This window comes from Brevundimonas pishanensis, assembly GCF_022750635.1.
Lineage (GTDB): Bacteria > Pseudomonadota > Alphaproteobacteria > Caulobacterales > Caulobacteraceae > Brevundimonas > Brevundimonas pishanensis.
Map to the genome: position 1 here is coordinate 392440 of NZ_JAJKBG010000003.1, position 57119 is coordinate 449558.

Annotated in this window: 49 protein-coding genes (2 of these 49 only partly in view); 20 read left to right on the forward strand and 29 right to left on the reverse strand. The window is 61.6% G+C overall.

From position 1 onward, the window contains the following. Positions 1-1998, forward strand: the 3' portion of a protein-coding gene (locus tag LOX95_RS08250) for an autotransporter outer membrane beta-barrel domain-containing protein (RefSeq protein ID WP_242913991.1). The gene continues 273 nt to the left of window position 1, outside the view; 1998 of the gene's 2271 nt are visible here — the last part of the coding sequence; its start codon lies off the left edge, out of view; its stop codon occupies positions 1996-1998. A 54-nt stretch (positions 1999-2052) separates the two neighbouring features. Here LOX95_RS08250 and LOX95_RS08255 read toward each other — a convergent pair whose 3' ends face one another. Then, positions 2053-2415 (reverse strand): chorismate mutase, encoded by a 363-nt coding sequence (locus LOX95_RS08255; RefSeq protein ID WP_242913992.1) that lies wholly within the window; start codon positions 2413-2415, stop codon positions 2053-2055. Further along, complete coding sequence (locus LOX95_RS08260) at positions 2387-3190, reverse strand: ferredoxin--NADP reductase (protein WP_242913993.1); 804 nt, start codon at positions 3188-3190, stop codon at positions 2387-2389. The genes LOX95_RS08255 and LOX95_RS08260 overlap by 29 nt, the downstream gene beginning before the upstream one ends. A 104-nt stretch (positions 3191-3294) precedes the next feature. Here LOX95_RS08260 and LOX95_RS08265 point away from each other — a divergent pair, with 104 nt between their 5' ends. The 3 genes from LOX95_RS08265 to LOX95_RS08275 all read left to right on the forward strand — a co-directional run bounded on the left by LOX95_RS08265 (position 3295) and on the right by LOX95_RS08275 (position 6363). Next, positions 3295-5574, forward strand: coding sequence for a S9 family peptidase (locus tag LOX95_RS08265; RefSeq protein WP_242913994.1), 2280 nt, complete (start codon positions 3295-3297; stop codon positions 5572-5574). An 80-nt stretch (positions 5575-5654) separates the two neighbouring features. Beyond that, the gene (locus LOX95_RS08270; RefSeq protein ID WP_242913995.1) at positions 5655-5849 is read left to right on the forward strand and encodes a hypothetical protein; all 195 of its coding nucleotides are present in this window, start codon (positions 5655-5657) and stop codon (positions 5847-5849) included. 49 nt (positions 5850-5898) lie between these two features. Next, positions 5899-6363, forward strand: coding sequence for a hypothetical protein (locus LOX95_RS08275; RefSeq protein WP_242913996.1), 465 nt, complete (start codon positions 5899-5901; stop codon positions 6361-6363). Between the two features lie 25 nt (positions 6364-6388). On the opposite strand, the gene LOX95_RS08280 is transcribed toward LOX95_RS08275, so the two are convergent. Then, positions 6389-7588 carry a CaiB/BaiF CoA transferase family protein gene (locus LOX95_RS08280; RefSeq protein ID WP_242913997.1) on the reverse strand — a complete coding sequence of 400 codons (1200 nt, stop codon included), beginning with the start codon at positions 7586-7588 and terminating at the stop codon, positions 6389-6391. Between the two features lie 494 nt (positions 7589-8082). Here LOX95_RS08280 and LOX95_RS08285 point away from each other — a divergent pair, with 494 nt between their 5' ends. Then, complete coding sequence (locus LOX95_RS08285) at positions 8083-8994, forward strand: GntR family transcriptional regulator (protein WP_242913998.1); 912 nt, start codon at positions 8083-8085, stop codon at positions 8992-8994. Between the two features lie 60 nt (positions 8995-9054). On the opposite strand, the gene LOX95_RS08290 is transcribed toward LOX95_RS08285, so the two are convergent. Further along, positions 9055-10551, reverse strand: a complete 1497-nt coding sequence (locus LOX95_RS08290; protein WP_242913999.1) for an aldehyde dehydrogenase — start codon at positions 10549-10551, stop codon at positions 9055-9057. Between the two features lie 230 nt (positions 10552-10781). Between LOX95_RS08290 and LOX95_RS08295 the strand changes: the two genes are divergently transcribed. Beyond that, positions 10782-11993, forward strand: coding sequence for an FAD-dependent oxidoreductase (locus tag LOX95_RS08295; protein ID WP_242914000.1), 1212 nt, complete (start codon positions 10782-10784; stop codon positions 11991-11993). Positions 11994-12054: 61 nt separating this feature from the next. Here LOX95_RS08295 and LOX95_RS08300 read toward each other — a convergent pair whose 3' ends face one another. Together LOX95_RS08300 and LOX95_RS08305 are read right to left on the reverse strand one after the other, a co-directional pair. Then, positions 12055-12354: a hypothetical protein gene (locus tag LOX95_RS08300; RefSeq protein WP_242914001.1), complete on the reverse strand. Its 300-nt coding sequence runs from the start codon at positions 12352-12354 to the stop codon at positions 12055-12057. A gap of 33 nt (positions 12355-12387) precedes the next feature. Next, the gene (locus LOX95_RS08305; RefSeq protein WP_242914002.1) at positions 12388-13203 is read right to left on the reverse strand and encodes a maleate cis-trans isomerase family protein; all 816 of its coding nucleotides are present in this window, start codon (positions 13201-13203) and stop codon (positions 12388-12390) included. A 119-nt stretch (positions 13204-13322) separates the two neighbouring features. On the opposite strand from LOX95_RS08305, the gene LOX95_RS08310 reads away from it, so the two are divergent. Next, positions 13323-14447: a class I SAM-dependent methyltransferase gene (locus LOX95_RS08310; protein WP_242914003.1), complete on the forward strand. Its 1125-nt coding sequence runs from the start codon at positions 13323-13325 to the stop codon at positions 14445-14447. Between the two features lie 133 nt (positions 14448-14580). Here LOX95_RS08310 and LOX95_RS08315 read toward each other — a convergent pair whose 3' ends face one another. The 8 genes from LOX95_RS08315 to LOX95_RS08350 all read right to left on the reverse strand — a co-directional run bounded on the left by LOX95_RS08315 (position 14581) and on the right by LOX95_RS08350 (position 24249). Further along, on the reverse strand, positions 14581-16755 hold the full coding sequence (locus tag LOX95_RS08315) for a TonB-dependent receptor (RefSeq protein ID WP_242914004.1): 2175 nt from the start codon (positions 16753-16755) through the stop codon (positions 14581-14583). 212 nt (positions 16756-16967) lie between these two features. Further along, positions 16968-17777, reverse strand: coding sequence for an alpha/beta fold hydrolase (locus tag LOX95_RS08320; protein ID WP_242914005.1), 810 nt, complete (start codon positions 17775-17777; stop codon positions 16968-16970). Further along, the gene (locus tag LOX95_RS08325) at positions 17774-19222 is read right to left on the reverse strand and encodes an FAD-dependent oxidoreductase (RefSeq protein WP_242914006.1); all 1449 of its coding nucleotides are present in this window, start codon (positions 19220-19222) and stop codon (positions 17774-17776) included. The genes LOX95_RS08320 and LOX95_RS08325 overlap by 4 nt, the downstream gene beginning before the upstream one ends. Before the next feature lie 46 nt (positions 19223-19268). Further along, positions 19269-20840: an ABC transporter substrate-binding protein gene (locus LOX95_RS08330; RefSeq protein ID WP_242914007.1), complete on the reverse strand. Its 1572-nt coding sequence runs from the start codon at positions 20838-20840 to the stop codon at positions 19269-19271. After that, positions 20803-21696: an ABC transporter ATP-binding protein gene (locus LOX95_RS08335; protein ID WP_242914008.1), complete on the reverse strand. Its 894-nt coding sequence runs from the start codon at positions 21694-21696 to the stop codon at positions 20803-20805. The genes LOX95_RS08330 and LOX95_RS08335 overlap by 38 nt, the downstream gene beginning before the upstream one ends. Continuing rightward, positions 21693-22508 carry an ABC transporter ATP-binding protein gene (locus LOX95_RS08340; protein WP_242914009.1) on the reverse strand — a complete coding sequence of 272 codons (816 nt, stop codon included), beginning with the start codon at positions 22506-22508 and terminating at the stop codon, positions 21693-21695. The genes LOX95_RS08335 and LOX95_RS08340 overlap by 4 nt, the downstream gene beginning before the upstream one ends. Next, positions 22505-23317 carry an ABC transporter permease gene (locus tag LOX95_RS08345; protein WP_242914010.1) on the reverse strand — a complete coding sequence of 271 codons (813 nt, stop codon included), beginning with the start codon at positions 23315-23317 and terminating at the stop codon, positions 22505-22507. The genes LOX95_RS08340 and LOX95_RS08345 overlap by 4 nt, the downstream gene beginning before the upstream one ends. Beyond that, positions 23314-24249, reverse strand: a complete 936-nt coding sequence (locus LOX95_RS08350; RefSeq protein WP_242914011.1) for an ABC transporter permease — start codon at positions 24247-24249, stop codon at positions 23314-23316. The genes LOX95_RS08345 and LOX95_RS08350 overlap by 4 nt, the downstream gene beginning before the upstream one ends. 291 nt (positions 24250-24540) lie before the next feature. On the opposite strand from LOX95_RS08350, the gene LOX95_RS08355 reads away from it, so the two are divergent. The 7 genes from LOX95_RS08355 to LOX95_RS08385 all read left to right on the forward strand — a co-directional run bounded on the left by LOX95_RS08355 (position 24541) and on the right by LOX95_RS08385 (position 33180). Then, positions 24541-27357 (forward strand): M14 family metallopeptidase, encoded by a 2817-nt coding sequence (locus tag LOX95_RS08355; RefSeq protein WP_242914012.1) that lies wholly within the window; start codon positions 24541-24543, stop codon positions 27355-27357. 146 nt (positions 27358-27503) lie between these two features. Beyond that, complete coding sequence (locus LOX95_RS08360; RefSeq protein ID WP_242914013.1) at positions 27504-28724, forward strand: acetyl-CoA acetyltransferase; 1221 nt, start codon at positions 27504-27506, stop codon at positions 28722-28724. An 82-nt stretch (positions 28725-28806) separates the two neighbouring features. Further along, on the forward strand, positions 28807-29247 hold the full coding sequence (locus LOX95_RS08365) for a nuclear transport factor 2 family protein (protein ID WP_242914014.1): 441 nt from the start codon (positions 28807-28809) through the stop codon (positions 29245-29247). Next, on the forward strand, positions 29244-31049 hold the full coding sequence (locus LOX95_RS08370) for an AMP-binding protein (RefSeq protein ID WP_242914015.1): 1806 nt from the start codon (positions 29244-29246) through the stop codon (positions 31047-31049). Before LOX95_RS08365 ends, LOX95_RS08370 begins: the two co-directional genes overlap by 4 nt. After that, on the forward strand, positions 31046-31576 hold the full coding sequence (locus LOX95_RS08375; protein WP_242914016.1) for a nuclear transport factor 2 family protein: 531 nt from the start codon (positions 31046-31048) through the stop codon (positions 31574-31576). The genes LOX95_RS08370 and LOX95_RS08375 overlap by 4 nt, the downstream gene beginning before the upstream one ends. A gap of 3 nt (positions 31577-31579) precedes the next feature. Next, complete coding sequence (locus LOX95_RS08380; protein ID WP_242914017.1) at positions 31580-32338, forward strand: SDR family oxidoreductase; 759 nt, start codon at positions 31580-31582, stop codon at positions 32336-32338. A gap of 44 nt (positions 32339-32382) precedes the next feature. Further along, positions 32383-33180, forward strand: a complete 798-nt coding sequence (locus tag LOX95_RS08385; RefSeq protein ID WP_242914018.1) for a DUF1295 domain-containing protein — start codon at positions 32383-32385, stop codon at positions 33178-33180. A gap of 218 nt (positions 33181-33398) precedes the next feature. Here LOX95_RS08385 and LOX95_RS08390 read toward each other — a convergent pair whose 3' ends face one another. Then, positions 33399-34439 (reverse strand): NAD(P)H-dependent amine dehydrogenase family protein, encoded by a 1041-nt coding sequence (locus LOX95_RS08390; protein WP_242914019.1) that lies wholly within the window; start codon positions 34437-34439, stop codon positions 33399-33401. 86 nt (positions 34440-34525) lie between these two features. On the opposite strand from LOX95_RS08390, the gene LOX95_RS08395 reads away from it, so the two are divergent. After that, positions 34526-36226 carry a class I adenylate-forming enzyme family protein gene (locus LOX95_RS08395; protein WP_242914020.1) on the forward strand — a complete coding sequence of 567 codons (1701 nt, stop codon included), beginning with the start codon at positions 34526-34528 and terminating at the stop codon, positions 36224-36226. Between the two features lie 69 nt (positions 36227-36295). On the opposite strand, the gene LOX95_RS08400 is transcribed toward LOX95_RS08395, so the two are convergent. The 3 genes from LOX95_RS08400 to LOX95_RS08410 all read right to left on the reverse strand — a co-directional run bounded on the left by LOX95_RS08400 (position 36296) and on the right by LOX95_RS08410 (position 41142). Then, positions 36296-37771 (reverse strand): carotenoid oxygenase family protein, encoded by a 1476-nt coding sequence (locus LOX95_RS08400; protein WP_242914021.1) that lies wholly within the window; start codon positions 37769-37771, stop codon positions 36296-36298. Between the two features lie 74 nt (positions 37772-37845). Then, on the reverse strand, positions 37846-38802 hold the full coding sequence (locus LOX95_RS08405; protein WP_242914022.1) for a winged helix-turn-helix transcriptional regulator: 957 nt from the start codon (positions 38800-38802) through the stop codon (positions 37846-37848). A 117-nt stretch (positions 38803-38919) separates the two neighbouring features. Then, positions 38920-41142, reverse strand: a complete 2223-nt coding sequence (locus tag LOX95_RS08410) for a TonB-dependent receptor (protein ID WP_242914023.1) — start codon at positions 41140-41142, stop codon at positions 38920-38922. 181 nt (positions 41143-41323) lie between these two features. Between LOX95_RS08410 and LOX95_RS08415 the strand changes: the two genes are divergently transcribed. Both LOX95_RS08415 and LOX95_RS08420 read left to right on the forward strand, forming a co-directional pair. Next, positions 41324-41725: an SgcJ/EcaC family oxidoreductase gene (locus tag LOX95_RS08415; protein ID WP_242914024.1), complete on the forward strand. Its 402-nt coding sequence runs from the start codon at positions 41324-41326 to the stop codon at positions 41723-41725. Positions 41726-41958: 233 nt separating this feature from the next. Then, positions 41959-43257 carry a spinster family MFS transporter gene (locus LOX95_RS08420; protein WP_242914025.1) on the forward strand — a complete coding sequence of 433 codons (1299 nt, stop codon included), beginning with the start codon at positions 41959-41961 and terminating at the stop codon, positions 43255-43257. A 62-nt stretch (positions 43258-43319) separates the two neighbouring features. Here the strand turns inward: LOX95_RS08420 and LOX95_RS08425 are convergent, their stop codons facing one another. After that, the gene (locus LOX95_RS08425; RefSeq protein WP_242914026.1) at positions 43320-43958 is read right to left on the reverse strand and encodes a hemerythrin domain-containing protein; all 639 of its coding nucleotides are present in this window, start codon (positions 43956-43958) and stop codon (positions 43320-43322) included. Positions 43959-43970: 12 nt separating this feature from the next. Continuing rightward, positions 43971-46121 carry a catalase gene (locus tag LOX95_RS08430; RefSeq protein ID WP_242914027.1) on the reverse strand — a complete coding sequence of 717 codons (2151 nt, stop codon included), beginning with the start codon at positions 46119-46121 and terminating at the stop codon, positions 43971-43973. Positions 46122-46378: 257 nt separating this feature from the next. On the opposite strand from LOX95_RS08430, the gene LOX95_RS08435 reads away from it, so the two are divergent. Together LOX95_RS08435 and LOX95_RS08440 are read left to right on the forward strand one after the other, a co-directional pair. Next, on the forward strand, positions 46379-48028 hold the full coding sequence (locus LOX95_RS08435; protein ID WP_242914028.1) for a c-type cytochrome: 1650 nt from the start codon (positions 46379-46381) through the stop codon (positions 48026-48028). Between the two features lie 74 nt (positions 48029-48102). Continuing rightward, a complete protein-coding gene (locus LOX95_RS08440; protein WP_242914029.1) occupies positions 48103-48333 on the forward strand; it encodes a hypothetical protein in 231 nt (76 codons plus the stop codon). On the opposite strand, the gene LOX95_RS08445 is transcribed toward LOX95_RS08440, so the two are convergent. The 7 genes from LOX95_RS08445 to LOX95_RS08475 all read right to left on the reverse strand — a co-directional run bounded on the left by LOX95_RS08445 (position 48330) and on the right by LOX95_RS08475 (position 54610). Beyond that, positions 48330-49301 carry a nitroreductase family protein gene (locus tag LOX95_RS08445; RefSeq protein ID WP_242914030.1) on the reverse strand — a complete coding sequence of 324 codons (972 nt, stop codon included), beginning with the start codon at positions 49299-49301 and terminating at the stop codon, positions 48330-48332. The two genes, LOX95_RS08440 and LOX95_RS08445, sit on opposite strands and share 4 nt — an antisense overlap. Continuing rightward, on the reverse strand, positions 49298-50410 hold the full coding sequence (locus tag LOX95_RS08450; RefSeq protein WP_242914031.1) for a GNAT family N-acetyltransferase: 1113 nt from the start codon (positions 50408-50410) through the stop codon (positions 49298-49300). Before LOX95_RS08450 ends, LOX95_RS08445 begins: the two co-directional genes overlap by 4 nt. Then, complete coding sequence (locus LOX95_RS08455; RefSeq protein ID WP_242914032.1) at positions 50407-51612, reverse strand: hypothetical protein; 1206 nt, start codon at positions 51610-51612, stop codon at positions 50407-50409. The genes LOX95_RS08450 and LOX95_RS08455 overlap by 4 nt, the downstream gene beginning before the upstream one ends. After that, a complete protein-coding gene (locus LOX95_RS08460) occupies positions 51609-52481 on the reverse strand; it encodes a HesA/MoeB/ThiF family protein (protein ID WP_242914033.1) in 873 nt (290 codons plus the stop codon). Before LOX95_RS08460 ends, LOX95_RS08455 begins: the two co-directional genes overlap by 4 nt. Further along, positions 52478-53410, reverse strand: coding sequence for a hypothetical protein (locus tag LOX95_RS08465; protein ID WP_242914034.1), 933 nt, complete (start codon positions 53408-53410; stop codon positions 52478-52480). The genes LOX95_RS08460 and LOX95_RS08465 overlap by 4 nt, the downstream gene beginning before the upstream one ends. An 87-nt stretch (positions 53411-53497) precedes the next feature. Next, positions 53498-53803: a plasmid stabilization protein gene (locus LOX95_RS08470; RefSeq protein WP_242914035.1), complete on the reverse strand. Its 306-nt coding sequence runs from the start codon at positions 53801-53803 to the stop codon at positions 53498-53500. Positions 53804-53893: 90 nt separating this feature from the next. Beyond that, a complete protein-coding gene (locus LOX95_RS08475) occupies positions 53894-54610 on the reverse strand; it encodes an SDR family oxidoreductase (RefSeq protein ID WP_242914036.1) in 717 nt (238 codons plus the stop codon). A gap of 105 nt (positions 54611-54715) precedes the next feature. Between LOX95_RS08475 and LOX95_RS08480 the strand changes: the two genes are divergently transcribed. Further along, entirely contained in the window at positions 54716-55618 is a 903-nt protein-coding gene (locus LOX95_RS08480) for a LysR family transcriptional regulator (RefSeq protein ID WP_242914037.1), read from the forward strand. On the opposite strand, the gene LOX95_RS08485 is transcribed toward LOX95_RS08480, so the two are convergent. After that, entirely contained in the window at positions 55615-56361 is a 747-nt protein-coding gene (locus tag LOX95_RS08485; RefSeq protein ID WP_242914038.1) for a proteasome-type protease, read from the reverse strand. The genes LOX95_RS08480 and LOX95_RS08485 overlap by 4 nt on opposite strands. A gap of 68 nt (positions 56362-56429) precedes the next feature. Next, positions 56430-57119: the 3' portion of a transglutaminase family protein gene (locus tag LOX95_RS08490; RefSeq protein WP_242914039.1), read on the reverse strand. The gene runs 138 nt beyond the window's last position; 690 of the gene's 828 nt are visible here — the last part of the coding sequence; its start codon lies beyond the right edge, outside the window — the gene reads right to left on this strand; its stop codon occupies positions 56430-56432.

Below are 57119 nucleotides of genomic sequence, written 5' to 3' on the forward strand. Positions count from 1 at the left end.
TATCTCGGTCTCGGCAACGACGCACTGGGTGGTAGCGTGTTGGTCACCAATGGTGGTCAGTTGCATGTCGCGCAGGATTTGGTCGCCGGCTACGGCATCGGAGGCTACGGCACTGTAACGGTGGACGGCGCGGGATCGTTGATCGACGTTGGCGGCGACGTCGCGCTGCACTCATTCGATTACACAGAGTCGAAACTCGTCATCAGCAACGGTGGCCGAGTGGATGTCGCTGGCACGATCTACCTGAACTCGGTAGCCGGAGGCAGGTCCAGCATCTGGATCGGCAGCGGCCTGTGGAGCGAACAAGCCCCTGCTGGCGTGCTCAATGCCCCGCGGATCGATATGGGTTTGCAATCGGGCCTAATTTTCAATCACACGGGCACGTTCGAGTATGACGGCAGCATCACTGGCACCGGCTACGTCAACGTCGTGCACGGCCACGCCATCCTGTCAGGCGATAGCTCCGATTTTGGTGGATACACCTATTACAACAGCGAGACGCTGGAGGTTAACGGCCATCTAGGCGGCAACGTGAACCTCGGGAACGGCAATCTAAGGGGGACCGGCACTGTGGAAAGGGTGGTGCTTAGCGCGGTCCTTTCAGGCGTGGTCAGGCCTCAGGCAACGACACCCACAATCGGCACACTGGATATCGGTGTGTGGTCGTACCTCAACGTCGAGGTCGATCCCGAACTTAACCGCTCCGGCACCTTCAATGTGTCGGGTCGCGCTACCATCGGGGAAGGTGCAGAGTTGCACCATATCCTCGGCCGTAGTTCGAACTACCGCCGTTCGTCCCGCTTTGTGGTGATCAATGCGGCGGGCGGCGTCGAGGGCCGCTTCGAAGTCGTTGGGACCGAGTACGCCTTCCTCGATATTTCGCTGGATTACACCGACACCCAGGTCATCATGAATCTGGATCGTAACGACATCCGATTTACCGACATTGCACAGACGCCGAACCAGTTGGCTGTGGCCAGCGCCATCGAAGACATTACAGCCAGCGAGAACCTGTCGGATCTGGTGGTGGATCTGAGCGAGGACGAGGCCCGATTGGCCTTTACCCAGATGGCTGGTGACCTGCACGTGTCGGCTCGCTCGGCCATGCTGATGGATGCGGCCAACCTTCGTCATACTCTGGTCGGCTCGGTAGCGAACAACGCCGCGTCGGGCCAAGGATATTATGGTTGGGGCCGTGTGCTGTCATCGGCTTCCGAGCTTGATGCGCGCGGCGAGAACGCGGCGCTGAAGTCTGACACGACCGGTTTCATGGCCGGCGTCGACAAGGGCTTTGGCGATGCCATCCGTGCGGGTGTCGTGGTCGGATTCGAGAAGGGCGAGATGAAGTCGGCCAGACTTGGCCAGATCGATCGCGATAGCCAGCATCTGGGCCTCTATGGTCGCGGTGACTGGGGCAATCTGAACATTCAGGCCGGTGCTATTGCGTCTTGGCACGCTCTGTCGTCGCGCCGCGACCTCGCTTTCGGGACGACTGCCGAAAGCCTGAAGGGCGACTACGATGCCACTTCGGAACAGGTCTTTGTCGAAGCGGCTTGGGCGGTGCCGATGGCTTGGGCCACGGTTTCCCCTTACGCCATGCTGGCCCATGACGCGCTTGACGTGGACGGCGTGGACGAACGCGGCGGTGTTGCTGCTCTGAGCGTCGCAAGCAAGGCTCAGAGCCTGACCACGGCCGGTTTGGGCATGGGCTTGGATAAGTCGTGGGTACGGGCCAACGGCCGCTCTGCCACGGTTTCGGCACGCGTGGGCTGGGAGAGCTATTCCGGCGATCTGGAAGCGGTCCAGACCGTTGCCTTCGCCGACAGCGCTGAGTTCGCGATCAATGGCCTGCCAATGGGCGACGAGGCTATGGTGGGTCGCTTGGGTCTGGCGGTTCCTATCGGAAAAGCCGGTACCGTTTCGCTGGATTGGAACGGGGCCAAGGGTTCGGACCAAAGCCGCAACGCATTCACGGTCGGCTATCGTCTCAGCTTCTAAACAAGAAAGGCGGCCCGCAGGGGCCGCCTTTTTCGTATGGGGTTGGGTAGGGGCTCAAGCCCGCGTCTTGTCCCAAGTGCCGTATTCGTGGGCAATAGAGCGGTCGATCAGAAGGCGCCAGACAGGCTCGGCAATCTCGGCCGAAAGACCGGCCTGGTCGGCAGCAGCCAGCACCTTTGACACCACATCCTCGATGCGGGTCTGGTCATAGACCGCCTGGCGGTTCGGCTTGATGCGGGCCGCCGCGTCCATGTAGCGCTGGCGCTCGGCCAGCAGCGTAACCAGAGCGCGGTCCACGGCATCTACGCCCTTGCGAACGTCCACCATGGTTTCGCACGCTTCCGGCGCGGGCCGCTCGTCGACGGCGACCGACAGCGGGGATTTCACATCAGCCGACAAAGGCACGCTCCAGAACATAGTCGCCCGGCTCTGCGTTGGAGCCTTCCTTCATGCCATAGGATTCCAGCAGCTCTGCCGTTTCCTTGATCATGGCCATCGAGCCGCACAGCATGACGCGGTCGGTGTTTGGCGAGAAACCGATGGGCAGTTGCAGGTCGGCAAACAGGTCACCCGACTTGATGCGATCGGTGATCCGTCCCGGCGTCTCGAACTTTTCGCGTGTGACAGTCGGATAATAGGTCAGCTGGGCCTTGGCCTCGTCGCCGATAAGCGGGTCATCGTGGATGCCCTTGGTGAAGAAGTCGCGATAGGCGAGGTCCTGAACGTTGCGCACGGTGTGGCAGACGATCACTTCCTTAAAGCGCGAATAGGTTTCCGGCTCACGCGCGACCGACAGCCACGGGGCCAGACCCGTGCCTGTACCGATCAGCCACAGGCGCTCGCCGCCGGTCAGGGCGTCTAGAACCAGTGTGCCGGTCGGCTTTTTGCCCATCAGCACGGTGTCGCCCGCGACGATCTTTTGCAGACGCGAGGTCAGCGGACCATCCGGCACCTTGATCGAGAAGAACTCCAGTTCTTCGGCCCAGAATGGGCTGGCGATGGAATAGGCGCGCAGGACAGGCTTGCCGCCGTCTTCACCCGGCAGGCCGATCATTACAAATTCACCCGAACGGAATCGGAAATCTTCGGGGCGTTTTACACCAAAGCTGAACAGCTGGTCGGTCCAGTGGCGAACCCACAGCACTTCCAGTTCGTGGAAGGGTTTGGGTTTGGCAGGGGAGGCGTCGGTCATAGTCCCTAACTAGGGCGTTCGGAAGAATTGCGAAAGGCTGGGCGTACCATCCAGTTGCGTGATTTTCGGATGACGGGGCGCAATTACGCCACTACTTTGCCGCCATGCGCACACTTCTTCTCGCTTCGACGATTCTGATGGCCGCAGCGGCCACTCCGGTCGTGGCTCAAAACGCCGCAGCGCCTGCTGCCGTCACGGCCCCCGCATCCAACATCCTGACGGTAGAGCGCGTGTTCGCCAATCCGTCATTGGCCGGTCCGGTCGCCCGCGGCGTCAGTCTGTCGCCGGATGGCGAACTGGTCGCCTTCCTCCGCTCGCGCGAGGATGACGTGGACGTGCTGGACCTGTGGGCCGCGCCTGTTTCGGGCGGTGATGCCTTCAAGCTGATCGACGCCCGTGCACTGGTACCGGATGCCGGTGAACTGTCGGAGGCCGAAAAGGCCCGCCGCGAGCGTATGCGCATCAGCCAGCGCGGCGTGGTCGAGTATAGCTGGGACGAGCAAGGTCGCTACATCCTCGCCCCGTTGGAAGGCGACATCTTCCTCGCTAACCGTGCCGATGGCTCGGTCCGCCGCCTGACCGAAACGGCAGCAGACGAAATCGACGCCAAGGTTTCGCCCAAGGGGGCCTATGTCAGCTTCGTGCGTGACCAGAATCTGGTTGTGCTGAACCTCGAAACGGGTGCCGAGCAGGCCATCACGACCGAAGGCAAGGACCTGATCACCTGGGCGACTGCAGAGTTCATCGCGCAGGAAGAACTTGATCGGGACACCGGTTATTGGTGGAGCCCCAACGAAAAATACATCGCCCTGCAACGCACCGACGAGAGCGGCGTGGACATCATCCCGCGTCTCGACATCGCCGGTGGTGGTGCTTCGGTGGTCGAGCAGCGCTACCCGCGCGCGGGGCGTCCGAATGCCGTGGTCGAACTGTTCATCCACGACGTTGCCTCGGGCAATCGCGTTCAGGTTGATCTGGGTGCCAACAAAGACATCTATCTGGGCCGCGTGAATTGGGCCGCCGACGGCTCGGTCGCCTATGTCCAGCGCCTGTCGCGTGACCAGAAAACGTTGGATCTGCTGAGCGTCGATCCGGCCACCGGCCAAAGCCGCGTGATCGCGACCCAGACCTCGAACGCTTGGGTGCCGCTCACCCATAACTTCAAGGCTCTGAAAGACGGCAACTTCATCTGGTCCAGCGAAGAGACCGGTTGGCAGCACCTGTACCTGTACAACAAGGACGGTCGTCGCCTGCGCGCCATCACGCGCGGCGAGTATCCAGTAAAGTCGCTGAACGGCGTCAATCAGGACGCGGGCGAGGTTTTCTTCACCGCCTCCATGCGTGACGGCAAGGAACTGCCGATCGAGCAGCAGCTGTTCAAGGCCTCGCTGAAGCGCACTGTCACGCCGACCGAGATCACGCCGCGCGGCGGCTGGTGGTCGGCCTCGGTGAACGGCACGGGTACGGCCTATGTCGGCAACTATTCGGACCTGAACACCCCGTCGCAATCGGCGCTCTACACCATCGACGGCAACCGCGTTCGCTGGATTGAAGAGAACAAGCTCCAGCCGGGCCACCCGTTCTGGCCGTTTGCCGAGCGCCAGCAAAAGCCGACCTTTGGCACGCTGGAGAGCCACGGCGAGACGCTGGTGTGGCAGATGACGACCCCGCCGAACTTTGATCCGACCAAGAAGTATCCGGTCGTGATGCAGGTCTATGGCGGCCCCTCTGCCGGTGGCGTCAAACGCTCGTGGCAACCGGCCACCAACCAGCTTCTGACCGAGGCGGGCTATATCGTCTTCCGCCTGGACAACCGTGGCGAGGGTGACCGTTCGGCGGCCTTCAAACAGGCGCTTTACCTCAAGATGGGCCAGCCCGAGATCGAGGATCAGGTTCTCGGTGCCGAATACCTGCGCAGCCTGCCGTATGTTGATGCCGATCGCATCGCCATCATGGGCTGGTCGTATGGCGGCTTCATGAGCCTGATGGCGCTGACCGAGCCGAAGATGGGTCTGGCAGCGGCACTCGCCGGTGCGCCGCCGACGGAATGGAGCCTGTACGACACGGCCTATACCGAGCGCTACATGTCCACGCCGCAGGCCAATGTCGAAGGGTATGCCGCCTCGGACGTGCTGAGCCGTCTGGACAATATGACCGGTCGTCTGCTGCTGATGCACGGCATGGCTGACGATAACGTGATCTTCGAGAACACGACGCGCGTCCTGAACGAACTACAGGTCAAGAGCCTGCCGTTCGAGACGATGCTCTATCCGGGGCAGCGCCACGGCATTCGCGGCAATGATCGCCAATTGCACCAATGGCGCACCTATCTGGACTTCCTCGACCGCACCATCGGCACACGCGCGCCGACGAACGGTCAGTAACGTCTGAAGCAAGGGCAGGGACCGCACACGGTCTCTGCCCCTTTTGTTGAAAGGCAGCCGAGCGGCTGTCAGGGGAACTCATGAAATCAGCACCACTGGCACTGGGTGCCGCCTTCTTGGTCATCGCCACGCCAGCTCTGGCCGCCAGCGGAGATGACGGCACCAATCCTGCTGTCTGGATCGCAATCGGTGCGGCGTTTATGGGTGCGTTCACGGCCATCATCGGCGGTTTGGCGGCCGCTAAAGCCAAGAAAAAGAAGCTGGACGACAAGTAACTCAAGGCAGGGATCGCCGGCGGAAGACTGGCGGTATCTAGGGCGTATGATGGGCGACAAGCATAAGGCGGGCGAAGCGCTGGCCCGGTCGGGGAAGTCACACGACGCCTTCATCGGTGATGCGGACAACTGGGCAACTTTCGTCCTGGTGCCGGTCCTGTCTGTCTCGTTTGCCCTTGCCGCCACGCCGCTGTTGCGGTGGTGGGACAAGTCCGATCTGGGTTGGCGAAAAGGCTTCCGCGCCATTTTCGCGTGGCTGTGCGCGTGGACGGTGACGATGATGCCGATCTCGTGGTTCGCCTATGGTCACGACCTGCTGTCATTGATGACGGGTGCCGTGATCCAGATACTGGGGGTCGTCGCCTTTTTCCGGATGGGCCGCGGTCGTTGGTATCAGTCGCAAGCGGCCGGCGTGATCAAAGGAATCGTGCTCATGTGCGCCCTCCAGATTACGGGCACCTTTGGCTATGTTGTGGTTATCGGGATCGATCTGCTGGGCGCGCTCCTGACCTGACCGTATTCGGGGCGGCGAGAGCCAGCTAAGTCTCCCGTTTACCCAGCACCTCCGCATTGTCGGCCCCTAGCGCCGGCGGCGGGCGATCATAATGCACCGGTGTTTTCGACATTCGGATGGGTGAGGCGACGGTCTTCACGGGCGCCGACAGGTCTTCGCGGGTTTGCTCGACGACGAGACCGCGATGCAGGGCCTGCGGTTCGTCAAAAACCTGATCGATGCGGTTAATGGGGCCGCAGGGGACGCCATGGTCCTCCAGAAGCTTCATCAATGCCGACATTGAATGAACCTGCGTGAGAGCGTTCAGAATAGGGCTCAGCAGTTCGCGGTTGGCGACGCGGTCGGCATTCCTGGCAAAGCGCTCGTTCGTGCCGAGCGGGGCTTGGCCTAACGCCTCGCACAGTTTGCGGAACTGGCCGTCATTGCCAACCGCGATGATGATCATGCCGTCGGAGCAGGGGTAGGGCTGATAGGGCGACAGATTCGGATGAGCGTTACCCATCCGCGTCGGCACCTTGCCCGAAACGAAATAGTTGGTCGCCTGATTGGCCAGAACCGCGGCTTGGACATCGAACAGGGCGATGTCGATATGCTGGCCATCGCCCGTCGCGCGCGCGTGCCACAGGGCCGCAAGGATGGCGTTGGAGGCATAGAGGCCGGTGAAAACGTCCACGACCGCGACGCCGACCTTCATCGGCTCGGCACCGGCTGCACCATCCGGCTGGCCAGTGATGGACATCAGCCCACCCATGGCCTGTATCATATAGTCATAGCCGGCACGGTGGGCGTCCGGCCCGTCCTGTCCGAAGCCGGTGATCGAGCAATAGACAAGGCGCGGATTGATGGCCGATAGGCTGGCATAGTCCAGCCCGTATTTCTTCAGCCCCCCGACTTTGAAGTTTTCGACCACTACATCGCATTCAGTCGCCAGTTTCCGAATCGCATCGGCCCCTTCGGGCGAGGCCATGTCGAGTTCGACCGACTTCTTGCCGCGGTTGGCGCACATGAAATAGGCGGCGTCCCCCCGCGCGCCATCCGAAGTCGTTGTAAAGGGTGGGCCCCACTGGCGAGTATCGTCGCCCATGCCGGGGCGCTCGACCTTGACGACCTCGGCCCCCATATCGGCAAGGGTCTGCGTCGCCCAGGGTCCGGCCAATACGCGAGACAGATCGAGTACACGCACGCCGTGCAGCGGGCCGTTCGGACGGAGGGTCTGCGAGGTCATAGGCGTCAGATAGCAGGAGTCTGTCGCGGCAGGCGATAGGCGACTAATGCGCATAGCGACCTTCGTCTGCCTTTGTTTGGCTAAGGTTGGTCTATATTATCAGCGATCAGTAACCGACCGCATGTAGGCTCGCGTAGCGTTTGAGCGGCGGATCGGCAGTGCCTGGTCAGTGGCGCGTACGTATTGTCACTGATAGCGATCGCGTCCTGAAGTTGTACAATAGGTATCTAAGTTCGTACCTCTTGTTGTGGACTGCGAACAGTAGGCGCGCTTTGGCGCGTATCAGTAAGCGTAATCAGTAAGCGTATTTAGTAAGCGTAGCGTACCTAAGGGCGGCGGGTCGAACCGTCGCCCTTTTTGGTCGCCTGCAGATGATCTTGCGCATTTGGCATGGCCATTTAAACATCGCGCACTCGCGACAGGGAGCCGTTTCCACTGTCGCATGATAAATAACGATATTATTTGTATTTGCGCATTCTCCGCGACATGCGGTAATGCGCGTTCAGTTCTTAATTTCCTCGGCCGCGTGCTTTCATAATTTGGCCGTCGAGATCCCAGGGTCGCGACTTGAAAGGGTGGCAATTTTGCAGCGTTCAGCTGAATCCGGGAGTGGTGGCTCGCGTCGTAGTCTCAAGGCGCAAGGAACGGGCAGCAGCCTGCCGGTTTACCACCAGCTTAGCTCTATCTTGCGACAGCAAATCAAGGATGGTGTCTTCTCGTCGGGGAAGGCCATGCCTTCCGAGATGCAGTTGTCGCAAACCTATGATGTTTCGCGCGTGACCGTTCGTCGCGCCCTCGAAACCTTGGAAAAAGAAGGCTTCATCGTGCGCCGCCATGGCGTGGGCACGTTTGCCGCGCCGCGTCCGGAGACGGCCACCAGCACGATCAACCGTGTATCCGGTCTGGTCGAGAACCTGATCACGCTGGGGCTGGAAACGACGGCGCAATTGCTGTCGTACGTACCCGATGCGCCAACGCCACCAGTTGTCTTGCAAGCCCTACGTCTTGAGCCCGGGGACACAACCCTGCGTATCGAGCGTCTGCGCTTCTACAAAGACAAGCCGCTGTCGCTGTCTCTGGTCTATGTGCCGCATGACTTCGCCCATCTGGCTCCCGAGCATCTGATCGACGACCGGCCGATCATCCGGCTGCTGGAAGATGGCGGTCTGCGCCCTGACCGTGCGGAGCAGACCATCAGTGCTGTTCCGGCCGATGACGAGGCCGCTGCACGTCTGAATGTCGGGATCAGCATGCCCTTGCTGCGTATGCGCCGGACGGTGTTTAGCGTCGACGGCCACCCGCTGGAGCATCAGGTCGGCCTGTATAACCCCGACCAGTACGAGTATCACATGATGCTCACACGCGATAATAGCTCGGCCCGCCCGCAGTGGCGCCATATCGGCTAATCTTCCGCGTGCGGTAAGACAAAAAGAAGGGGCGATCCGATAGATCGCCCCTTTGTTGTATCAGGCCCCGAACTTGCGCAGCGGCACATCGGCGATGGGGATTGTTGTGGTCTTTTCTTCGGTGAAGAACGCCATAGAGGAGGTCGCACCGTCGCGGCCCAGACCGGAATCCTTCACGCCACCGAACGGGGCGCGGAGCTCGCGCACCATCGGAGTGTTCACCCACATCAGACCGGTGCGGATGGCCTGACTGACGCGCAGGGCCTTGTCGACGTTCTGGGTCCACAGATAGCCGACCAGGCCGAACTGGCTTTCATTGGCCATGCGAATGGCGTCTTCGGCGTCGGAGAATTTCACGAAGGCGGCGAAGGGGCCAAAAATCTCTTCCTGACACACGCGGTCTCCGTTGCTGGGGGCCAGCACAGCCGTCGGTTCGATGTAGTAGCCGTCGCGATCCAGCGCCTTGCCGCCGGTGAGCAGGGTTGCGCCCTGTGACTGGGCAATGTCGACGTAGGACAGGATGTGTTCGCGGTGGCGTGCCGAGGCGATAGGGCCGATCTCCGTCTCGTCCGAGAGTGGATCACCCACCTTGATCTTACGGGCGCGCTCGACAAAGCGACCGACGAAATCGTCAAAGATCGAGTCCTCGACCAGAATGCGCGAACCTGCGAGGCATTGCTGGCCGTTGTTCGAGAAGATGGAAACCAGCGCACCGTCCAGCGCGCGTTCCTGATCGGCGTCTGCGAAGATGATATTGGCCGACTTGCCACCCAATTCCACTGCGGCAGGCTTCAAGCGACGACCGGCGGCCTGCATGATGGTGCGGCCCGTTTCGGTCCCACCCGTGAAGGCGATCAGATCTACGTCTGAGTGATCAACGAGTGCCGAACCGGTGGTCTGGCCCCGACCGTTGACGAGGTTCACCACCCCCACAGGGGTGATCTCGTTAATGATCTCGACCATGCGCGCCAGCGAGAGCGGGGTCTGCTCCGACGGCTTCAGGATGCAAGTGTTGCCATAGGCGATGGCCGCCGCGACCTTCATCGAGGCCAAGGCCAGCGGCGAGTTCCATGGCGCAATCAGAGCGGCTACGCCGACCGGATGGCGGGTGACGAAGGTCAGATAGTCTTTGTTCTGTTGCCAGACCTGCCCGGGTTGCTGGCTGATGACCTCGGCGAAGAAGCGGAAGTTGTAGGCGGCGCGCACGACCTGACGGCCCAGCACGTCACGGCGCACGATGCCGGCGTTCAGGGTCTCCAGCGTCGCCAGTTCATAGGCATTGGCATCGATGGCATCGGCGATACGGCACAGGATGGACTGGCGCTCTTCAATCGCCATCCCTGACCATTTCGGATCGTTGAAGGCACGTCGGGCCGAGCGGACAGCGCGGTCAACTTCGTTGGCGTCGGCCTCCTGAAGCTCTGAAATGATCTGGCCGTTACCGGGATAGAAGGTCGGGATACGGTGTCCGCCCTGATCACCTACCCACTGGCCGTCGATAAAGCTGGTGACCAGTTTTGGAGCGAGGTCGAACGGGTTGGACGTGCCGGTAGCCATTACTCAGTTCCTGTACGGTGCCGTCAGGCAGTATGATTAGTGGTCTTAAACCTAATACGTCTTAAACGTGACGGGCAAGACCAAGACTGGCGTTATCAAAAGCCTGATCGCGTTCAAAGCGCAAATATCGTGCGCGGATGCGGCGAAAGCGTTGCAGGCTCCAAAAATAGTGTTGTCGTGCCATCGGATAATGTATTACATCGAATACAAGTTAGATTTCGGGGTGAGTTATGGTCCAAGTCGGGGGGCAGATCGACACGCAAGTCGTGATCGTGGGGGCAGGGCCTGTCGGCCTAAGTGCGGCTCTGCGCTTGGAAGGCTTCGGCATTTCGGCAGTTGTGCTGGAACAGGAACAAGTCCTGCCCGAAGATCTGCGCGCATCCACATTCCATCCGCCGACGCTCGATATGTTGGCGCAGTACGGGGTGGCTGACGAACTGATCGCGCAAGGATTGCGCTGCGATCATTGGCAAATCCGCAACCATGACACCGGCGACAAGGCTGTTTTCGATCTGTCCTACCTTGTAGGCGAAACGGACCACCCCTTCCGGCTGCAGTGCGAACAGTTCCGCCTCTGCCGCATCCTGGAGGCCCGGCTGGCTTATGCCCGCCACGTCCAGATCTGCATGGGCGCACAGGTGGTCCGCGTTGATCAGAACGATACCTCTGCCCGCGTCGTGTATGAACAGGACGGGCAAGAATGCACGATCACGGCGAAGTATGTGATCGCTGCAGACGGCGCGCGCAGCACGGTGCGGGGCCTGTTGGGTTGGGAGCTGGAAGGTAAGACCTATCCAGAAACTACCATCCTCGCGATTACCGACTTCCCGTTCGAGGAGCACCTCGAGGGACTGTCCAACGTCAACTATTGCTGGACCGAAGGCGGGACGTTCTCGCTGTTGAAGCTGAAGGATTTTTGGCGTTGCAGCCTGTATCCGAGAGGCGAAGAGAGCATCGACGACGCTCTGGATCCGGCATCAATCGAAGCCAAGCTTCAGGGCATTGTGGCGCGTGAGGAGCCGTACAAGGTTCTGGAAATCCGCCCCTATCGCGTGCACATGCGCATCGCGCCGGACTATCGCAAGGGTCGCGTGATCCTCGCGGGGGATGCTGCCCATATCAACAGTCCGTCGGGCGGCATGGGTATGAACGGCGGCGTTCACGATGCCTTCAATCTGACCGATAAGCTCCATCAAGTTTTGAGCGGTGCCGACGAGGGGCTGCTTGATCTCTATACGCGCCAGCGCCGTCCGATTGCCGAAAGAGAAATCCTCGCCCAAGCGGATAAAAACCGCAGCCGGATGCAGGAACGCGATGGCGAGCGTCGCAAGGCAATGATGGTCGAGATGCAGGCCATGTTGTCCGATCCGGTCCAGCACAAGGCCTATGTCATGCGCTCCTCCATGATCGATGGCCTGCGCAAGGCGGCTTCGATCACCTGATCGGAGCCAAAACCAGATATGGAAAAAGGCCGGATCGCTCCGGCCTTTTTTGTCTGTGGGTTCAGCCCTGGAGTTTTGCGCTGTCGCTCAAGGCGTCAATCTCTTCTTGCAGGACGTAGAAGACACGCTGGGTAAAGGCGGCATGGCGTTGACGGCGCTCTTCCATGTCCTCGGGCGTGGGCTGATAGCTATCGATGGCATCCTTTGCCATCACGCCATTTGCAGCGAGCACCGACTCCAGCGTGACGACGCGGTCGCACAGGGTGGCAACCTCGGCCGTCAGGGCCGTGATAATTGCTGTGAGGCGGTCGTTGGCGGTGTCCTCGAAGAAGGTCGGACGCGGTTGTTTGGGAGAGGCCATTTGAACTCCGGAACGGCAATAGGCGATTAGAAATCAGGCTTGGGTGAGGCGTGCAAGCGCCGTGGGGAAACGGGCGGCGAGCCGGTCACGCCAGGCTGCGTCCCGCGCCAGCCATTGCTCCAGCGCCATACCCTGCCCAAGGTCCTCGCAAACCGCCCAAGCGGTCGCCAGGTTGGAGGACAGGATTGGCGTGTCTGACTTCATCGAAGCGACTGCCAGCGCAGGCAGGCTGGGGGCACCGGTGCCGGTGGCCACCACGGCATCGATGCGTTTGACCGACGCAGCTTGTTCCAGCACGGCCAACAGGTCGGACGAGGTCTGGGTATAGATGGGGTGTCCAGCAACCTTTGACTTGGGGGCTTGTAGGACGAATGCGGGCTGGAACCCCTGCGCTTCCCAATAGGCGGTGGCCGGATCGGTCAACGAGGGCGGGTAGGGGCTGACGAGTGCGATCCGCTTTGCGCCCAGTGCGTTCAGCGCGCGCTCGACCGCACGGGCCGCGGCGATAAGGGGGAGGGTGTCGTGACTGCGTTCGAAGGTAGAACCACAGCGCTGTTCATCTGGCAGCAGATAGGACGACCCCGTGCAGGCAAAGGCGACGGCATCCAGCGGCGCGTCTCCAAACGGCTCCATCCAGCGCGGGATCTGCTGCTCGTAGGCCCGCAAGCGCGCGTGCATATCCTGTGATGGCGCAAACATGCGGCCCGTCAGGACATTGAAGTCCGGCGGCAGCAGGGTCGAAATCTCCGGCTCTGACGTCGGATTCTCTGCGGGCGTGAGTAAGGCCACGACCGCCGCAGCCCCCAGATCGGGGCGGGGACTGGCTATGTCTGTGCAACCGGTGTTCATTATGTCTGCCACCTAAGGCCGGAAGCGTTAAACGACGCTTTCGGAGAGCTTGTATTTGATATAATACATCCTAAAGCGCTTTCGTCATGCTAGAAAGTGCATACGCTGGAGGGATGCGCATGATTATCGACCGTACAGCCACGCACGAGATGTTGGCACGACCGACCCATGACGAGGCGGCGCGGACCCAGTATATCGTGCAATTGAAAAACCACCTGCGTCGTTTCGAAAACGCCAACCGCGTTGCGCTGGAAAACCGCGCGGGACCCGCTTTCAAAGTCATAACGGGCCGCGAGCCGCAGACGGTCGAAGACATCACGGCGGCAATGGTCGATGATCCTTTCTACCAGATCTGGAGTGCATTCAGCCGTAGCGCACAGGATGTGATGTGGACCTCGGTCGGCACGACCATCCATCGTGAACTTCCGCGCATGACCGAGGTCGCCGCGCGTCTGGCCAATGCGCCGGCGGGCGGTACGTGCGAGACCAGCCCTGATTTCAAAGCCCCCGCTGACGCCTATGCCGCGCACATCCACGGCCAGCCGGGCGGCTATATGCTGGGTGAAGAGTCCGCGACCGATTTCGTGGCGGGTGCCTTCTACGAGAGCGGCGGCAATGCCTATTCGCTGGGTACCGGTATCGGCATGCGCGACTCCAAGTCGGCGGCCATTATCGAGTTTCTGAAGGCGCGCTATCCCGACTTCAAACCGCGCCGCATTCTTGATCTGGCGTGTTCGTCGGGCGGTGCGACGGTGGGATATTCGGCAGCCTTCCCCGAGGCAGAGGTCTATGGCGTGGACGTGGCACCGGGTTTGCTGCGCTATGCCCACCTGCGGGCCGAGGCTATGGGTCTGAAGGCGCATTTCCGCCAGATGGACGCGGGCGCTCTGGATTTTGAGGACGACAGCTTCGACCTCGTGATCTCGCACAACATGATGCACGAGGTTTCCCGCGAAGCTCTGGGTCGCATCTTCTCCGAGGCGCGCCGCGTGGTGAAGCCGGGTGGTATCGTGGTCCATCAGGATGTGCCGGTGAAGGGCGCGGACTTTACCCCGTTCGAGAAGTTCATCTTCTCGTGGCAGACCAAGAATAACGACGAGCCCTTTTGGGACGACTTCACCGAGGCTCATGTACCGTCGGTGATGCTGGAAGCCGGTTTCAGCCAAGACGAAGTGCTGGAGACGACCGTGAAAATGCGCGACGGCCCGCGCGCCTGGTACGTGGTGTTGGGCCAGAAGACGTAAAACCCGCGAACCTTCCTTGCAGAAAGGCCCCGACCTTATGGATCGGGGCCTTTTTGTTGGGCGGTGAGCGGAGACCAAAAAAGAAGCCCGCAGCGGGTGCTACGGGCTTTTTAGTTTGCTCACCGTCTAAGGTTTAGAAGTTCGCTTCATAGGTCAGGCCGAACTGGCGACCGCGCGGCAGGGAGCCGACGAAGCCGCGTTTCGGGCTGGCAGCGAAGTCCGAGTAGCGGACGATACCGACTGGATCGATGTTGTCGAAGATGTTGCGGCCGAACAGGATCACGCGGTGCGGACCACGCTCCCAGCCCAGCTGGATGTTGGCGGTGTCGCGACCGTCAACCCAAGCGAGGTTGGCGACCTGATCGTATTTCTTGGAGCGGAACGCATAGGTGCCGTCCACGAAGAAACGGTTCTCGCCCATGTACCAAGCGTAGTTGGTGCCCAGCGAGTACTGGATCTTCGGAGCGTTCGGGATGGCATTACCCGAGATGTCGGAGCTGCCGCCGGTCAGGGCCGGAAGGTCCGGATCGAAGGCCTTGGTGTATTCGCTGTCAGCGTAGGCGAAGGTACCGCGCACCAGCCAGTCGGCGGTGATCTTGCCTTGGGCTTCGACCTCGATACCCTTCACCTCGACTTCACCCACGTTGCGGATGAAGGAGACCGTCTCGGTCGAGGACAGCAGGGCGACCTGGGTCATCTGCTGGTTGGTCCAGTCGATGAAGTAACCTGCGACGTTCAGGCGGACACGACGGTCGAACAGGTCGCTCTTGAAGCCGACTTCGTAGTTCCAGGCGGTTTCTTCGCCGTAGGAGCGGTCAGCTGGAGCCAGACGCACGTCGGTGTTGAAGCCGCCCGGCTTGTTACCCTTGGCCACGAGGCCGTACAGCATGAAGTTTTCGCTCTGCTTGTACGACAGGGTCACGCGCGGGTTGGTCGAGCGATAGGTGGCACCGAGGTTGAAGTTGGAGTCGCCACCGGTCAGCGTCAGTTCTTCTTCGGCGACACGCAGTTCAGCGGTACCCGACAGCTTGTCGGTGAAGTCGTAACCGACCAAACCGAAGGCAGCGAGGTTGCTGGTTTCAATGGTGCCGTTGTTCTGCAGCGCATTGGTCACGTAGCGGTAACGGCCGTCCCAGCGATCGCTGTTGAAGTAGTAGGCACCGGCCATCCAGCGCAGGCGCTCGCCTTGCGGAGAGGTGACGCGGAACTCCTGGCTGACGCCATCGATGTCGATCTGGTCGTTCACGTGCAGCGAACCACCCAGCAGGCGGGTCGGTTGGTAGTCGAGGTCGGCCTTACGGTCTTCTTCCGACTTGTTGTACGCGGTGATCGACGTGAGGGTGTAGCCGTTCAGATCGTATTCGGTCGTTAGGCTGAGACGGCCCGTCTTGCGCTCTACACCGCCACCGTCGACTTCATCCAGATTGAAGCCGATCATGTCGGGCGTGACGTTGATCGCGCCGCAATAATACTGGGTGCGCGACGACAGATAGCAGTTGTTCGCCGAGGCGCGCTGCATGGCCATCGGCTCATGGCCGTCGTCATTGTGGGCGTAGGACGCACGCAGCAGGAAGCTGAGGTTCGGGGTCGGGGTGTAGTTCAGCGCCAGCGTACCGCCGACGGTCTTTTCCTGACCCAGCATACGGCCGTCGGAAGAGTCGCCCGGCGCGTTGTTACGGTACTCGCCGCCATAGGTGTAGTAGTTGAACGATGCCTGTGCCGACAGCTTATCTTCCACGATAGGACCCGAGATACCGGCCAGCAGATTGTATTCGTCGTGCTGGGCTGCGGTGGCGCGCAGCAGGAGTTCGCGGTCATTCGAGGGGCGACGGGTGGTGTAGCTGATGGCACCCGAGAAGGTCTGGCGGCCATACAGGGCCGATTGCGGGCCCTTGATCACTTCGATCTGGTCCACGAAGGCCAGTTCGGTCGCGAACAGCGAGTCAGGAATATAGACACCGTCAACAAAGGACGCCGCGTTCGGAGAGCCAAACACGTTGGCCTGACCGCGGATCACCGGACGCTCGAAACGGCGGCCCTGATCCTTTTCGATGTTCAGGCCCGGAGCAACCGAGGAAAGGTCGGCCACTTCGCGTACGCCGCGACGCTGCATGTCCTGCGCGTTCATAGCGGTGATGGCGAGGGGCACTTCTTGTAGGCGCTCGCTGGTCTTGCGGGCGGTGACGATGATTTCGTCAACCTGAACTGCCTGATCTGCACCCGCAGTTTGAGCCATAGCTGGCAGTGCAGCACCGGCAATGATTGCAGCAAGGCTGGTCCCCGCCAGCTTTATTGCGCGAATGGCCATTAAATTCCCCTCCATGCGATCGAGCGCACATGTATTATATATAATACGTTTGAACACTGTACGCCCACCGGTGGTCTGTCAATCACGTAAAGACGTTCGAAGAAACCCAAAAATCAGCGATTTTTCGCGTGCGGCATATGGATCACACCCGTTGTAATCTCAGGTGGTTTTCCTTAGAGGACTGCAATTGCATACCTTTTAGGAGCCGTGGACTACAGCCCGCGCCCTTTAAGGTAGGCCGCGCACGCGCCGGACCAGATTCCAGGCTGTTCAATAATATTCGCGGAGCCTCCATCCAGCGGCGCGATCTGCCATTCGGGATGGATCTTCATAAAGCGTTCGGCGTGGTGCCCGACGGGGTCAAGACGACTGGCAAGGAGCAGGGCTGGACTGGCGATCAACGGCAGAACGGCCTGCAGGTCGAAACGATAGGCGGCGCTGTGGCCGTGATCTTGGGTGATGTCGTTCAGATAGTAAGCCAGATTGGCCAGATGCAGGCTCTCGACCGAGAGACCGGGATCGGCAAACCCGCGCATAAAGGCCCAACGGTCAGCGAAATGCCCTCCACCCTCCTGCGGGCCAAAGGCGCGGTGCGGCGCCTGCTGTCGCTGCGCGCGCTCCTCGGCGGAATATAGCGGCGGATTATCGAGGACCAATGCATGCACCCGCGAGGGAGCCAATACGGCATAGGCGGCGGCGATTAAGGCACCGGTATGGTGACCACCCACGACGGCAGTCTCGATGCCCATCGCCTTGAGGGTAACCTCCAGATTGGCGGCATAGTCTTCGATGGTGGGTGCAAACGGCGGTGCATCGGACAGCCCATAGCCCGGCGTATCCGGCGCGATGACCTGCCAGCCTGCCGCAGCCAGAAGAGGCGCCAGTTTGTGGAACTGCATACCGTTCCATGGCGTCTGATGTAGCAGGACCAGTGGGCGGCCTTGGCCCCATTGTCTGATGTGAACCTGTCCCCACAATCCGGTGACATAGGATCGGCGTCCGGAGAGAAGGGGTGTTGTCATTGGCCTTCCCCTAACGGGATCAGGCGCTGACCCAGAAGACGGCCAAACGTCAGGGCGGGCGTGGCCATCATGCCTCCGCACACGGCGCGTCCCATGGTCTGGCTGGCGCCGATGATCTCGCCTGCAGCCCACAGGCCGCGGATCGGCTGGTCGTCATCGCGGACCACGCGAAGGGACTTGTCTACGCTAAGGCCGACCGCGCTGGAAACGGCCGCGCCTTGCGCGCGGATGGCGTAGAACGGGCCGATTTCAATGGGGGCGGGCAGGTGTTTGCGCCCGAAGAAGTCATTGCCGGAGGCGACGCCGAAATTATATCCGCGAATGGCGCTGAGCAGACCTTCGGTGGCTATTCCCGCCCGGTCGGCCAGCTCTTCCAACGTGTCGGCCTTATAGAAGTACGGGCGGTTATCAGCGAACAGGGCGGCAATGGCAGCGCTGTCAAAACCAGCAATGAAGGGCGGGGCCTGCTCTAGAATGCTTTGGTCGAAGATGACCCAATATCGCTGGTCCGGTTGTTCCAACAGGGCATTTTCGCGGGCGTCCACGGATTCCATATCCTCGCGCACAAAACGGTGGCCATGGACGTTGACGTATATTTCCCACGGAAGGCGCTTCTGAGGATAGGTATTCAGGCGTCCGACCATGCCGGGCTTCGGCTGGTCACTGTCCAGCAGGAAGCCGAAGTTACAGAAGAAGTTCTCGCCCCCCCGCAGCGTACCACCGACAGATTGCCCCAGCGTGTAGCCATCGCCTTGTGAGTGGCGATAGGGCAGGTTGGTATAGAGAGGACGCCCGTTCAACTCGGCATACATCTCCGGATTGGCGGTGTAGCCTCCACATGCCAGCACGGTGCTGGTAGCGTGGAAGCGATGCGCCGCGCCATCAGCATCAGTCGCCTCGACACCGATCACATTGCCTGCATCATCGGTCAGCAGACGGCTTGCACGGTGCTGGAGGCGTACCTCCAAGCGGCCTTCTGAGACAGCCTGTTCGACGGCAGCGACCAGAACCTTGCGCACTGATGCGCCGCCCTGCTGGCCCCAATAATAACGAGCGCGGCTATAGGGTTCGTGGCCTACACCATCCACCGGACAAGCCGGATCGACGTCAAAACCTTGATCCATTAGCCAGTCGAAGGTGTCGGCGGCATTCCATACCGCCAGCCGCACCAAGTCTTCGTTCACCGTGCCCCGGCTGAGGCGCATGATGTCGTCCAAGTGGGCTTGCGGGCTGTCCTCGATGCCGCGCTCTTTTTGCAGGCGCGTGCCCGCGGCGCTGAGCTGGCCGTTGGCGACCCACAGCGTGCCGCCCAGTACGTCTGCTGTATCGAGGAGCAGGACCTTGCTGGACCGCTGGGCCGCAAAGATGGACGCTGACAATCCCGCTGTACCGCCTCCAATAACGATGAGGTCCCAAACGTCGGTCGAGGCGGTCGTGTCAGTCATCGGTAACTCGGGAGTGCACTGGCGGATGGACGCGAAGGCGGTGGCCTTAGCGGTTCAGGGTCATCTCTTCGTAGACGGGAACGCGGTGGCGGATTTTCACATTGCCGACGCGCGGGCTGTAGGCGAACAGGTCGCGGTGCTCGAGCAGGAACACCGAGGGTGCCGCCTCGTGGTACATGCGACCCAGCTTCTGATAGGCGATCAGGCGCTGGTCCGTATCCATGATCTGGCGAGCCTTCTCCAGTTCGGCGGTAATGGTCTCATCGCAGAAGAAGGGCACGCGGCGACCGCAGGAGAAGTCCTCCATGGCGCGGGTCGTGTCGTAATACTGGAAGCTGTTCCATGACAGGGCCAGAGCCTCGCCCGCCCAGCTATTGGCCTGATACTTTGCCAAAAAGTCCGGCATGGTCATGACCTTCAGCTTGGTGTTCACACCCACGCTGCGCCAGTATTCGGCGACGGCCTGCGAGATAAGGTCATCGCCGGGCGCGGCGTCGACCATGACCTCCATCGTCAGGTCGAACCCGTTCGGATAGCCCGCCTCGGCCAGCAACTGCTTCGCTTTGGCCGGATCGTATGGATAGGGGCTGATGGTCGGATCATAGCCGAACACGCCCTCGGCAGCGGGCTGACCCGAGGCCCTGGCCCCTTCGGGCATCAGGGCGACGATGGCGTCCTTGTCGACGGCATAGTTGAGCGCCTGACGGACGCGGACGTCCTTCATCGGGCTGTCGTCAGGGCCGCCGACATTGCGGAAGCTATAGGCTTTGACCTGAGCCGAGGGCGACGACAGGACGTGGTAGCCCTTGCGGTTCAGGCGCTCCAACTCTTCCAGATCGACCAGCGAGAAGTCGATGTCGCCGGACAGCAGCGACTGGGTACGTCCCGCCGCGCTGGGCAGTTCATAGAACACCACGCCCTCGATCTTGGACGGACGCCACGACTTCTCGTTACGCACCAACGTTAGTTGGCGAGACCGTTGGTCCCAGCCCGTCATAGTGAAGGCACCCGTGCCGACAGGCTGGCGAGCGAAGGCTTCCATGCCCATGGACTTTACAGCCTCGGCATCGACCATCATCACAGCGGCCAGACGGCGCGGCAGAACGGGGTCGGGACGGGCGGTGACGATCTCGAGTTCCAGCGGGCCGACTACGCGGGTGGAGGCAATGCCGCGGTTCTCGGCTCCGATCAGGCTGCGTTTGCCTTCTTCTGACGCCAGATAGTCGAACACACCCTTGGCAGCGGCGGCATCAAAGACGCGACCGTTGGAATAGGTGACGCCCTCACGGATTTTGAAGCGCCAGACGGTCGGTTCGACCAGCGTCCATTCGGTCGCAAGGCCAGCTTTCAGTTCGCCATTGTCATCGATAGCGGTCAGGCCATCGAAGATCGCCAGCCAGATCAGCGAACCGGGGCGGCTGTTGCCACGGAAAGGGTTGCCGAGGCTGGAGGGCAGGGAGCCCGCGGCCACACGCAGGACCTGATCATTCTGCGGCGCGGTCGGACCACAGGCAGCGACGCCCAAGGCCGCAGCGCAGGCCATGCCTGCCAGCAAGGATTTGAACGAAGTCATCTTCATCTTACGCCACACCTTCGCCGGACGGGGCCATTCGGGCATCGCCGCGAATAATGTCCATCACCCCGGCCAGAACGCCGTCATCAATCGCCGCACCGTCTTCCAGCAGGGTGGAAAGGCGCGGGTCGGCCAATGCTGCCGTGGGGTTCAGGGCTGCCGCCAGCAGAAGCTGGGTGTAGGCGGTGCGCGGGTGGTAGAGCACCTCAGCGACCGGACCCTGCTCGACAATCTGGCCTGTCTGGATGACGCAGACTTGATCGGCCATACGGCGCACGCTGCGCATGTCGTGCGACACGAACAGCATGGCCAGACCCAGTTCCTTGGTCAGGGACTGGAGCAGGGCCGAAATCTTGTCCTGATTGGCGAAATCGAGTGCCGACAGGGCCTCGTCTGCGATCAGCAGTTGCGGCTCCATAGCCAAAGCGCGGGCGATAGCCAGACGCTGCTTTTGACCACCTGAAAGGGCAGCGGGGCGCAATTCGGCGAGGCGGTCGTCCAGATGCACCAGTGCCAGCAGTTCCTTGATACGGTCCTGACGCTGGGAGGCGGTGCGGCCACCTTTGACCAACAGTGCCTCGTCCAGAATTTGGCGGGCGGTGTGGCGCGGGTTCAAACTGGCACCCGGATCCTGAAACACCATCTGGATGGCGTGCAGCGTGGCCTTGGAGCGTTTGCGCAGCGGCAGCAGCTTTTGCCCGTTCAGCAGGATTTCACCCGCCGATGGGTCGACCAGACCGGCAACGGCGCGCACCAGACTGGACTTGCCAGAGCCGGACTCGCCCACGATGGCGGCTACCTGTCCGGCTGCGAGCGTCAGCGAGGCATCGGCCAGCACCGTCTTCCTGGATGGGCCGTCACCATAGGCGACGCTGACGTCCTTGATCTGCAGCAGGGTCATTGGCCACCTCCGTGCGTAAGCGTGCCAATCGGGGCAGCGGCCAGAAGCTGGCGGGTAAAGTCATGCTGTGGTGCCGACAGGATGGTACGTGTCGGACCTTCCTCGATGATCTGCCCTTCGAGCATCACAACCAGACGGTCGCAGATGGCGGCGGCGGCGGCGATGTCGTGGGTGACCATCAAGCCCGCGCTGTTCGATACCTTGCGGCGCATCAGGGCGAGAATTTGCAGTTGAACCGTCGGGTCCAGCGCCGTGGTTGGCTCGTCTGCCAGCAGCAGGGCCGGATTGTTGATAAGCGCCAGACCGATCATCGCCCGCTGGCGCTGACCGCCGGAAAGTTGGTGCGGATAGGCATCGACGCAGGCGCTGCTCCCGGGCAGATGCATCGACTTCAGAATGTCGATGGCGAGCGCGCGGGCTTCAGCTTTCGACAGGTTCTGATGACGGCGGGCCGATTCAATCAGGATCGAGCCAATGGTTTTGACAGGATTGAACGACGACAGCGGGTCCTGGAAGATCATGCCGATCTGGCCACCACGGATGGCGCGCCATTCCTTTTCGGAACGGTTGTCGATCCGTTGGCCGTCGAGGATGATCTCGCCCGCGGTCATGCGCACGCCGGTCGGCAACAGCCCTGCGATACCGAAGCAGGTCAGGGTCTTGCCCGAGCCGGACTCGCCCACCAGCCCGAGGATTTCGCCCCGACGGATTTGCAGATCGAGCGATGGCACCAGAACGCGGCCACCTTCGACGGCTTCAAGACGGAGGCCTTTGACGTCGAGCGCGATATCGGAATGGGTGACGGCGCTCATCGGGTGATGTTCCGCAGATACTGGCCCAGACGGTGGGCGGATACGATGATGATCACCATGGCGAATGCCGGAGCCAGCGTCAGCCAAGGCGCTTCGAGCATGTAGCCACGGCCTTCGCTCAGCATGGCCCCCCAAGTTGCGGCACCCAGCGGCGCGCCGATGCCGAGGAAGGACAAAGCGCCTTCGGCCACGATCATCTCGGCAAAGTGGAACACCACCAGCACCGACAGGGTGGGGATCAGCGCCGGCAGGACGTGATGCAAATATAGGCGCATCTTGGACATGCCGGTCATCTCGGCGGCCTGGACGTATTCGCGTTGGAACAGGCTGCGGGCCTCGGCATAGACAACGCGCGAGAATACTGGCCACGTCACCAGACCCAGCGTCAGGGTCAGGGCAACAAAGCCGCTGTCACCCAAGATGGCGATGACGGTCACGGCCATGACGAAGGACGGGAAGGACTGGGTAAAGGTCGTCAGCAGGCGTAAGGCCGAGCCCAGAATGCCGCCCTTGTGGGCAGCCAGAATGCCGAAGGCCGAGCCGATACAAAATGCGATGACCGTGGCGCAGAACGCAGCCCCGACCGACCAGCGCAGACCCGTCAGCAAACGGGCAAGTTGGTCGCGGCCCAGCTCATCGGTGCCCAGCAGGTGATCCGGTGACAGCGGTGGCAGCAGACGCGCCGTCAGGTCGATTGCACGGTGGTCGTGGCCGGACAGCGCATCACCCAACACCATGGTCAGGGCGCACACGACACCGACCATGCCCAGCGGCAGAAGGGGGGAGCGGATGATCTTGGCGAGGCTCATTTGTCCGCCCTCGCGCCAACGCGGATGCGAGGATCCAGAATGACTTGGACGGCTTCGGTCAGGGCATTGCTGAGGAAGACCGAGATGACCATGACAATCACCACCGCCTGAACGACAGGGAAGTCGAGGTTCAGCGTGGATTGCACCAGCAACCAGCCGATACCGGGCCATGCAAAGATGGTTTCGATTACGACGAGGCCCGTCAGCATAAAGGCGATCTCGGCACCGATCAGGGCCACGGCACCCAGCAGCGAATTGGGCAGGACGTGACGCCACAGGATCACATTGTCCGATGCGCCGATTGAACGGGCGGTACGCACAAAGTTGGCGTTGAGCGCGGCCCATGTATTGGCTTCGACGACGCGGATCAGCTTGGGCGCGAGGAAGCAGACCACCGAGACGACGGGCAAAATCCACGTCGCCGGACCCGAGAAGCCGATGGACGGCAGCCACTCAAGGCTGGCCGCGAACAGGTTGATCAGCAGCAGGGCGATAACAAAGCCCGGGAAGCCCTGAAGGACCGAGAGAAAGGCACGCACGGGCTTGCGGGATCTCGATGTCTGGCTTTGGCCCAGCCATGCCCCCAGCGGCAACGAGACGATCAGGTTCAGCGTGATGGCCATGGCCGCCAGCATAAGCGTGGCGGGCAGGGCGGCCAGTACCTTTTCCATCGCAGGGGTGCCGTCCAGCAAGGACTTGCCGAAGTCACCCTGTGCAAGACGGAAAATCGTGGAGACGAACTGCGTCACCAGCGGCTTATCGAAGCCGTTCTCGACGCGAATGGCCTGAATTTGGTCAGCCGTCGCGCCTTCGCCCGCCAAAACTATGGCCGGATCGCCCGTCAGGCGAAGCAGGAAGAACAGGACGGTGACGGTCGCCAGCAGCACGAACGCGAAATCGCGAAAACCGGACAGGAGTTTGCGGATAGCCACGGTCACCGGCTCCGGACCGGCCGGCGGATTGCTCCGGCTCTGGTTGCGTAACGCATCATTCCCCCACTCAAGCTACGTTCGCTGAACCTATCTCGCCCAACGCCGCTAGGGTAGTGCTAGCACGTATTCAAACAAATACAACATGCGCGATTTCTCGTTTATAATCGGCGGAAATGCACAGGTTGGTCGCGTGAACACGCAGAGTTTGACGCCAAGCTCAGGCGTTGCGGTTCTCATTGTCGTCCGGATTGAATACCAATGATGCGCTCAGTCGAGCGTGTGAGGGGAAATATGAAGCGTATCAAGACACCCGCGGGCCTTGCCGCCCTGCTGCTGGCCGGAACCTGCCTGACGGCTCCGCTGGCTCTGCCAAGCCTCGCTTTGGCGGAAGTGACTGCCGACGGCACCACGACCGAGGCCAGTCCCCTGACACCTGCCGTTGCAGGCGTGACCGCGCCGAAGGACTTCTTCCCGCAGGAGCCTGGCACCGACTATTATCTGGCGAATTACACCCAGTACGAAGCCTATCTGAAGCTGCTGGACCAGCAGTCGGATCGCATGAAGCTTGAGAGCTTTGGTACGACTGAAGAGGGTCGCACCCAGTGGATGGCCATTGTCTCCACGCCGGAAAACCTCGCCAATCTGGAACGCTATAAGGACATCGCCCGTCGTCTGGCCAAGGCCGAAGGCGTGTCGGAAGACGAAGCCCGCCAACTGGCCGCCGAGGGCAAGGCCGTGGTGTGGATCGATGCGGGCCTGCACGCCACGGAGACCGTGACCACCCAAGGTCAGGTCCACGTCCTTTATCGTCTACTGACCGGTCGGGATGCCGAGACGCAGCGCACGCTGAATGACACCATCCTGCTGTTTGGCCACGTTAATCCGGACGGTCTGGAACTGGTCGCTGACTGGTACATGCGCAAGGACAAGCCCGAAGAGCGTTCGTTCCGCGACATCCCGCGCCTGTACCAGAAGTACACCGGTCACGATAACAACCGCGACTCCTATATGGTGACGCAGGCCGAGACCGAGAACGTCAATCGCATCCACTATCGCGAGTGGTTCCCGCAGATCGTCTATAACCAGCACCAGACCGGCCCGCGCGGCATGGTGGTGTTCATCCCGCCGTTCCGCGACCCGTTCAACTACAACCTCGACTCGCTGGTGATGACGACCACGAACGAGCTGGGCACCGCCATGCACAGCCGTCTGGTGTCGGAAGGCAAGGGCGGCTCGGGTGCCGATACCGTTGCCAGCTATTCGACGTGGCACAACGGCATGGTGCGTTCGACGCCCTATTATCACAACGCCGTCGGCATCCTGACCGAGATCATCGGCGGCCCGACGCCGGAAGACATCGCTCTGGTCCCGGAGCACCAACTGGCACGCAGCGACCTTCCGCTGCCGATCGCGCCGCGCAAATGGCATCTGCGCGACAGCATTGACTATCAGTGGAGCATGAACCGCGCGGTCATCGACTATGCTGCCCGCAACCGCGAGCGCGTGCTGTTCAACATGTGGCGTATGGGCATGAACGGTATCGAGCGCGGCTCGACCGATACGTGGCAGATTACGCCTTCGGACGTGGACCGCCTGCGTGCTGCGGGTGGTGAAGGCCAGCGCGGTGCCGTGGATGCGGGCCTGATGGCCAGCGTCATCCGCACGTCGGAAAACCGCGAGGCGCGCGGCTATATCATCAACCCCGAAACCCAGCGCGATCTGCCGGCCTCGGTGGCATTCCTGAATACGCTGATCAAGAACGGCGTGGACGTCGAGGTGGCCGAGCGCCCGTTCACCGTCAACGGCACCCGCTATCCGGCAGGTTCGTATGTGGTGAAGACGGCGCAGGCTTATCGTCCGCACGTGCTGGACATGTTCGAGCCGCAGGATCACCCGCACAACACTGACTATCCTGGCGGCCCGCCCAAGCTGCCGTATGACGTAGCGGGCTACACGCTGGCCTATCAGATGGGTGTGAACTTCGACCGCATTCAGGACGGTTTCGAGGCTCCGACCACCAAGGCAACCGACGTGCTGTCGGCTCCCGCGGGCCGCGTGATCGGTTCGGGCCGTGCAGGTTATGTGATCGGTCATGAGGCGAACAACAGCTTCATCCTCACGAACCGCCTGCTAGCCGCTGGCATCAAGCCGGAATGGATTTCGCAGTCGGTTCGCGCCAATGGCGAGACGCTGGGCGCAGGTGCGATCTGGGTTCCGGCGTCGGCAGAGGCGACCGCTATCGTGCGCGAAGCGGTCGGCCCGCTGGGCATAGATGCCCACGCCGTGGCGCGTCGTCCGGCAGGCGACGGCATGGCCCTGAGGCCCGTGCGCGTGGGTCTAGTGGATCGCTATGGCGGTGTGATGTCGTCGGGTTGGACCCGCTGGCTGCTTGAGCAGTACGAGTTCCCGTTTGAAGTGGTCTATCCCAAAGCGCTCGATACCGAGGACCTGAATGCCAAATTCGACGTGCTGGTGTTCACCGACACCGCCGCGCCGACACTAAGCTATGCGGGCTATCGTAATGGCGGGGCATGGTCGCAACCGGCACCGGAGACGGTTCCAGACGAGATGCGTGGCTGGCTGGGCGAGGTGACAGCTGAAACCACCGTCCCGCGCATTGCCGAGTTCGCGCGCAAGGGCGGGACTGTTGTGACCATCGGCAACTCGAACCGGCTGGCGCATCTGTTGGGCGCACCCATCGAGCCTGCGTTGGTAAATAACGAGAACGGGCGCGTCACTCCGCTGGCGACCACGGACTTCTTCCTGCCGGGATCGGTCCTGTCGGCTTCGGTCGAGACGACCAATCCTCTGGCCTATGGCATGCCAGAGCAGGCCGACGTCTTCTTCAGCAATGGGCAGACGTTCCGTGTGACGGGTGAGGGCGCGAAGACCGTGGTCACGTTCGACAGCGAAAATCCGCTGCGTAGCGGCTGGGCGCACCATCCGGAGCGGCTGAAGGATACCGCCGCTGTGGTGGATGTTGATCTGGGGGAAGGCAAGGTCTTTGCCTATGGCGCAGAGGTGACCCAGCGGGCCCAACCGCACGGCACCTTCCGCCTGTTCTTCAATGGCTTGCTCTATGGACCGGCCAGCGCAGGACGTGAATGATCCGGCGGATTTAACCATCGCTTGAATTATGGAGGGGGCAGTTTCGGCTGCCCCCCTTTTTCATGCGCAGAGGTTCTCAATTAGACACTTGCGTTATGAGACTGACTAAAGCAGTCTGCGTTCTCGGATCAGTGGGAGGACGGGTCATGGTCTATGTGCTTGGCGGTTGGCAAAGCGACTTTTCACGCAACTGGGCGCGCGAGGGGATGGAGATCGCCGACGGTTTTGCCGAGGCGTTGAACCACGGTCTGGAAGCCGCCCAACTGGATCCGACCGAGATTGAAGTGGGACACGTCGGCAACTTCGTCGGCGAACTGTTCTGCGGACAAGGGATGATGGGCGGCCTCTTCGCCCAGACGGACCGTCGCTTTGATGGCATGCCCACAGCCCGCCATGAGGCGGCCTGCGCGTCCGGCTCGCTGGCGATCATGGCCGCAATGGCCGAGATCGAAGCGGGGCGTTATGACACGGCCTGCGTGCTGGGGCTGGAAATGATGCGCAATGTGCCCGGTCAGGTCGCAGCCGAACATCTGGGCGCTGCGGCTTGGGCAGGCCACGAGTTCACTGACACCCCGTTTGTCTGGCCGCGCGCCTTTTCGGACATTGGAGACGTTTATCAGGAACGTTTCGGCCTGAAACACGAGCATCTGGCCCGCATTGCCGAGATCAATTTCGACAACGCCAAGCGCAATCCGAATGCCCAGACCCGCAAGTGGCAGTTTACGCCCGCCAGCTTCACGCAGGACGACGAGGCCAACCCTGTCATCGAGGGCAATATCCGCCGTCAGGATTGCGGGCAGGTGACGGACGGTTCGGCCGTCGTGTTTCTGGCATCGGAGCGAGCCGCAGCGGACTATGCCCGCAAGCGCGGTCTCAGCCTTGAGCAACTGCCGCGCATCAAGGGGTGGGGCCATACCGGTGCGCCCTTAAGCCTGCGTTCCAAACTGGAAGTGATGGACGATGCCGGCTGGATGTTCCCTCATGTGAAGAAGGCAGGCGAGGACGCGCGCCACCGTGCGGGACTGGGTGATGTTTGGGACGTCGATGCGGTGGAGACCCACGACTGCTTCACCACCACCGAATATATGGCCATCGAGCATCTGGGCCTGACTGCTGCGGGCGAGGCATGGAAGGCTGTCGAGGACGGCACCATTGCTGCCGGTGGTGCCCTGCCATTCAATCCGTCGGGCGGCCTGATCGGCCTTGGCCACCCTGTTGGCGCGACCGGTGTACGCATGGTGCTGGATGCCGCCAAACAGGTCAGCGGCATGGCCGGAGACTATCAGGTCGAGGGTGCCAAGAACGTCCAGACGCTGAACATCGGCGGTTCGACCACTACGACTGTGAGCTTCGTCGTAGGCACTTGAGGTGGCGCGGCTAAACCATTAAAAACAAACGTCGACCGGACCCGATCAAAGAGGTTCGGCGACAAGCGGGGAGAATAGAGAAATGGCCAATATCGAACGGTTGCTGTCGATGATCGACGCGTGGGCGCGTCAGGATCTCGACGCCGTAATGACCTTCCTTCACGACGATATCGAGTGGAACAACTCGGGCGGTTTTGGCCCGGTGATCAAGGGTAAGGCTGCCATGCGCGAAGCGCTGGACGCCATGGCCGCTAACATTGCCGAGAGCCGCTGGCGCTTGTTCGACTATGTCGAGGAGGGCGACCGCCTCTGGATGGAAGGCGCGGACGAGTTCATCCTCAAGGACGGCAAGCGCATCGCCATCCCCTACATGGGAATGCTGGAATACGAAGGCGGGCTGATCCGCTACTGGCGCGAATATTACAACGGCTATCTGCACACCACGCAGGGCAAGACCGGCGAGGTCGCCCCCGAAGCGCAAGTGATGCTGGACCGTCCGGCTATTACGGGTCCGAAGGCATGACTGCTGCGCCGCTTATGGGCCTGACCCGCGAACAAATCGCTGCTGCGCCGTTGCGTGATGCCTCGCTTCTGCCCGTGGACATCGAGGTTCGCCGCGAAGCCGATGGCACCTTGTACCTGCAGTCGCGCATTCCGCTGGCTCCGTATGATTTCAACCTGCCGCGCCGGTTTTCCGAGGGCGCAGCGCGCCAAGGTGACAAGGCCGCGATTGCACGTCGCGCGCCGGGCGGTGGTGACTGGATCAAGGTTTCCTATGCCCAACTGAAGCGTGATTGCGACGGCTTCACCCAGTGGCTGCTGGACCTCGAGGTTCAGGGCACTGTGCTGTTGGTGTCGTCCAACTCGTCGCTGTTCTCGACCGTCACCTATGGTGGTTGGGCGTCAGGGCGTCCGGTCTGTCCGGCTAGTCCGATGATGGTGGCACTGGGCGGCGATCTGGGCCGTCTGCGCCATGTAGTGAACAAGGCCAAGCCGGCTGTGATCGTGGCCGAAACGGCTGCCATCGCCGCGGCTTTCGCCAAGATCGACACGGGCAATGCCATCATCGTCTGCGGTGAAGATGTCGAGGGCACGACCACGTTCGCCTCGGTGATCACGACCGAGCCGACCGACGCCGTGGCTGCCAGCATCGAGGGGCTGAAGCCCGATACCGTATCGGCCTATATGCTGACCTCCGGCTCGACCGGATTGCCCAAGCTCGTGGAGCTGACCATCGGTGCGCTGGGGGCCAACACCGCACAGTGCCAGCAAACCGTCGGCAAGGCCGCGGGCTGGAGCGATGTGATGATGGACTGGCTGCCGTGGCACCACGCCGCCGGTGCCTTCGCCATGCGCACGACCCTGCTGGAAGGCGGCACATTCTACATCGATGACGGCAAGCCCATGCCGGGCCTGTTCGACCAGTCGATCCGCAATCTGACCGAAGTCAGCGTCGGATATTACAACAACGTGCCGCTGGGCTACGTCATGCTGGCCGATGCGCTGGAAGCGGACCCGGCGCTGTGCAAGACCTTTTTCGAACGCGTGCGGATGATGCTGTTCGGTGGTGCGGGCCTGACGCAGGCGGTGTTCGACCGTCTGCAAGCGTGCGCAGTCTCGGAGTGCGGACATCGCGTCATGCTGACCAGCGGCTATGGCTCGACCGAAACGGGCTCGGCCATCACCGTCACCCACTATGAGACGGACAAGGTGGGACTTGGCCTGCCGGTGCCGGGCTGCATCCTGAAGCTGGTTCCGGTTGGTGACCGCTATGAACTGCGCGCTGCTGGCCCGAGCCTGTCGAACGGCTATCTGGACGAGCCGGAAAAGACTGCCGAAGCGTTCGATGAAGAAGGCTTCTATCGCTCGGGCGACCTGTGCGTCTTCCATGATCCGGAGCGCCCCGAACTGGGTCTGGCCTTTGCAGGCCGCGCTGCCGAAGAGTTCAAGCTGCTGAACGGCAACTGGGTCTATGGCGGCCACCTGCGCGAGCAGATTCTGAAACACCTCGACCCGCTGGCGCTGGATCTTGTGCTGTGTGACGAAAACCGTCCGTATCTGACGGCCATCATCTGGACCAAGGCCCCCAATGCCGAGGCCGAGATCGCCGAGCGCCTGAAGGCGTTCAACGCGGACCAGTCGGGCGGCAACCGTATCCGCCGCATCCTGTTCCCGACCACGCCGCCGAACCCGAACGCCCACGAACTGTCGGACAAGGGCACGGTGAACCGCCGCGCTGTTCTGGATAACCGCAAAGACTTGGTCGAGCGCCTGTTCGCCGATCAGCCCGACGAGGGCGTCATCATTCTGGAGGCGGCAAAATGAGCCACCACCCCGAGATTCAGGCACTGCTGGACAAGCAGGCCATTACCGAAGTGATCCATCAGTACCTGCGTGGTGCAGACCGCGCGGACGCTGAACTGATCGGCCAGTGCTATCATCCTGATGCGTGGGAAGACCACGGCGGCATCTATGATGGTCCGGCCGACGCCTATGTGGCGGTGATGGCCAAGATGCTTCCGCGCTCGGGCGTGATGAACCATCTGGCTACCAATATCCTGATCGAGCTGGATGGCGAAAAGGCCAAGGTCGAGCATTACATCTTCGCCTTCGCCCGCATGAAGAAGAAGGACGGTGAAGAGCTGGACACCTTCACGCTGGCCCGCGCTATCGACCAGTTCGAAAAGCGTGAGGGCGCGTGGAAGATCGCACGCCGCACGCTCGTTTGGGAATGGAACCACGACAGCGCATCGGCCGAAAACTGGGGTGCAGGCATGATCACACCGGACCCGTCCAAACTGGTTCGCGCGGCGAAGAAGCCGCACGACGCCCTGTACAAAGTCGGAGCCTGAACCATGGATATCGCTAACAGCGTGGCCATCGTCACGGGCGCGAACCGCGGCATCGGCGAAGCCTTCGTCCGTGCCCTGATCGGGCAAGGCGCAGCCAAGGTCTATGCCGGTGCGCGTAACGCCGCCTCGGCCCAGCACCTGGTTGACGAGTTCGGCGACAAGGTTGTCGCCATCGCTCTGGATGTCACCAAGGAAGAGCAGGTTGCTGCGGCCGCAGCGCAATGCACGGACGTATCGATTGTGATCAATAACGCCGGAGCCTTCCTGAACCAGCGCCTGATCGGGGCCGATACCATGGCCGCCGCGCGCGAGGAGATGGAGGTCAACTATTTCGGCGTCCTGTCCATGTCGCGCGCCTTTGCGCCGGTGCTGAAAGCCAACGGCGGCGGAGCGATTGTGAACGTGCTGTCGGCCGGTGGTCTGTGCGCCATGCCGGTGATGGGCGGCTATAGCCCGTCCAAGTTCGCCGCCAAGGCCGCCACGACCTGCATCCGTGCCGAACTGGCACCGCAGGGCACTTCCGTCACGGCGCTGTTCGTCGGCTCGGTCGACACACGCATGGCGGCCTCGGTTCAGGGCAAGAAGGAACGTCCCGAGGACATCGCCCGCGTCGGCCTGTCGGCCATCAAGCGCAAGCTGGACGAGGCCGACACCGATCGCATGGTTCTGGAAGTCCGCGCCGCACTGGCACGTGACCCCAAGGGTCACGAACGGGCTCTGGCGCGTATGCTGAACGCCGAAAGCCTGAAGACCGGCCACTGACAAATATAACGGGCCGCAAAGGCCGCGAGGGGGAGAGTGCGTAAATGGAAATCGCGAGCATATTGCTGGTAAACGTCGTCGTGGCGGCCTTGGGCTTCGCCATCGTCTGGGCCATCGGCACCAAGCTGAAAGACCCCACGATTGTGGACGCCTATTGGGGACTAGGCATGCCCGTTTTGGCGCTGTCCACCTTCCTGCAGGTCGAACAGCCGACGATGCGTAACTGGTTGCTGCTGGGCATCAGCGCCATCTGGGGCGTACGCCTGTTCGGCTACATGATCCGTCGCTGGCAAACGCAGGGTCCGGACCGTCGCTATGAGCGTCTGTACGAAAAGGCTAAGGAGAAGAAGGGCTGGAGCTTCGGATTCTTCTGCGCGGTAAGCGTCTGCATTACCCAGATGCCGCTGCAGTTCCTCGTGTCGCTGCCGGTGCAACTGGGCCAGATCGATGCGGTTCCGGCCACCGTGGGCATCATCGGCTGGATCGGTGCGGCCATTGCTATCTTTGGCCTGATTTTCGAGTGCATCGCTGACTGGCAACTGAGCCAGTTCAAGAAGGACGCTTCGAACAAGGGCAAGGTCATGCAGTCGGGCCTGTGGCGCTATTCGCGTCACCCGAACTACTTTGGCGAGGCTCTGGTCTGGTGGGGCCTGTATATGATCGCAGCCGAGAGCTTCACCGGCCTGTTCTCGATCTTTGGTCCGGCCTTCCTGACCTGGACCCTGATGAAGTGGTCGGGCGCGCCGACGATGGAATACCGCATGCGCAAGACCAAGCCGGAATACGCCGACTATATCGCGCGCACCTCGGGCTTCATCCCGATGCCGCCCAAGAAGATCTGATCTTCGGGCCAAGCCAAAAAGAGAAGGGCGCGGGAGATAATCCCGCGCCCTTTTGTTTGTCTCAGGCTAGGCGGCAGGACCTGATGGCTGGAAACAGCAGCGCGGCCACCGCCATCAGCAGCAGGCTCTGACAGGTAATGATGACGGCTGGCACTGTGCCTGTGCGAAGCCAGCCGAAACCAAAGACGCTGCGCGTCAGGATCTGTGCCTTCGAAGGGTTATCGGCCTTGCCAAGGACCCGACGGGTAGAAGGCAAAGAAGCCAGCAGGGGCTGCAACCACATCGTGGATACCGCGTAGAGCGCCCGAAACGGTCGCGTCGGTCAAGGCGCGCGATTGCGGCTTGCTCGGATCACCCTCGTCAATGGCGAAGGTCATCGTCATGTTCGGACGGCCCTCGATGTCCACGACCCAGTGGCCGTTGGTATCCTTGCCGTGCAGCTTGGGATCGGAGGTCCACAGTATCGACAGAGTAAAGCTGACGTCCTGCGTGTAGCGGGCGGTCCAGCGCCATTCAGTGGCGGCGACGGTGCCTTGTTTGATCGTGCCTGCGCCGATTTCCATATCGTGCGGAGCCAGTGTCAGGGCGTGCTCTGGCGTGATGTCGATCAGATCGACATTCAGCGCTTTACCCGTGAAGTGCAGGATTTCGCTGAACAGGGCAGTGTACATTCCCGCCAAGGGACCTTTGGTGATGTCGTTGACCGCCGGATCGGCACCAAAGCCCATCAGGCCAAAGACGAACTCCTTGGAGACCATCTCTGAGGCATCGACGGTCTCGGAGACGGTGATGCTGTCCAACTCGGCGCTAAAGCCCGTCGCGGCCAAGACGATACGCTCGATAAAGCCGCCCGGATTCACACCCAAGCCCGCCAACGTGGCATTGCCCTTTTCGCAGGCAGCCTTCAGCGGTGCCCAATAGTTCTCGTCATGGGCCATGGGATAGTGGAAGCCCGCCGTCGAGATGACGTTCTTGCCGCTTGCCAGCAGACGGATCACGTCGGCATTCATCTTGTCATAGGGCAGGGTGATGCGCGGTGTATGGATGACCAGATCGGCATCCAGCGCCAGAATTTCCTCGATGTTATTGGTCGCCAGCACGCCTGTATCGGGGCGTTTGCACAACTGGCCTGCGTCGATGCCGTTCTTCTTGTCGGAATAGACATAGACACCCGCCAGTTCGAGATCCCGCGCGTCGATAATACGGCGCAGGGCGGTGCGCCCCATCGAACCGGTTGCCCATTGTACGACCTTGATCACTCACAACTCCCCAACTTGTGCATTTTGGCCTTTCCAGACCTTAGTTAGTCTCTTTATGAAAGGAATACCAAAGGGAGGGAAGCGCGATGATCGTGACAAGTGCCGAAAGGCTCGCAGATTTCCGCAAACGTGGCTGGTGGGGTGACCTGACGGTTGATGACCTGCTTCAACGCAACCGCAAGGAAGTGGCAGACCGGACGGCTCTGGTCGATCCGTCGCACCGTGCGGGGTTGGATGGCGTAGAGCCGCGTCGGCTGACGTGGGCGCAGGTCGGCGAGGAGGTCGACCGTGTCGCCTCCGCATTGCTGGGCCAAGGCCTGAAGAAGGGCGATGTCCTCAGCTACCAGCTGCCCAATGTGGTCGATACCGTCATTCTGGCGCTGGCTTGCTCGCGCATTGGCCTGATTATCAGCCCCGTGCCGACCATGTATCGCGAGCACGAGTTCGCGTGGGTTCAGCAAAAGGTGAAGCCGCGTGCCATAGTCACTGTGCGCGAGCTGGCGGGCTTCAACCATGCAGCCATGATGAGCGCGCTCGCCGCAGGCCATGACACCAAGGTATTGGTTCTGGGTCAGGCAGAGGGCGATCAGGTTGATTTCCGCGCTGCTGTCGAAGCGGCCGATCCGGAAACTGCTGTGGCTGCTGCGATGGCAGATCCGATCCAGCCGGAAGAGGTCTTCACCATCTTCTGGACCTCGGGCACCGAGAGCCGTCCCAAGGGCGTGCCGCGCGATCACAATCTCTGGATCGTCAACGCGCGCATGGTCACCGAGGCCGCTGAAATCAGCGAAGGCGAGGTTCTGCTGAACCCGTTCCCGCTGGTAAACATCGGCTCGTTCGGGATGGTCATGCCGTGGCTGTGGCAGAAGGGGACGCTGGTCCTGCACCACCCGTTCGATCTGGGCATCTATCTGAAGCAGATCGAGCAGGAGAAGGTGAACTACACCATCGCCGCTCCGGCCATTCTGAACGCCATACTGAAGACCCCCGCCATGGTCGAAAACATCGACCTGTCCAGCCTTCGCGCCATTGGCTCGGGCTCTGCACCGCTGGCTCCGTGGATGATCGAGGGCTGGGCGCAGAAGTGGGGCATCGAGGTGTGCAACATCTTCGGCTCGAACGAAGGCGCTTCGCTGTTCAGCGGGCCGATGCATGTGAAGGACCACACCGAGCGTGCCCGCTACTTCCCGCGCATGGGCGCAGAGGGCATTGAATGGTCGGGCGATACGGCCTCGATGATCAAGACGAGGCTGGTCGATCCAGCCACCGAAGAAGTCATCACAGAACCGGGCATTCCCGGGGAACTGCGCTTCTGGGGCGCGGCGACCTTCGAGGGCTATTTCGAAGCGCCGGAACTGACCGCCAGTGCCTTTGATGCCGAGGGCTATTACCGCACGGGCGATCTGTTCGAGATCGCGGGCGAGGGGCATTTGTCGCGCTATTACCGCTTTGTTGGCCGGTGCAAGGACATCATCGTGCGCGGTGGTGTGAACATCTCTCCGGCCGAACTGGACGATGTGCTGTCTGGCCACCCCGATCTGAAGGAAGCGGCGGTCTGCGGCATTCCTGACGAGGTTCTGGGCGAGAAGGTTTGCGCGGCGTTGGTGCCGACAGGCGATACGGTGCCGGACGTCAAGGCTCTGGCCGAATGGCTGAAGGCGCAGGGGCTGGCGACGTTTAAACTGCCGCAGGCGGTGGTGAAGGTCGAAGCCCTGCCGCGCAATTCGATGAACAAAGTCGTCCGCACCGAACTTCGCGAGCAGGTCCTAGGCCTTCTGAAAGCCTGAGGCCAAATATCGAAAGGGGCGGCATCCCCTCAGAAGCCGCCCCTTTCTCTCCCCGAACTGGTGACCAGATTACGCGGCCACCACTCCGTTCCGTATGTAGGCCCGATCAGCCCAGCAGGCGTGTGTGCCGCTGGAGATTTTGTGTGGCAGCGCAATGCGGCACACAGGGCCTTCTTCAAACTTCTTGCAGTCGATGAGGACGCATTCGGACGTGCCGGCGTTCTCGTCGATGATGAAGCTGATCAGATAGCCATCGTCTTCGTCCTTGGCGTTGATGCGGGGGACGAACGGGCTTTCGCTGGCGAAACGGCCTTCCGGAAGCGTAACCGACCAGCTCTCGCCGGTTTCGAGATCGTGCTTCACAAAGCCGTTGAACAGGAACCAGCCCGGCTTGGTCGTGGTCGAGTAGCAATAGCGGTTCTTGCGGCCGGCATAGCGATTGTTGATGACGCCGAACTCCAGCACGCGGTCATCCAGATGACCCTCGGTGGTTTCGCCCGTCTTCATGTTGAAGCGCCAGCGGTGCAGTTTGGACTTGAAGCTGTGCTCGTCCAAATAGGCCATCATGCGGTCCATGCCCTTGGGATGACCCTCGAGCGGTTCCGGCATCGGCACTTCCTGGAAGTAGCCGTCCATGATGATCTCGTCGCCTTCCTCATACGCATTGAGGAAGTGCAGCACATAGGTCGGGTCCGCTTCGAACCAACGGATGTCTGCCTCGGTGCCATAACGCGGCAGGATGGCAAAGCGCGACGGCAGGTCGTGCATGCGCGCAGCGTGATAACCCTTCTCCAGCAAGCCCTCGTCCCAGAACAACGGGAAGTCGTTCAGGATCGAATAGTTGGTGGTGAAGATCATGTCGTGCGGCAGGCGCGGCCCCGGCAAGGGAACAGGGGTGTAGTGGACCTGTTTGCCGTCCTTATCGATGACGCCGTAGTGCATGTAAGGCGCGTGCTTCGAATAGTTGAAGAACAGCATCTCGCCGGTGGCTTCATCGGTCTTCGGGTGTGCCGAAACGCCATCCAGCGGAACCCAGGGAGCAACGCCCAGTTGCTCCATCGTTTCGGGGTCCAGCATGTAGGCTTCGCCGCACTGGTAGAAGGTCGAGATGGCCTTGCCGTTGTGGATCACCACGTCGGTCGAGGATGAATCCTTGAGGCTTTCGTGGGCACCGAAACCGGGGCGTTTCGACGTGCCCGGGCCGTCTTGAATGCCGCCCCAGAGCGAGCCTTCGGCGATCTGTTCAGCCACGAAGCCGCGCGTGCGGACGAAGCGGTTGCGATAGTCTGCCTTGCCGTTCTTGATATCGATCTGGTGCAGCATGCCGTCACCGTCGAACGGGTGATAGCGGCCCAGCGGCTGATGCAGCGGGTTCTCGGTGTTACGCAGATAAACCCCGTCGATATCCGACGGGATGACGCCTTCGATCACATCCAGATCAAGAGCGGTGACTTCCTCCCACTGCGGGGTCCATGCACCCGTCATATAGGGGTGGTTGGTCGGCTGCAGGGTTGTTTTTACAGGCTTAAGACGTTCGAGTTTCATCATTGCCCCATTTGCTTATGGGACAGGCGTAACATCGTGCGTCTTGTTAAGCAAGCGACGTATCGCCGATGCTGTCAAAGTCCTTGCAGGCTTTCGCGGGTCAGCTCTTCGCCGCAGTGGGAACAGGTCAGCAGAGGGGTGACGATGTTGCCGCACGGCAGGTGCCTGATGAGTTCGGGCGGGCCTTCGGGGCCGGACATCCAACGCGCGCCCCAGCGCACCAGTTCAAGCACCAGCGGGAACAGATCCAGCCCCTTCGGTGTGAGGCGATACTCGTACCGGTTGGGGCTCTCCTGATAGAGTTTCTGCTCGAGGATGCCCAAGGCGACCAGGCGGGCCAGACGCTCCGACAGGATGTTGGTGGCCACGCCTAACTGCTGCTGGAAATCGTTGAAGCGTTTGTGGCCATAAAAGGCCGAGGCGATGACGTGGGTAATCCAGCGGTCGCCCAGCACCTCGACCGAGCGTTCGAGCATGGCGGCGGTGCCTTGCGATCCTTCGACGATTGAACGTCGTTGGGCGCGGGCCTTGGCGGCGGGCTCCTTACCGGCACCGGGGCCGGGTTCGCCCTTGGTCTCGCGCGCGATCAGTTCCTTGCGGCAGTGGTTGCAGCGGCATTCAGGGATGAAGTCGTGACCACAGGAATGCTTGATATTGTGGGCGCGGACCTTGGGATCGTAGTACCAGCGCTTCTCCCAACGGATGATCATCATACTGGGACCGAACAGGTCGCGCCCCATTTCCGTGAGCAGATACTCGTCGCGGGGAGGGCGCTCGCAGTAGCGGCTGCGTACCAGAACCCCTGCGCTCTCCAGACGGCGCAGACGGTCGGTCAGCAGGCTGCGGGCGATACCGATACGCGACTGGAAGTCCTCGAAACGGGTGGTGCCGACAAACGCCTGACTGCTGATCATCAAGGTCCAGCGATCGCCCATCAGATTTAGAGCCCGAGATGCGGAGCTGGCGTCAATAAGGCGGTGGGTGTCCGCCGCTTCGTTTGAAGTCTTGGCGGTCGAATCTGCAGAGGTCATGGAGTCCTTCAGGCTGTGGCCCAGTCCGAACCTCATAGGCAGAGGCGGCGAAGTCAAGAAAAGGGGCGGGCCGTCGCCGACCCGCCCCAAAGTTTTATGGGTTGGTTTCAGGGAGTATTAGTAGCGGACACCCAGTCGCACGCCGAAGGTGCGCGGAGCACCGAACAGCGAAACCTCGTCACCCGCGAACGGGATCACACTGATGCGATACAGTTCGTCGGTGATGTTGCGGCCCCACAGGGTCAGGCTCCAGCGACCATCCGGCGAAGCTACACCGATACGACCGTTAAGCTGGCCATAGGCATCTTCGCTGTTGGTGTTTTCCGGACCCCAGAACATCTGGTCCTGATAGCTGTAGTTCGCAGAGGCGATGAAGCTCAGCTTGTCGTTGATCGGGTAATCGACGTCTGCACCGAGGGTGTACTGGAACTCCGGCGTGCGCTGGATGCGGTGACCATCATAGCTGATGCCGCGCAGCGGGTCGGTGTATTCCTGATATTCGGCATCGATGAACGAACCCGAAGCCGACAGCGTCAGCCAAGGCGTAACGCGGCCCTTCACCTCAAACTCGGCACCTTGGATCAGGGCGTCTGCAGCGTTGGCGACGATCAGGGTCATCGACACGTCGTCCAGCAGTTCGACCTGCAGGTCTTCGAAGTCGGTGCGGAACAGGGCGAGGTTGGTACGCAGGCGACCGTTCAGCCAGTCCGCCTTGACGCCCAGTTCCCAGCTGGTTGCCGTTTCGGGGTCATAAGCCTTGCGGGCCGCGGTGGCATCCGGTGCAGCGCCTTGCCAGCCACCGCCCTTATAACCGGTCGAATAGGCACCATAGACGAGGATATCGTCATTCGGCTTCCACTCCAGCGCCACACGCGGGGTGAACTCGGACCAGTCTTGCGACGGGGTGATGTGGTACTCTTCCAGCAGCGGCGCGGGCGAATACAGGTCGCCCGGAAGGCCGAGGCTGAGGATTTCGGCGCGGCTATCCAGCGACTTTTCGTCGGTGGTGTAACGGCCGCCGACGGCCAGCGTCAGGCTCTGCGTCAGGTCGTACTCGAACTCGCCGAAGACGCCATAGCTGTTGGTTTCCGAGCTTGCGATGTACTGGTTGTCGCCATCCAGCGTATCGCGGGTAGAGCCCGGGCCGCCCGGCAGGAACGACTTGGCCGTGTTGCGCGACTGACGGGCCACTTCCTCACGCAGATAATAGACGCCCGTCGACCAGCGCAGGCGCTTGTCCGGATCCGACTGCAGGCGAAGTTCCTGCGTCAGGCCCTTGTAGTCTTCGTACTGGGTCAGGGTGGAGTCAGTGATCGACGGCGGCGAGCCTGCGCCTGCCTGGGTCCAGCGGATGTTGCCTTCGCCGTTACGCAGACCGGCCAGATAGATCAGGCTCATGGAGCCGATATCCCACTCGAAGCGGGCGGTCAGGCCGGAGGTCTCGCGGTTCGCATACTGCTCATACGGCGAGAAGTTGGTGCGCGGGTCCTGCGACGGCAGGTTCGGGGTGATGAAGCCGAAGCCCGGAGCGTTCGGATCATCAACTGCGTGACGGGCCGAGCCGCCGGAATCGGTCTTGCTGGCGTCTGCGGTCAGGGTCAGACGCATGGTGTCGCTGATGTCCCAGGCCAGTGTGCCGCGGACAGCGGTGGACTCGACGTCCTCCAACTCTTCGTTGCGCAGGGGGTTGTGGGCATAGCCGTCATGCTGTTCGCGGGTTACCGCGACGCGGGCCGAGACTTTCTCGCTGATCGGACCGGAGACGAAGCCCTCGGCCAGAATGCTGGAATAGTTGCCGATGGCGACCGAACCGCCAGCGTCGAACTCTTGCGTCGGCTTGGCGGTGATCATGTTGATCGCGCCGCCGACGACGTTCTTGCCGAAGATGGTGCCTTGCGGGCCGCGCAGGACTTCGATGCGCTCCAGATCGAAGATCGGCGGAGTCGCAGCACCGCGGCGGCCGATATAGATCTCGTCGAGGAAGGTGCCGATCGACGGGTCAGCGGTCGCGCTGTTCAGGCGAACTGAGCCGACGCCGCGGATAAACATCTCGGATTCCAGCGCGTTCTGGCTCTGGAAAGTGAAGCTGGGCACCTGAGCCGCGACTTGCGAAACGTCGGTGATCAGTTGGTTGCGCAGTTCTTCTGCGCCCATGGCGGTGACGGCCAGCGGCACGTCCTGCATGGCTTCGGCCTTGCGGCGTGCCGTCACGGTGATCTCACCGATCGAGTACGACTGCTCGGTCGACGCTTCTTGCGCCGAGGCCATTGCGGGCAGGCCCGCAGCGATGGCGATGGTGGCTACGCCGAGGCGCAGCCGCATGGAAAGCGGCTTGGTCATTGTTGTTCCCTCCCGAAGCCAACTGGTGTTGGTCTTTTTATGCAAGCTATATGGAAGAAGGGTCTTGTCAATCGACTTGTATGCAGTTGAAATCATGAAAGCGAGATTTCGGATTTCAAACTGAGCCTGATTGCATCGCTTTCATAACTAGATGAATGATTTAAGGGGAGGAATACCACCTATGAGCGATAAGGATCAAAAAGCGATCGCTGTTGTCCGCGAGATGGTTCAAGCCTGGAATGACCAGAACTGGGACAAGGTGGGCGACCTGTTTGCGCCGGACGGTGTGCTGCATTCCATGATGCTGGACCCCATCGAAGGCCGCGAAGCAGTAGCCTCTCGAATCAAGGCTTTAGGTGCCGGTGTGTCGTGGATTGAACTCGAACTCGAGCACATCGGTGTGATCGACGGCCGCGTCTATATCGAGCGCAATGACCGCTTCATTTATAACGGAAAGCGTGGCGACGTTCCGGTAATGGGTGTGCTGGTCATCAATGATGACGGTCTGGTGCAGCTATGGCGTGACTATTATGACCGCGCCCAGTTGCTGCGTGAAATGGGTGTAGATGATTTCACCCACTAATTGAATACTTGAGGGCGGACCGTCGGGTTCGCCCTTTTGTTTTATACGGGGATATCAGCACCTTGTTGGTTCGCTTCGACGGTTGTAAAAACTAACGGAAGCGAAAATCCCTTGTGTGGATACGAATACCTCTAGTCAGTCCCGTAAAGCAAGTTAGACTGACCCGTCCTTCAGGTTCGAGCCGCCGTCGAAAGAGCGGGCTCCCCGAGGGACGCATCTGGAGAGGGAAGCGTATGAAACAAACAGCCACGGCCACATCCGATCGCGTTGGATGGTACCCTTACGTCGTCGTTTTGATGCTGGGGCTGGTTTATACCTTCAACTATCTGGACCGACAGATACTGGCTATTCTGGCCGAGCCCATCAAAGCCGACTTGGGACTGACCGACACCCAGATCGGCATGGTGTCGGGCCTGATGTTCGCGGTCTTCTATACGGTGTTCGGGGTTCCTATTGCGTGGCTGGCGGATCGTAGCCACCGCGTGGGTATCGTCGCTGTAGCCTGCACAATGTGGAGCGTTTTCTGCGGCTTGTGCGGCATGGCCCAGAACTATACGCATCTGGTTCTGGCGCGCATTGGCGTGGGCATCGGCGAGGCGGGCGGGGCATCTCCGTCCATGTCGGTTATCTCTGATTACTTCCCGCCGCATCGCCGCGGCGGTGCCATCGGCCTGTTCTCGCTGGGCGTCCCGCTGGGCGCGACCATAGGCGTGGCGTTCGGAGCGTGGGTGGCTGCACATTACGGCTGGCGTCAGGCCTTTATCGCGGTGGCGGTACCGGGCGTAGTACTGTCGCTGTTGCTGATCCTGTTTGTGCGCGAACCAAAGCGCGGGCGGTTCGATCCGCCGTTGGAGGCCAAGGCTAAGCCCGCCTCGTTGATGGAGTGCCTGCGCACCTATCGTCGCACACCGACCCTGTCGCTGCTCTTGCTGGCGGCGGGCACCTATAGCTTTGTCTTCAACGCTTTTGCCGCTTGGGCACCGGCTCTGCTGCTGCGCGCCAAGGGTGCGGAGATGGCCGACATCAGCACCTGGTACAGCCTGGTTTTCGGCATCGCCATGGCCATCGGCATGTTTGGCAGCGGCTTCCTTGCGGATCGTTTTGCGCAGAGGAAACCTAGCGCCTACGCAATCCTGCCCGCATGGGCATTGGGTCTGGGCGTGCCCTTCTTCATCGCCGGCCTTTTGGCTCCGTCGTGGCCGGTGGCTCTGGGCTTGCTAGCTGTCCCGATGGCCATGAACATGATGTTCGTCGCGCCGGGCTTTGCGATCTGTCAGAACGTGGCTCCGGCCAATCAGCGCGCGACGATCTCGGCCATTTTGATGCTGGTCAACAACCTGGTGGGGATGGGCTTTGGTCCGCTGTTCGTCGGTGCCCTCAGCCAGCATTTCAGCGGCTCGATGGAAAGCGGTGCGGCTTTGACCAAGGCTATGCTGTTCGTCGCCCCGTTCTATCTTCCCGCCATTGGTGCCCTGATCCTTGTAGCGCGGGCGCTGGAAAAACGCCATGCCGCTATGGAAGCGCAGGCCTGAGACATCGGGCACTAACAAAGGAAAGGCCCCGCCGGTTTGGCGGGGCCTTTTTTATTCGGACCTTAGTCCTTGAGTTTGATCTTCTTCTCGATCTTCGCCGCGGCCTTTTCTGCCTTTTTGCGGCGCTCGAAGACCTTGCGCATATATTTCAAGTCGCTGGCCGACAGGGTCTTTTCGGCCGCCACGAACTGTTCCTGCTCCTCTTCGCCGACGTGATGGAGGTACTCCTCCTTCAGCGCGGCAAAGCGGCGCAGCCAGCCCGGTGAGCTGTAGTCGCGAGCCGCAAGATCGGCCATCAGGTCGTCCAGCTCTTTGTGCTCGGCGACGGCATGACGGGCATCGTCCGTCGTCGAAGGCTCGCGCATCACCGTTGACCAAAGGGCCTGTTCCTCGGCGGCTGCGTGAGACTGCACCTCCTTGCAGAACTCCTCGAACAGCATCTTGCGCTGGTCTGGGTTTCCGCTGGTGGTTTCCTCGATCATGGCGATCAGGGCACGGTGCTTGTCGTGATCCTCGACCAGACGACCGAACACGTCCGGATTGCCCCGGAACTTGGTCTTGGGCGTGGAGCCGATGCGGACCGTCAGTTCAGGCGCAAAGGATCTGGCTTCGGCAATAGCGGCTGCCTTGGCCTTTTTCGGGTCCTGCTTGGCCGTTTTGGCAGCCTTGGTCTTGGCTGCCGTTGCGGTTGGGGTTGCCATGCTCACGGGTCCTTACGGCAGGTCGCGGACATTGGGCTCGCGAGCCCAGTGGCGGACGGGGCCGACGTTGACCAGTTCTTCCCAAGGCACCACGCCTTCGTCCTTCTCGACATTGGCCTTGTCGAGCAGGATTTGCGTGCCCTTGCAGTGCCCGACGGTCTTGCAGTGGGCATACGCATCGGCGAACCACTGGATGGCCGCTGCATTCTTGGTCAGCTTTTCAGCCGCGTCCGGCATTAGTACGGAGGCGACGGCGTCGAAGACGACGGACGGTGCGCCTTCCAGCTTTTCGTCAGCCTTCAGCGTGCCGCCCTTGACCGGAATACCGCCGACCTTAGGCGCGACCAGTTTAACGCTGCCGCCGGCCTTTTCGATGTCGCCCTTGAGCTTATCGATGCTGGCCTTGTCCGAGCCTTCGGCAAACAGGATGCCGACGGTGCGGCCCTTGAACATCTTCTTGGCCTGCTTCTGGATCGACAGGGCGTCAGAAGGCTTCATGTCGACCGGTTCCTTGGCGGCCGGAGCCTTGGCCGGCAGGTCCATGGCCAGACCGTCAGCGATGCGCTTGGCCATGTCCTCGTCGATGTTGCGCAGGCGCGAAAGCACACGCTCGCGGACGTGCTCGAGATTAACCTTCGATAGTTCGAAGACGATGGCGTCACGGATGTGGGCCTGCTCGTTCTCGGTCTGCGAGCGGTAGAAGAGGCGCGCTTGCGAATAGTGGTCCGCGAAGGTCTCGGCGCGGATGCGCAGCTTTTCGGAACCGTCGTTGCGCTCGTCGTTGGCGCGGAACGAGGTGAAGCCGGTTTCGGGGCAGGCGCGGGGGCCTGCATCCTCGCCCGCTTCGTTCAGGCTGTTCGGCTCATAGTTGGCGCGGCCCGTCGGGATCAGGGTCTGCATCAGCCCGTCGCGCTGGAAGTTATGGAACGGGCATTTCGGCGCATTGATAGGGATCTGGTGGAAGTTCGTGGTGCCCAGACGCGACTTTTGCGTATCCAGATAGGAGAACAGACGGCCCTGCAGCAGCGGGTCGTTGGTAAAGTCGATGCCGGGGATCAGGTTCGACGGCAGGAAGGCGGCCTGTTCCGTCTCGGCAAAGAAGTTATCGACGTTACGGTTCAGCGTCATGCGGCCGATGATCTGGACCGGAATCTCTTCCTCGGAGATCAGCTTGGTCGCATCCAGCACGTCATACGGCTGTTTGGAAGCCCAGGCCTCGTCAAACACCTGGACGCCCAGATCCCACTCGGGGAAATCACCGTTGTCGATAGATTCATACAGGTCGCGGCGGTGGAAATCGGGGTCGGCACCGGCGATTTTGACGGCTTCATCCCACGTGGTGCTCTCGATGCCCAGCACCGGCTTCCAGTGGAACTTGACGAACTTGCCTTCGCCCTTGGCATTGACGAGGCGGAAGGTGTGAACGCCGAAGCCCTCGATGTGGCGCAGGGTGCGCGGGATGCCGCGATCCGACATCGCCCACATGATCATGTGCATGCTTTCGGGCATCAGGGAGATGAAGTCCCAGAAGGTGTCGTGCGCTGATGCCGCCTGCGGATAGCCCTTGTCGGCTTCCATTTTCACAGAGTGGACGAGGTCGGGGAACTTCATCGCGTCCTGAATGAAGAAGACGGGGATGTTGTTACCCACGAGGTCCCAGTTGCCTTCTTCGGTATAAAGCTTGACCGCGAAGCCGCGCACGTCGCGCGGGGTGTCAATAGAGCCAGCGCCACCGGCCACAGTCGAGAAGCGGACGAAGACGGGGCATTCATTGCCAGCCTTCTGGAACAGGGCGGCCTTTGTCAGTTCAGGGATGGCCTTGGAGACCTTGAACACGCCGTGCGCGCCCGAGCCACGAGCGTGGACGATGCGTTCGGGAATGCGTTCGTGGTCAAAATGGAAAATCTTCTCGCGCAGGACAAAGTCCTCAAGCAGCGTCGGGCCGCGAGCGCCTGCGCGGAGGCTGTTTTGATTTTCGGAAATACGGTGACCGAAGTTGTCGGTCAGGTGAGCGACGCCGTCGGAATGATTGGCATCGTGCGCGATGTGTTGCTGCGTCTCGCCAGAGTTGCCGGTGTCGGTGTTGAACTCGCCCTTTCCTGCGCCGGGGGCATGGTGGTGCAGGCTATTATCCAGACTAGGGGAGGTCTTGGAGGGTGTCATAGTCGCTGTCTCCATCGCGAATGAGGTGGGCGCGAGTGGTTGCACACGCCCGACCGTTGCGGATTAACAACACCATGTTCGCCGACCGGTTCCTGAGCGAATTCTGCGAGTTATTCGCAAGTGTCCATAGCTGGACATTTTTCTTCGGCAATTCATCGCCATACCGACATGCGAGTAAGTTTGACTTGTTCGTGACCGTTGCCCGCTTGGCGGGTCCATCCTATCGATGGGCCATAGGTTTGCGGAAGGTCGACGCCATGAAACGCGCACTGGCAGTGACAACAGCGATGATGGCTCTGACCGGATGCGCGGGGGGCGGCAGCCCTGCGTGGGATTTCCTGCGGGGACACATCGCGGCGCGCTCAACCGTCCTTGAGAACTGGCAACCTTCCGATGACGCGGTCGCGCGCGGCGCGATGCAGTTTGCCTTCGGAGACTTTGGGGGGCTCAACTCCGATGCCATGGAAACGGTGGCCCTGCCTTGGAAGCTGACCTCGGCGGCGCTTGTGCTGCACCGCTCACCCGATGATGTGTCACCCGAGGCGCTGAAGCGGATCATGCAGGGATACGGTTTCCTCTATCCCCGGACGGTGGCGAACTGGCCTGCGAATGCAGGCGATGCACCGTTGCCCGAGGCGGCGATAGGCATCGTCCTTGGCACAGGCATGCGGTCTATTCCCAAAATCGAAGTGCAGATTGCCAGCACCGGATGCGCGGCCTGTCATGCCGCACCGACCTATGACGCGCAGGGGAGGCCGCAGACGGACAAGATCTGGCTGGGCGCACCCAACCCCTCTCTCGATCTCGAGACCTATACGCAAGACATCTACAGCGCACTCGTCGCGGGCACGGCGGATGAGGAGCGTCTGATCGCCACCACCCGCCGCCTTTTCCCGACAATGACCGCGCGAGAGGAAAAGACGCTGCGAGACTTTGTCATGCCGCGCCTCAAGGCGCGTCTGGCGGATATCGCCAGATCGGGGGGCAGGCCCTTGCCCTTTAGTAATGGCCATGCCGGCGTGACTAATGGTGTGGCAGCTCTGAAGCTTCAGCACGGACTCTTGGCTGGGCAGTCGGGGGTGAGCGAACGCGAGCGCGGGTTTACCTCGGTGCCGCATCTTGCCGACCGCACCTTCCGCTACCGTCTGCTTTGGGACGGGGCCTATTCACCGCCTCAATATGCCCGGGAAGATTTACGCCTGACGACCGGCGACATCACTGCCGATCACGTAGACGCCCTTGCGTCGATTACGTCCTATTTCACGGTCCCCACCATGGGCATGAGTGACCGCGCTGCCGTCGCCGCTATTCCCACTGTGCGCGAGGCCTTCGCGTTCGTGGGTACGGTGAGGCCACAGCCGTTCCCGGGCGCAATCGATACGGGCAAGGCGGAGCGTGGTGCCAGCCTGTTCGCGCGTAGCTGCTCGTCTTGTCACGGGACATATCAGGAGACGACCAATGGGATCCGTCTGGTCAGCTTTCCCAATGTGCTGAAGTCGGTCGGGACGGACCCTGTTCGCGCGGAGGTTCTCGATGATGCCGCAGCAGACAGCATCAATCGCAGCCCTATCCGACATTATATCCGCGCCGAAAGCACAGGCCGTTACGCGCCGCCGCCGCTGACCGGCATCTGGCAAAGCGCGCCCTATCTGCACAACGGTTCGGTACCTTCGCTGGCGGCATTGCTGGGGCTGGAAGAACGGCCAACAGTTTTCCAGACCGGCGGGCACGCGATGGATCTGGAAAAGGTCGGCGTGGCCTATCCCGCAGGCTATCAACCCTACAGTCGCCCTTCGCTGGTCGATACGCGTGAGCGTGGCTTGGGCAATGGCGGCCACACCCGCATGTTCGATGATCTAACCGACGACGATAGGCGCGATCTGTTAGAGTATCTCAAGCGACTCTAAAACGGGTCGTCAGGCGTGTCTGTGACGACAAGGTGCGCGCATTTCCTCGTAGCGTCGTCATTGAGACCCAAGCCATGGCCGAGACCCCCGAGTTCGACGAGCAGCCTGACTTCTCCGAGTTTCCAGAGCGCATCGCATATGCTGATCTGGACGATGAAGATCTGGCCGAGAGCATGGCGGAGATCGAGAACTTGATCAAAATCAGCGGCGTAAGTGCTGATGACAGCTTCGCCAAGGGGCTGCAAAGCTCGATTGATCGCATGGCCGAGGAACTCGCCGGTCGCAAGGTGCGCTGCGCCGACTAGGCCAGTATCACCTCGTCCAGCGGCAGGCGGGCAGGCGGCGGCAGTTTGCGGGCGTCCACTATGCCTGCGCGCAAGACCGTGACCACGCGCTGGTGCGGGGTGAGGTTCAGTCGCTGCGACATCTCGGTAGCGGCCTGTTCATCGTCGCCCAGAATAGTCAGAGGCGAGGCTGCAAGACCAAGCGCCGTCATTTCCAGCCATAGACGGTGCCAGTCGCGGCCCGTCTGGAAGGGGTCGGCGTCACGGTCCTGGACAAACGCGACCAAGGCCGAGGCCGTTTTGGTCACGCCTGCCTCGGCTGTCAGAGACGCCGCGAGCTGAAGCTTGTCCAGTATCTCGAACGTTGGATATTGCATCACCATGCCCGCAGCGATTGCGAGCGGTGCGCTCATTTCCATAGCTCGCGCGTTGAGCCCGTCCCTCGCATAGTTCGGGTCGAGTTTGGTCAGGCGCATCCAGGACGTCAGTTCTTGGCGATAGGCGCGGTCGCGATAGAAGCGCATCGTCGCTGTATCGGCCTGATCGGCGATGGCGGCGATATCATCGCCACGGGTAATCAGTCTGACATCGGCACGGGAAGCCAGGGATTGGGCTTTCTCTCGTGCCTCGTCTTTGCGCCGGGCGTCAAACCTGCCCCGATACGTCCGACGTTTGGTGAGCACAGCCGCTAATGGGTCGGGGTCGCACTGACCGTCGACGACTAGCCGAGCAGCTTCGGTTTCGGTGGCCGCGCGGCTGAGTTTGATGCCGTGCTTGCTCGCAGCGATCACCATGCCCTCAAATGCCGCGCCTAGGCTTGTCGTGACGTCGCGGCCGGACGGATCGCCCCACGGAAGCGTTCGTTCCGGATGGGTGAGCATCGCAATGGTCGTTGCATCCACTAGACGCCAAAGGGTGGGTTGGATGTTGTGGACGTTGGGCGACAGGGCAGCCTCGGCCACCAGCTCGCGGAATAGTTCGGGCGTCATGCCACGGCCTTATAAAACAGGTGGGTGCGGTGCAGGCGCTCGGCCCCGATGCGGTTGACATAGGAGAGGCTGGGCCCGTTCACATCGCCAATCCATGTGCCGCCGCAATACTGGTAGCGACCCTTCTTCAGCGCGGCTACGACACGGTGAAGCATGGCCGCATTGACGCCCTTGCCGTGATGTTCGGGGCGCACCGAATAGAGGATGATGACAGCGCGTTTTGGCGCGAACAGGCCCCGCAGCCACGACCAGACCATGCGCAATCCATAGCGGGCACCAGCATGGCGCACGAACAGATTTAAGTCGGGAATACAGATCACTACGCCTGCCGGTTCACCTTTATAATGAATGATGGCGGACAGGGTGGGGTCCATCACCCACATCATTTCTCCAGCCTGAAACTGGAATTCCTCGGCGGTCAGCGGCACGAACATCGGGTTCTTGTCGAAGCCTGCGTTCAGGCACAGGCGGCCTTCCTCCATCCGCACTTTGAAGTCGCGACGGGTGATGGGGGCAAAGCTCCAGTCGGGCGAGTTCAGAATGTCGCGGGTACCGCCGCGCAGCAGTCTTTCCTCGTCAACATCGCCGGGGCGGAAGCCCCAGGTCATCATCGGGAACTGCGCGGTGAAGCCAAGCCGCTCGAGGTGCTTGGGCAGCCATGGCGGGTTCCACATCATGTCGGTGGTGGGGGCGTGCTCGAACCCTTCGGTGACCATCCCGACCATCTGCATGGCGGTCAGGTTGAAGGGGCCGACGATCTCGGTGTCACCATGGCGCTTGGCGAAGTCGGTGATGGCCGAGAATAGCAGATCTATGGCCTCGGCGTCGTCTGCGGCGTCGAAATAGCCAAAGCATGTGCGGGCCCAGCCATGCCGCTGGTTCGACTGTAGATGGCGGTGCGCCGTCGCGCGTGCGACAGGTTGGCCATCGCGTTTGACGACGTAATATTCCAGCGACCCGCCCGACTTGAGCATCGGATTTTTCTTGGGGTCTAGGTACTTTTTCAGGTCCGATCGCATGGGCGAGACATAGGGACTGTCGGAGGGGTAAACCTCGAACGGCACACGGAAAAAGGCATTGAAATCAGCCTTTACCAACTCAAGGCTCATGCGATGTCTCCGGTTTCGCGTGCAGCCAGCAGGGCGGCGGTTTTCTGGAACAGGGCCATGGCCCGCTCGTCCTCGTCCAGCAGGGCAGAGCCGCCGAGCGCGACAAGGCCGATCCGCACGGGCCGATCTCCGATCAGGATGGCGTGGGTCGAGTTGTGCCGCAGCAAAAGATCGCGAAGCTGCTCGCGGGCATCGGCCAACGGGTGATCTTCCCAAAGGCTGGACAGGTGGACAACCGGCTTGCCCTCGAAGGCGGCAGGCAGCAGGGCGGGATCATAGTCCGACAGGTCGTGGCCCTCGGTGAGAATCAGGCCCTCAAGCGGGGCGACGCGTGCGGCGTCGGCGATGAAGCCCGAGAGGGAGGTGGTGTCGGCATTGGCCAGGGCCTGATCGAACAGGCGGCGTTGCTGGTCATTTCCGCCCGAGCGCAGGCGCAGCAGCACCGACAGGGCCAGCAGGGCGGCGATGGTCACGGCCAGCACCGATCCGGCTTCCAGCCAGGTTTCCGGGCGGTCCAGCAGCATCAGCGCCCCGGCCAGAAGGATGGCTGTCAGGAAGGTGAGCGACAGTTCCTTGATCGTATCCAGCCAGCCTTTGGGCGCATTGGCCCCCGCAGCCGCCGCATAGGCCAGACCCAGCATGCCCAGCGCCGACAGGCCGATGGGCGAGCCGATGTGGAAATCCGTCAGCGCCAGCAGTCCCGTCGCCAGCAGTGCGCGAGCATAGGCGTTGAGGGTCGAGTTCTCCATCGGCGACAGGCTTTCGCGACGGCGGAAAACGATGAACCCCAGCACGATCAGAAGTGCGCAGGGCACATAGATGGCCAGGCTGAAGGCCGGCTCGATCCCGCTACCGGCCAGCAGGGCGGCGAGGATGCCGAGAATGGTGCCGCCGCCGATGATGATCTTCACCCACAGGGGGGCATGACGGCGCAGCAGGATTTCCGAGAGCAGCAGGGCGGCGGTCGGCAGGGCGCAGGCAAGAACGAGCGTCAGGGCGCCGAAAGCTCCGATCCCTGTTGCCATGGACAGGGTGCGGCACAGATAGAACAGGCCCGACAGGCCGAACACCACCAACAGAACGTTCTGGACGGTCGAACGGCGCGCCCGTCGCCACAGCACCAGCGCAACCGCCAGTGCACCCATGGCCCCGAAGCCATCGACCAGCATCCGCGTGGTATCGGCCAGTGACAGGTCCATCATCCGGCCAGCAGTTTCTGCATGAAGCGACGCACGACGATGGCCTTCAGTGCACCGATGGGCGCGGGCAGGGGGCGCTCGCATTTGGCGTCGCGGGTGTTCATGAACCAGCCACGATAGTCAGTCTTGGTCTTGCGACCCATCAGAAGGGCCAGCGCCTCACCGGCCATTAAACAGCCGGCAGTGGTGACCATCGGAGCAAAGCTCATGCGCTTGCGCTTGCCTGCGGCCATTTCGGCGGCGGCGGTCAGATCGACATGGGTGTGGCTGCTGGAGTGGGTCATCACCCATTCCAGCTCCTTCATGAAACAGTCGGCGGCCTGTTCCTCGGTGATGGCTTTCCAGTCCACGCCCTTGATCGGATAGCCGAGGCGTTCTTCGGGACGTGGGTCGGACGGGCGCACCACGATGACCGATGGCAGGGGCGAGGCATAGGCATCGATCACGGTTGCGCCGTGCTGCCTGGCCTTGCGGTACAGTTGGGCGGTGGCGGGGATGTCATCGCAGCCGTTGATGATGACGCTGTATTCGGCGCACAGCTCGTCCAGCCTGTCGGTCCATTCCGCGCCCAGAACGGTCAGCTCCAGATTCGAGTTGATGCGCTTCAGACCCTCGGCGGTGACCTCGGCCTTGGGGCGATCGACGGTGTCGGTAAAGGCGAAGAGTTGTCGATTAAGGTTTGAAATCTCGAAAGTATCGAGGTCCGCAATGGCTATCTTGCCTACGCCCGCACGCACCAGCATCTGTACCGCCGCGCCGCCCATGCCGCCCACGCCAGCCACGAAAACGGCCCCGTCTTTCAAGCGCTGCTGCTCGGCCTCGGTGATGAAGCCGATGTTGCGGGTAGTCATCTCGGAATAGAAGTCGGTCATCGGCTCATCTTTGCAGGTCGCAGCACGCCCCAGGCGCGGTTCGGCGACAGCCAGTGGATCACGGGGAGAAGCGCCATGCGCGCGCCCATCAGCAGCACAAGGCCCGTCAGCCCCACGGCGGTCGTCGGCGGGGCGACCTTGCGCAGGTATTGGCCCGCAGCGGCCATGTCGATGCGGCCGATCTGTATCAGGTCGTCGCCGCGGTCATAGTCCAACTGCTGCTGGCAGAAGTCGTTGTACTTTTGCTGGCGGTGCGGGGTGGCCTCGGCAAAGGACTTCTTCAGCGCGTCACTGCCGCCGGTATAGGCGTTGGTGATAACGAAGCGGCCTTCGTCAAAGCCCGCATCCTCGCCCACGCCAAAGGCGGCGCGGTGGCGGGCCATGATCTGGCGGCCGAGCGAGAGATGTTCGAAGCTACGCCGCGCATCGGGGCGGGGTGATGGAAAGACGTTTGAGAAAGTCTCGGCCACCATGCCTGCTACGGCGGGCACCTGTGTGACGTTGGAAATCCACATCGGGCGGCCCTGTCCGGTGAGGAACATCAGCACGCAGGTCAGGCCATATAGGGTTGCCGACAGGCCGCGCCCGCGAGCCGTCGGGTCCACCATGACGAGGCCAAGGTGCATGACCTGTGTCGGGCGATTGGCCAGCTCGACGTCCAGCAGCGACAGGACGTTGAACGCAACGGGGCGTCGAGGACCTTTAGGTTTTTCAGACTGATAGACGACTGTGATGACGCAGTTGTTTAGCCGATCGGCATCGCCACCGAGCACGCCGTACTCCAGATCCTCGCCCTTGAGTGTCAGGCTGGCGATGGCGCGCATGTCCGCGACGAGAGCCGTTGTTTGGTCTGCTGTCAGCGCCATGCCGGGACGTACGACAATACGCGTCCACATGCTGCGACCGGATCGCCACGTCAGATTGATCATCGGGTCCGGCGACTCCCCCGCCAAAAACTACACCCAAGGGTGCCCACCGAGGCGGGGGGAGGTCAAGCGGAGGGATATGTCGCGGCGTTAGTTGCCTCTGCGGCGGCGGGTTTCCCAACCCTTCTTGGCGGCAGCTGAACGATCGGCCTTTGTGCGCGAGGCTGATGCCTGCCCACCCTTCTTCCCGCCCTTTTTCGCTGCGGGATGGCCCGTGGACTTGCCGCGTCCGGAACCGCCGGGGTTCTTGCCGCCGCCATCGTCTTTATTGACGGTGGCCCAGGCGCGCGCTTCGGCTTCCTTCTTGGACACGCCACGTGACTCATAGCTTTCGGCGATATGGTCTGCCTTGCGTTCCTGTTTGTCGGTGTATTTGGATTTCTCTCCGCGGGGCATGGCGGTCCTCCTCTGCGGAGAAAGTGACCGAAGGGCAAAGCCTGTTCCGTGCGTCGCATAGGATACACAGACGGACTTGCCACAGCGGGATCAGGTCGCGGCGGTCGGACGGACCACGATGTCGTTGACGTCAACGTCATCCGGTTGGTCGATGGCATAGCGCACAGCACGCGCGATGGCGGCGGGTTTCAGAGCCGTCTGGCGGAACAGGCGCATGGCCTCGATGGCTTCCGGATCGGTGATGTGCTCGGCCAGTTCGCTCTCCACGACACCGGGATAGATGCAGGAAATGCGCAGGTTGCTGTGCTCCTGACGCAGGCCTTCGCAGATGGCATGAACGGCATACTTGGTCGCGCAATAGACGGTGGCCATCGGGAATACGTGCAGCGACGCAATCGAGGCGATGTTGATGATCTGCCCCTTACCGGCGGTGACCATTTCCGGCAGGACGGCAGCCACGCCGTTCAGAACCCCGCGAATGTTCACGTCGATCATGCGGTCCCATTCGTCGAACTTGAGCGCATCGACGCGAGACAGGGGCATAAGGCCTGCATTGTTGACGATCACGTCCACTGCACCGAAACGGGCGCGTGCGGCATTCGCAAAGCGGCGCATAGCGTCGCGGTCGGTCACATCGACCGGATGCACCAGAACTTCACCCGGCAGGCTGGCGGCTAGTTGTTCCAGACGGTCGGCACGACGGGCACCGAGAACCACCTTGGCACCCGCTTCGCTTAGTTCTTGGGCGATGGCCGCACCGATGCCGCTGGAGGCACCAGTGATGAGGACGACCTTGTTCTTGATCATGAGCTTTTCCTTCCAAAGCTTGATTGCGATGGGCGGAAGCTAGACGGCGGATCGTGGTTCGATTAGACGGCTAGTTCTGATCGGATTGCGTAGCTAGGCTAACCAATGGTTCCGGACTATCACGCGCTGGCCGCGTTTCATGCGGTGGCTGAACTTTGCAGCTTTAGACAGGCGTCGGAGCGGATGGGCGTGACCCGTTCGGCGGTCAGTCAGGCGGTACGTCGGCTGGAAGAGCGGCTGGGCGTCGCCCTGTTTCAGCGCACGACCCGCAGTGTCGTGCTGACCGAAGAGGGCACGGCGCTGTTCGAGCGGTTGGCCCCAGCGCTGCAGGATATCTCTGTGGCGGTGGAGGTCACGACCGATCGCCAAGACCGGCCCAGCGGTTTGCTCAAGCTGGCGGTGTCGTCCATTGCCGACCGTTTCCTGTCCGGTCCCTATCTGGCGGGCTTCCTGAGCGCCTATCCGGATATTCGGCTGGACCTGACGCTGACGGACCTGCCGTTTGATGTAGTGGGCGATGGCTTTGATGCGGGCGTTCGGCTGGGCGAGTTCATTGAAAAGGACATGGTTGCCGTGCCCATCGCCGATCAGGAGCGGCAGGTCGTGGTCTGCTCACCCGGCTATCTGGCTCGGCATGGCGAACCTTCGCATCCGCGCGACCTTCTGGAGCATCGCTGTATCGGGTGGCGGCCCCGTCACGATGTCGCGGCCTATCGCTGGGAGTTCGCGGAGGAAGGACACGAGTTTCGCGTCGATGTGGATGCCGCCATCACAGTGAACCAGATGGGCACCATGGTTGATCTGGCCGTCGCGGGGGCGGGCATCACCTTTGGCATGGAGACAAGCTTTGCGCCTCATCTGGAAAGCGGCGCCCTTGTGAAGGTGCTGGAACCCTACTGCCCGCCGTTCGACGGATTTTATCTGCACTATCCCAGCCGCCGTACCGCACCGCCCAAGCTCAGGGCGTTGATCAACTATGTGCGACAGCAACGCGGGCGTAGTGCTTAGGCACCCTCGTCAAGCCACGGCGGGGAGGGCATAGCGTGCTGGGCCTCGGCCAAGGCTCTGGACCATTGCTGGCCTAGAATTTGGAAATAGGGATCGCCTGCCTCGATGCGGCGCACGTCGCCCTTTCGCTCGCCCTTGCGCAGCACGATCATGTCCAGAGGCAGCCCTACCGAGACATTCGAGCGAAGCGTGGAGTCAAACGAGATCAGGCCCAGTTTGACCGTTTCCGGCAGCGGGGTGTGGTGCCGCAAGGCGCGATCCAGAATGGGCTTTCCGTATTTGAACTCGCCGATCTGGAGATAGGGCGTGTCGGGCTGGCACTCGATGAAGTTGCCCTGCGAATAGACCATGTAAAGGCTGATGGGCCCGTCGCCGATCTGTCCTCCGATCAGGACTGAGGCATCGGCGTTGACGGTCTCGGCCTCCAGCGACGGCGCGATTTCGTAGCGGACCAGTTTGATTGCGTGGCCGACCAACTGTGCCGCGCGAAACAGGGTGGGGGCGGTCAGCAGGCTTTCCGGTTCTTCGCTACCCGGCATCTTGATGCCTTCGCGCACCATGGCCATGGCTGTCTGGGTGACCGAGAGGTTGCCTGCGGTGGCAACTGCAATCACCCGCTCGCCTGTCACCTCCGAGACGTGCAGCTTGCGATAGGAAGAGATGTTGTCCACGCCAGCGTTGGTGCGTGTGTCGGCAATCAGGGCCAGACCGTCTTCGACAAGCAATCCTACGCAATAGGTCATGGGCGGTGGTCCGTCGCTGGAAGTGTGCGGCGCAACATAGCAGATTCCGCTGTTATGCCATCTTGGACTTATTGCTGCTGTTGCTGGGACGAGGCGCGCATGTCCTTGACGTCGATGTGGACGGTCATCGTCTCGTTCTGTCCGCCGAAGCTGGAGCCCCGAACAGGTGCGACGCCCAGATAATCGAGGCCGGTGGCAATGCGGATATAGCGGTCGGTCGGGCAAATGCCGTTAGCAGCATCAAAGCCGATCCAGCCGATATCCTCGACATAGGCCTCGGCCCATGCGTGCGAAGCATCCTGCAGATTCATGCCGTCCTCGCGGAACAGGTGGCCCGAGACATAGCGGGCGGGAAAGCCCATGCAACGGGCCGTGGCGATGAAGAGGTGGGCGTAGTCCTGACAGACCCCTTCGCCGAGCGAAAGCGCTTCAGCGGCGCTGTTGTGGACCGTAGTGGCACCGATGCGAAAACGCATTCGGCCCGCGATGTCGCCCATCAGCGCATGCAGGCGGTTCAGCGCGGGACCCGCTGCATGCTGTTCGGCCAGATCGCGTATGGCTGGATCGGCAGCGGTCAGGGCCGTGTCACGCAAATAGACCAGCGGAGAAAGCCGTTCGGGAATCTGCCCTAACGCGCCCGCCGTGTCGGTTGTCTCAACTTCGCCCGTGACCAGAAGCGACAATTCGTGCGGCGGATTATCGACGTACAGGGTGTGGGTGATGTTTCCGAAGGCGTCCGTGCCCTGATGAATTCGGGC

Bases quoted from the DNA above. Each gene is read 5' to 3' on its own strand.
- LOX95_RS08255 (WP_242913992.1), bottom strand. From the start codon at position 2,415: ATGTTCTGGAGCGTGCCTTTGTCGGCTGATGTGAAATCCCCGCTGTCG.
- LOX95_RS08430 (WP_242914027.1), bottom strand. From the start codon at position 46,121: ATGACACCCTCCAAGACCTCCCCTAGTCTGGATAATAGCCTGCACCAC.
- LOX95_RS08330 (WP_242914007.1), bottom strand. From the start codon at position 20,840: ATGCCCGAATGGCCCCGTCCGGCGAAGGTGTGGCGTAAGATGAAGATG.
- LOX95_RS08315 (WP_242914004.1), bottom strand. From the start codon at position 16,755: ATGGCCATTCGCGCAATAAAGCTGGCGGGGACCAGCCTTGCTGCAATC.
- LOX95_RS08360 (WP_242914013.1), top strand. From the start codon at position 27,504: ATGGTCTATGTGCTTGGCGGTTGGCAAAGCGACTTTTCACGCAACTGG.
- LOX95_RS08305 (WP_242914002.1), bottom strand. From the start codon at position 13,203: ATGAACACCGGTTGCACAGACATAGCCAGTCCCCGCCCCGATCTGGGG.
- LOX95_RS08440 (WP_242914029.1), top strand. From the start codon at position 48,103: ATGGCCGAGACCCCCGAGTTCGACGAGCAGCCTGACTTCTCCGAGTTT.
- LOX95_RS08415 (WP_242914024.1), top strand. From the start codon at position 41,324: ATGAGCGATAAGGATCAAAAAGCGATCGCTGTTGTCCGCGAGATGGTT.
- LOX95_RS08265 (WP_242913994.1), top strand. From the start codon at position 3,295: ATGCGCACACTTCTTCTCGCTTCGACGATTCTGATGGCCGCAGCGGCC.
- LOX95_RS08455 (WP_242914032.1), bottom strand. From the start codon at position 51,612: ATGATGGACCTGTCACTGGCCGATACCACGCGGATGCTGGTCGATGGC.
- LOX95_RS08335 (WP_242914008.1), bottom strand. From the start codon at position 21,696: ATGACCCTGCTGCAGATCAAGGACGTCAGCGTCGCCTATGGTGACGGC.
- LOX95_RS08355 (WP_242914012.1), top strand. From the start codon at position 24,541: ATGAAGCGTATCAAGACACCCGCGGGCCTTGCCGCCCTGCTGCTGGCC.
- LOX95_RS08385 (WP_242914018.1), top strand. From the start codon at position 32,383: ATGGAAATCGCGAGCATATTGCTGGTAAACGTCGTCGTGGCGGCCTTG.
- LOX95_RS08420 (WP_242914025.1), top strand. From the start codon at position 41,959: ATGAAACAAACAGCCACGGCCACATCCGATCGCGTTGGATGGTACCCT.
- LOX95_RS08480 (WP_242914037.1), top strand. From the start codon at position 54,716: ATGGTTCCGGACTATCACGCGCTGGCCGCGTTTCATGCGGTGGCTGAA.
- LOX95_RS08450 (WP_242914031.1), bottom strand. From the start codon at position 50,410: ATGAGCCTTGAGTTGGTAAAGGCTGATTTCAATGCCTTTTTCCGTGTG.
- LOX95_RS08310 (WP_242914003.1), top strand. From the start codon at position 13,323: ATGATTATCGACCGTACAGCCACGCACGAGATGTTGGCACGACCGACC.
- LOX95_RS08260 (WP_242913993.1), bottom strand. From the start codon at position 3,190: ATGACCGACGCCTCCCCTGCCAAACCCAAACCCTTCCACGAACTGGAA.
- LOX95_RS08295 (WP_242914000.1), top strand. From the start codon at position 10,782: ATGGTCCAAGTCGGGGGGCAGATCGACACGCAAGTCGTGATCGTGGGG.
- LOX95_RS08475 (WP_242914036.1), bottom strand. From the start codon at position 54,610: ATGATCAAGAACAAGGTCGTCCTCATCACTGGTGCCTCCAGCGGCATC.
- LOX95_RS08290 (WP_242913999.1), bottom strand. From the start codon at position 10,551: ATGGCTACCGGCACGTCCAACCCGTTCGACCTCGCTCCAAAACTGGTC.
- LOX95_RS08405 (WP_242914022.1), bottom strand. From the start codon at position 38,802: ATGACCTCTGCAGATTCGACCGCCAAGACTTCAAACGAAGCGGCGGAC.
- LOX95_RS08410 (WP_242914023.1), bottom strand. From the start codon at position 41,142: ATGACCAAGCCGCTTTCCATGCGGCTGCGCCTCGGCGTAGCCACCATC.
- LOX95_RS08395 (WP_242914020.1), top strand. From the start codon at position 34,526: ATGATCGTGACAAGTGCCGAAAGGCTCGCAGATTTCCGCAAACGTGGC.
- LOX95_RS08345 (WP_242914010.1), bottom strand. From the start codon at position 23,317: ATGAGCCTCGCCAAGATCATCCGCTCCCCCCTTCTGCCGCTGGGCATG.
- LOX95_RS08270 (WP_242913995.1), top strand. From the start codon at position 5,655: ATGAAATCAGCACCACTGGCACTGGGTGCCGCCTTCTTGGTCATCGCC.
- LOX95_RS08400 (WP_242914021.1), bottom strand. From the start codon at position 37,771: ATGAAACTCGAACGTCTTAAGCCTGTAAAAACAACCCTGCAGCCGACC.
- LOX95_RS08470 (WP_242914035.1), bottom strand. From the start codon at position 53,803: ATGCCCCGCGGAGAGAAATCCAAATACACCGACAAACAGGAACGCAAG.
- LOX95_RS08280 (WP_242913997.1), bottom strand. From the start codon at position 7,588: ATGACCTCGCAGACCCTCCGTCCGAACGGCCCGCTGCACGGCGTGCGT.
- LOX95_RS08375 (WP_242914016.1), top strand. From the start codon at position 31,046: ATGAGCCACCACCCCGAGATTCAGGCACTGCTGGACAAGCAGGCCATT.
- LOX95_RS08275 (WP_242913996.1), top strand. From the start codon at position 5,899: ATGGGCGACAAGCATAAGGCGGGCGAAGCGCTGGCCCGGTCGGGGAAG.
- LOX95_RS08300 (WP_242914001.1), bottom strand. From the start codon at position 12,354: ATGGCCTCTCCCAAACAACCGCGTCCGACCTTCTTCGAGGACACCGCC.
- LOX95_RS08445 (WP_242914030.1), bottom strand. From the start codon at position 49,301: ATGACGCCCGAACTATTCCGCGAGCTGGTGGCCGAGGCTGCCCTGTCG.
- LOX95_RS08320 (WP_242914005.1), bottom strand. From the start codon at position 17,777: ATGACAACACCCCTTCTCTCCGGACGCCGATCCTATGTCACCGGATTG.
- LOX95_RS08380 (WP_242914017.1), top strand. From the start codon at position 31,580: ATGGATATCGCTAACAGCGTGGCCATCGTCACGGGCGCGAACCGCGGC.
- LOX95_RS08460 (WP_242914033.1), bottom strand. From the start codon at position 52,481: ATGACCGACTTCTATTCCGAGATGACTACCCGCAACATCGGCTTCATC.
- LOX95_RS08465 (WP_242914034.1), bottom strand. From the start codon at position 53,410: ATGATCAATCTGACGTGGCGATCCGGTCGCAGCATGTGGACGCGTATT.
- LOX95_RS08425 (WP_242914026.1), bottom strand. From the start codon at position 43,958: ATGGCAACCCCAACCGCAACGGCAGCCAAGACCAAGGCTGCCAAAACG.
- LOX95_RS08485 (WP_242914038.1), bottom strand. From the start codon at position 56,361: ATGACCTATTGCGTAGGATTGCTTGTCGAAGACGGTCTGGCCCTGATT.
- LOX95_RS08435 (WP_242914028.1), top strand. From the start codon at position 46,379: ATGAAACGCGCACTGGCAGTGACAACAGCGATGATGGCTCTGACCGGA.
- LOX95_RS08285 (WP_242913998.1), top strand. From the start codon at position 8,083: ATGCGCGTTCAGTTCTTAATTTCCTCGGCCGCGTGCTTTCATAATTTG.
- LOX95_RS08340 (WP_242914009.1), bottom strand. From the start codon at position 22,508: ATGAGCGCCGTCACCCATTCCGATATCGCGCTCGACGTCAAAGGCCTC.
- LOX95_RS08365 (WP_242914014.1), top strand. From the start codon at position 28,807: ATGGCCAATATCGAACGGTTGCTGTCGATGATCGACGCGTGGGCGCGT.
- LOX95_RS08370 (WP_242914015.1), top strand. From the start codon at position 29,244: ATGACTGCTGCGCCGCTTATGGGCCTGACCCGCGAACAAATCGCTGCT.
- LOX95_RS08325 (WP_242914006.1), bottom strand. From the start codon at position 19,222: ATGACTGACACGACCGCCTCGACCGACGTTTGGGACCTCATCGTTATT.